General features: G+C 62.9%; 55 protein-coding genes (1 of these 55 running past the window's edge). 33 read left to right on the top strand and 22 right to left on the bottom strand.

The genetic code is table 11. The features are described from left to right. The 3 genes in view from AC1D0I_RS04710 to AC1D0I_RS04720 are tightly spaced (each overlapping or abutting the next) and all read right to left on the bottom strand, a layout consistent with a single transcriptional unit that may run on beyond the window. Positions 1-396, bottom strand: the start of a protein-coding gene (locus AC1D0I_RS04710) for an efflux RND transporter permease subunit (RefSeq protein ID WP_477393392.1). 2,703 nt of this gene lie to the left of the window's left edge; 396 of the gene's 3,099 nt are visible here — the first part of the coding sequence; it begins with the start codon at positions 394-396; its stop codon lies beyond the left edge, outside the window. After that, complete coding sequence (locus AC1D0I_RS04715) at positions 396-1,472, bottom strand: efflux RND transporter periplasmic adaptor subunit (RefSeq protein WP_477393394.1); 1,077 nt, start codon at positions 1,470-1,472, stop codon at positions 396-398. Before AC1D0I_RS04715 ends, AC1D0I_RS04710 begins: the two co-directional genes overlap by 1 nt. Then, entirely contained in the window at positions 1,469-2,515 is a 1,047-nt protein-coding gene (locus tag AC1D0I_RS04720; RefSeq protein ID WP_457151578.1) for an efflux RND transporter periplasmic adaptor subunit, read from the bottom strand. Before AC1D0I_RS04720 ends, AC1D0I_RS04715 begins: the two co-directional genes overlap by 4 nt. A 327-nt stretch (positions 2,516-2,842) precedes the next feature. On the opposite strand from AC1D0I_RS04720, the gene AC1D0I_RS04725 reads away from it, so the two are divergent. Further along, positions 2,843-4,120: a 4-aminobutyrate--2-oxoglutarate transaminase gene (locus tag AC1D0I_RS04725; protein WP_477393396.1), complete on the top strand. Its 1,278-nt coding sequence runs from the start codon at positions 2,843-2,845 to the stop codon at positions 4,118-4,120. Positions 4,121-4,150: 30 nt separating this feature from the next. On the opposite strand, the gene AC1D0I_RS04730 is transcribed toward AC1D0I_RS04725, so the two are convergent. Beyond that, positions 4,151-5,404: an NAD(P)/FAD-dependent oxidoreductase gene (locus AC1D0I_RS04730; protein WP_477305054.1), complete on the bottom strand. Its 1,254-nt coding sequence runs from the start codon at positions 5,402-5,404 to the stop codon at positions 4,151-4,153. Positions 5,405-5,843: 439 nt separating this feature from the next. Here AC1D0I_RS04730 and AC1D0I_RS04735 point away from each other — a divergent pair, with 439 nt between their 5' ends. The 18 genes from AC1D0I_RS04735 to trmB all read left to right on the top strand — a co-directional run bounded on the left by AC1D0I_RS04735 (position 5,844) and on the right by trmB (position 23,173). Continuing rightward, a complete protein-coding gene (locus AC1D0I_RS04735) occupies positions 5,844-7,136 on the top strand; it encodes an imelysin family protein (protein WP_477305275.1) in 1,293 nt (430 codons plus the stop codon). Positions 7,137-7,249: 113 nt separating this feature from the next. Continuing rightward, positions 7,250-7,561 (top strand): (2Fe-2S)-binding protein, encoded by a 312-nt coding sequence (locus AC1D0I_RS04740; RefSeq protein WP_477305056.1) that lies wholly within the window; start codon positions 7,250-7,252, stop codon positions 7,559-7,561. Then, the gene (bfr, locus tag AC1D0I_RS04745; RefSeq protein WP_095082450.1) at positions 7,527-8,012 is read left to right on the top strand and encodes a bacterioferritin; all 486 of its coding nucleotides are present in this window, start codon (positions 7,527-7,529) and stop codon (positions 8,010-8,012) included. Before AC1D0I_RS04740 ends, bfr begins: the two co-directional genes overlap by 35 nt. A 12-nt stretch (positions 8,013-8,024) precedes the next feature. Further along, the gene (locus AC1D0I_RS04750; protein ID WP_477393398.1) at positions 8,025-9,626 is read left to right on the top strand and encodes a di-heme oxidoreductase family protein; all 1,602 of its coding nucleotides are present in this window, start codon (positions 8,025-8,027) and stop codon (positions 9,624-9,626) included. Next, positions 9,626-10,705, top strand: a complete 1,080-nt coding sequence (locus tag AC1D0I_RS04755) for an imelysin family protein (protein ID WP_477393400.1) — start codon at positions 9,626-9,628, stop codon at positions 10,703-10,705. The genes AC1D0I_RS04750 and AC1D0I_RS04755 overlap by 1 nt, the downstream gene beginning before the upstream one ends. 2 nt (positions 10,706-10,707) lie before the next feature. After that, entirely contained in the window at positions 10,708-11,814 is a 1,107-nt protein-coding gene (locus AC1D0I_RS04760) for a DUF1513 domain-containing protein (protein ID WP_477393402.1), read from the top strand. Between the two features lie 109 nt (positions 11,815-11,923). Beyond that, positions 11,924-12,601, top strand: a complete 678-nt coding sequence (tsaB, locus tag AC1D0I_RS04765; RefSeq protein ID WP_477393403.1) for a tRNA (adenosine(37)-N6)-threonylcarbamoyltransferase complex dimerization subunit type 1 TsaB — start codon at positions 11,924-11,926, stop codon at positions 12,599-12,601. Beyond that, the gene (gene rimI / locus AC1D0I_RS04770) at positions 12,601-13,095 is read left to right on the top strand and encodes a ribosomal protein S18-alanine N-acetyltransferase (RefSeq protein WP_095082444.1); all 495 of its coding nucleotides are present in this window, start codon (positions 12,601-12,603) and stop codon (positions 13,093-13,095) included. Before tsaB ends, rimI begins: the two co-directional genes overlap by 1 nt. 74 nt (positions 13,096-13,169) lie before the next feature. Beyond that, positions 13,170-13,970, top strand: a complete 801-nt coding sequence (gene olsA, locus AC1D0I_RS04775; protein WP_477393405.1) for a lyso-ornithine lipid O-acyltransferase — start codon at positions 13,170-13,172, stop codon at positions 13,968-13,970. An 86-nt stretch (positions 13,971-14,056) separates the two neighbouring features. Continuing rightward, positions 14,057-15,466, top strand: coding sequence for a tRNA (N6-isopentenyl adenosine(37)-C2)-methylthiotransferase MiaB (gene miaB / locus AC1D0I_RS04780; RefSeq protein WP_477393406.1), 1,410 nt, complete (start codon positions 14,057-14,059; stop codon positions 15,464-15,466). Positions 15,467-15,549: 83 nt separating this feature from the next. Continuing rightward, entirely contained in the window at positions 15,550-16,542 is a 993-nt protein-coding gene (locus AC1D0I_RS04785; protein WP_023758127.1) for a PhoH family protein, read from the top strand. Positions 16,543-16,559: 17 nt separating this feature from the next. Continuing rightward, on the top strand, positions 16,560-17,066 hold the full coding sequence (gene ybeY / locus AC1D0I_RS04790) for an rRNA maturation RNase YbeY (RefSeq protein WP_477393408.1): 507 nt from the start codon (positions 16,560-16,562) through the stop codon (positions 17,064-17,066). Between the two features lie 28 nt (positions 17,067-17,094). Further along, positions 17,095-18,168, top strand: coding sequence for a hemolysin family protein (locus AC1D0I_RS04795; protein ID WP_095082435.1), 1,074 nt, complete (start codon positions 17,095-17,097; stop codon positions 18,166-18,168). Between the two features lie 128 nt (positions 18,169-18,296). Beyond that, on the top strand, positions 18,297-18,767 hold the full coding sequence (locus tag AC1D0I_RS04800) for a VOC family protein (RefSeq protein WP_477393410.1): 471 nt from the start codon (positions 18,297-18,299) through the stop codon (positions 18,765-18,767). A 91-nt stretch (positions 18,768-18,858) separates the two neighbouring features. Beyond that, positions 18,859-20,451: an apolipoprotein N-acyltransferase gene (gene lnt, locus AC1D0I_RS04805; RefSeq protein ID WP_477393411.1), complete on the top strand. Its 1,593-nt coding sequence runs from the start codon at positions 18,859-18,861 to the stop codon at positions 20,449-20,451. 141 nt (positions 20,452-20,592) lie between these two features. Further along, positions 20,593-21,012, top strand: coding sequence for a helix-turn-helix domain-containing protein (locus AC1D0I_RS04810; protein WP_457151722.1), 420 nt, complete (start codon positions 20,593-20,595; stop codon positions 21,010-21,012). A 170-nt stretch (positions 21,013-21,182) separates the two neighbouring features. Next, positions 21,183-22,448: a methionine adenosyltransferase gene (gene metK, locus AC1D0I_RS04815; RefSeq protein ID WP_457151723.1), complete on the top strand. Its 1,266-nt coding sequence runs from the start codon at positions 21,183-21,185 to the stop codon at positions 22,446-22,448. A gap of 23 nt (positions 22,449-22,471) precedes the next feature. Then, complete coding sequence (gene trmB, locus AC1D0I_RS04820) at positions 22,472-23,173, top strand: tRNA (guanine(46)-N(7))-methyltransferase TrmB (RefSeq protein WP_477393413.1); 702 nt, start codon at positions 22,472-22,474, stop codon at positions 23,171-23,173. Between the two features lie 70 nt (positions 23,174-23,243). Here the strand turns inward: trmB and AC1D0I_RS04825 are convergent, their stop codons facing one another. Next, positions 23,244-23,408: a hypothetical protein gene (locus tag AC1D0I_RS04825; RefSeq protein WP_095084276.1), complete on the bottom strand. Its 165-nt coding sequence runs from the start codon at positions 23,406-23,408 to the stop codon at positions 23,244-23,246. Positions 23,409-23,697: 289 nt separating this feature from the next. On the opposite strand from AC1D0I_RS04825, the gene rimP reads away from it, so the two are divergent. The 10 genes from rimP (at position 23,698) to AC1D0I_RS04875 (ending at position 36,010) form a co-directional block, all read left to right on the top strand. After that, positions 23,698-24,345, top strand: a complete 648-nt coding sequence (gene rimP / locus AC1D0I_RS04830) for a ribosome maturation factor RimP (protein WP_477393415.1) — start codon at positions 23,698-23,700, stop codon at positions 24,343-24,345. A gap of 49 nt (positions 24,346-24,394) precedes the next feature. Further along, positions 24,395-25,990, top strand: a complete 1,596-nt coding sequence (nusA, locus tag AC1D0I_RS04835) for a transcription termination factor NusA (RefSeq protein WP_095082421.1) — start codon at positions 24,395-24,397, stop codon at positions 25,988-25,990. 38 nt (positions 25,991-26,028) lie between these two features. Continuing rightward, on the top strand, positions 26,029-26,679 hold the full coding sequence (locus AC1D0I_RS04840) for an RNA-binding protein (protein WP_477282098.1): 651 nt from the start codon (positions 26,029-26,031) through the stop codon (positions 26,677-26,679). Next, positions 26,676-29,243 carry a translation initiation factor IF-2 gene (infB, locus tag AC1D0I_RS04845; protein ID WP_477393417.1) on the top strand — a complete coding sequence of 856 codons (2,568 nt, stop codon included), beginning with the start codon at positions 26,676-26,678 and terminating at the stop codon, positions 29,241-29,243. The genes AC1D0I_RS04840 and infB overlap by 4 nt, the downstream gene beginning before the upstream one ends. A 140-nt stretch (positions 29,244-29,383) precedes the next feature. Then, positions 29,384-29,809 carry a 30S ribosome-binding factor RbfA gene (gene rbfA, locus AC1D0I_RS04850; protein ID WP_095082415.1) on the top strand — a complete coding sequence of 142 codons (426 nt, stop codon included), beginning with the start codon at positions 29,384-29,386 and terminating at the stop codon, positions 29,807-29,809. Then, entirely contained in the window at positions 29,809-30,804 is a 996-nt protein-coding gene (truB, locus tag AC1D0I_RS04855; protein WP_477393419.1) for a tRNA pseudouridine(55) synthase TruB, read from the top strand. Before rbfA ends, truB begins: the two co-directional genes overlap by 1 nt. Before the next feature lie 99 nt (positions 30,805-30,903). Next, positions 30,904-31,998: a magnesium/cobalt transporter CorA gene (corA, locus tag AC1D0I_RS04860; RefSeq protein ID WP_095082411.1), complete on the top strand. Its 1,095-nt coding sequence runs from the start codon at positions 30,904-30,906 to the stop codon at positions 31,996-31,998. A 140-nt stretch (positions 31,999-32,138) separates the two neighbouring features. After that, positions 32,139-32,450: a 30S ribosomal protein S15 gene (gene rpsO / locus AC1D0I_RS04865; RefSeq protein ID WP_269470859.1), complete on the top strand. Its 312-nt coding sequence runs from the start codon at positions 32,139-32,141 to the stop codon at positions 32,448-32,450. Between the two features lie 277 nt (positions 32,451-32,727). Then, positions 32,728-34,875, top strand: coding sequence for a polyribonucleotide nucleotidyltransferase (gene pnp, locus AC1D0I_RS04870; RefSeq protein WP_477393421.1), 2,148 nt, complete (start codon positions 32,728-32,730; stop codon positions 34,873-34,875). 115 nt (positions 34,876-34,990) lie between these two features. Next, on the top strand, positions 34,991-36,010 hold the full coding sequence (locus tag AC1D0I_RS04875; protein ID WP_477393423.1) for a class I SAM-dependent methyltransferase: 1,020 nt from the start codon (positions 34,991-34,993) through the stop codon (positions 36,008-36,010). A 72-nt stretch (positions 36,011-36,082) separates the two neighbouring features. On the opposite strand, the gene AC1D0I_RS04880 is transcribed toward AC1D0I_RS04875, so the two are convergent. The 4 genes from AC1D0I_RS04880 to fabA form a co-directional block, all read right to left on the bottom strand. Further along, a complete protein-coding gene (locus AC1D0I_RS04880) occupies positions 36,083-37,627 on the bottom strand; it encodes a putative bifunctional diguanylate cyclase/phosphodiesterase (protein ID WP_477393424.1) in 1,545 nt (514 codons plus the stop codon). 206 nt (positions 37,628-37,833) lie between these two features. Further along, positions 37,834-38,646: an enoyl-ACP reductase FabI gene (gene fabI, locus AC1D0I_RS04885; RefSeq protein ID WP_095082403.1), complete on the bottom strand. Its 813-nt coding sequence runs from the start codon at positions 38,644-38,646 to the stop codon at positions 37,834-37,836. 32 nt (positions 38,647-38,678) lie between these two features. Continuing rightward, positions 38,679-39,899, bottom strand: a complete 1,221-nt coding sequence (gene fabB / locus AC1D0I_RS04890) for a beta-ketoacyl-ACP synthase I (RefSeq protein ID WP_457153191.1) — start codon at positions 39,897-39,899, stop codon at positions 38,679-38,681. 36 nt (positions 39,900-39,935) lie between these two features. Continuing rightward, positions 39,936-40,454: a 3-hydroxyacyl-[acyl-carrier-protein] dehydratase FabA gene (gene fabA, locus AC1D0I_RS04895; protein WP_477393425.1), complete on the bottom strand. Its 519-nt coding sequence runs from the start codon at positions 40,452-40,454 to the stop codon at positions 39,936-39,938. A 243-nt stretch (positions 40,455-40,697) separates the two neighbouring features. Here fabA and irrA point away from each other — a divergent pair, with 243 nt between their 5' ends. Both irrA and AC1D0I_RS04905 read left to right on the top strand, forming a co-directional pair. Continuing rightward, complete coding sequence (gene irrA / locus AC1D0I_RS04900; protein ID WP_167458528.1) at positions 40,698-41,129, top strand: iron response transcriptional regulator IrrA; 432 nt, start codon at positions 40,698-40,700, stop codon at positions 41,127-41,129. Between the two features lie 60 nt (positions 41,130-41,189). Beyond that, a complete protein-coding gene (locus AC1D0I_RS04905) occupies positions 41,190-41,549 on the top strand; it encodes a DUF4260 domain-containing protein (protein ID WP_477305090.1) in 360 nt (119 codons plus the stop codon). Positions 41,550-41,609: 60 nt separating this feature from the next. Here the strand turns inward: AC1D0I_RS04905 and AC1D0I_RS04910 are convergent, their stop codons facing one another. Next, positions 41,610-42,170, bottom strand: coding sequence for an SH3 domain-containing protein (locus tag AC1D0I_RS04910; protein ID WP_095084275.1), 561 nt, complete (start codon positions 42,168-42,170; stop codon positions 41,610-41,612). A 151-nt stretch (positions 42,171-42,321) separates the two neighbouring features. Between AC1D0I_RS04910 and AC1D0I_RS04915 the strand changes: the two genes are divergently transcribed. Continuing rightward, a complete protein-coding gene (locus tag AC1D0I_RS04915; protein ID WP_095082393.1) occupies positions 42,322-43,323 on the top strand; it encodes a 2-hydroxyacid dehydrogenase in 1,002 nt (333 codons plus the stop codon). 27 nt (positions 43,324-43,350) lie between these two features. On the opposite strand, the gene AC1D0I_RS04920 is transcribed toward AC1D0I_RS04915, so the two are convergent. The 9 genes from AC1D0I_RS04920 to AC1D0I_RS04960 all read right to left on the bottom strand — a co-directional run bounded on the left by AC1D0I_RS04920 (position 43,351) and on the right by AC1D0I_RS04960 (position 53,290). Then, complete coding sequence (locus tag AC1D0I_RS04920; RefSeq protein ID WP_477393510.1) at positions 43,351-43,812, bottom strand: GNAT family N-acetyltransferase; 462 nt, start codon at positions 43,810-43,812, stop codon at positions 43,351-43,353. A 31-nt stretch (positions 43,813-43,843) separates the two neighbouring features. Next, the gene (locus tag AC1D0I_RS04925) at positions 43,844-44,599 is read right to left on the bottom strand and encodes a molybdopterin-synthase adenylyltransferase MoeB (RefSeq protein WP_477305092.1); all 756 of its coding nucleotides are present in this window, start codon (positions 44,597-44,599) and stop codon (positions 43,844-43,846) included. A 100-nt stretch (positions 44,600-44,699) separates the two neighbouring features. After that, positions 44,700-45,839 carry a DNA replication/repair protein RecF gene (recF, locus tag AC1D0I_RS04930; RefSeq protein WP_477393427.1) on the bottom strand — a complete coding sequence of 380 codons (1,140 nt, stop codon included), beginning with the start codon at positions 45,837-45,839 and terminating at the stop codon, positions 44,700-44,702. 185 nt (positions 45,840-46,024) lie between these two features. Then, positions 46,025-47,143 carry a DNA polymerase III subunit beta gene (dnaN, locus tag AC1D0I_RS04935; protein ID WP_095082385.1) on the bottom strand — a complete coding sequence of 373 codons (1,119 nt, stop codon included), beginning with the start codon at positions 47,141-47,143 and terminating at the stop codon, positions 46,025-46,027. Between the two features lie 305 nt (positions 47,144-47,448). Further along, complete coding sequence (gene dnaA, locus AC1D0I_RS04940) at positions 47,449-48,996, bottom strand: chromosomal replication initiator protein DnaA (protein ID WP_095082383.1); 1,548 nt, start codon at positions 48,994-48,996, stop codon at positions 47,449-47,451. Between the two features lie 838 nt (positions 48,997-49,834). After that, positions 49,835-50,101, bottom strand: coding sequence for a 30S ribosomal protein S20 (rpsT, locus tag AC1D0I_RS04945; protein ID WP_095084274.1), 267 nt, complete (start codon positions 50,099-50,101; stop codon positions 49,835-49,837). 160 nt (positions 50,102-50,261) lie between these two features. After that, entirely contained in the window at positions 50,262-51,035 is a 774-nt protein-coding gene (locus AC1D0I_RS04950; protein WP_477393429.1) for an enoyl-CoA hydratase, read from the bottom strand. Between the two features lie 130 nt (positions 51,036-51,165). Beyond that, entirely contained in the window at positions 51,166-52,056 is an 891-nt protein-coding gene (gene mutM, locus AC1D0I_RS04955) for a bifunctional DNA-formamidopyrimidine glycosylase/DNA-(apurinic or apyrimidinic site) lyase (RefSeq protein ID WP_477393431.1), read from the bottom strand. Continuing rightward, entirely contained in the window at positions 52,049-53,290 is a 1,242-nt protein-coding gene (locus AC1D0I_RS04960; RefSeq protein WP_477393433.1) for a phosphopentomutase, read from the bottom strand. The genes mutM and AC1D0I_RS04960 overlap by 8 nt, the downstream gene beginning before the upstream one ends. 281 nt (positions 53,291-53,571) lie before the next feature. Between AC1D0I_RS04960 and AC1D0I_RS04965 the strand changes: the two genes are divergently transcribed. Then, positions 53,572-54,537, top strand: a complete 966-nt coding sequence (locus AC1D0I_RS04965; protein WP_477393435.1) for a phosphate/phosphite/phosphonate ABC transporter substrate-binding protein — start codon at positions 53,572-53,574, stop codon at positions 54,535-54,537. A 31-nt stretch (positions 54,538-54,568) separates the two neighbouring features. Here the strand turns inward: AC1D0I_RS04965 and AC1D0I_RS04970 are convergent, their stop codons facing one another. The 3 genes from AC1D0I_RS04970 to AC1D0I_RS04980 form a co-directional block, all read right to left on the bottom strand. After that, the gene (locus tag AC1D0I_RS04970; RefSeq protein ID WP_477393437.1) at positions 54,569-55,180 is read right to left on the bottom strand and encodes a TadE/TadG family type IV pilus assembly protein; all 612 of its coding nucleotides are present in this window, start codon (positions 55,178-55,180) and stop codon (positions 54,569-54,571) included. A 45-nt stretch (positions 55,181-55,225) separates the two neighbouring features. Then, complete coding sequence (locus AC1D0I_RS04975) at positions 55,226-55,807, bottom strand: TadE/TadG family type IV pilus assembly protein (protein WP_477225343.1); 582 nt, start codon at positions 55,805-55,807, stop codon at positions 55,226-55,228. Positions 55,808-55,945: 138 nt separating this feature from the next. Further along, entirely contained in the window at positions 55,946-56,368 is a 423-nt protein-coding gene (locus tag AC1D0I_RS04980; RefSeq protein ID WP_095082375.1) for a pilus assembly protein N-terminal domain-containing protein, read from the bottom strand. Between the last annotated feature and the right edge of the window lie 296 nt (positions 56,369-56,664).

Here is a 56,664-nt window from a genome sequence, read left to right on the forward strand (position 1 = left end):
CGGCCCCTGCACGCCTTGCGGAAACTGCGTCCGGATGTCGTTGACCATGTTGCGGACCTGAATCCAGTTCGGCACGACATCGCGCGCCTTGGTGGTGTCCTTCAGGTTGACGAAGATGACGGTCCGGCCGGCGGTGGTGACGGATCTGGTGAAATCGAGGCTGTCGAGCTCCTCGAGCTTCTTCTCTATGCGGTCGGTCACCTGCTGCCCGGTCTCCTTGACCGACGCGCCCGGCCAGTTGGCCTGGATGATCATCGTCTTGATGGTGAAGTTGGGATCTTCCTCACGACCGAGATTGAGGTAGGAGAAGATGCCGGCCACCACGAACACCAGCATGAAGTACCAGACCATGGAGCGGTGGCTGAGCGCCCAGTCGGAGAGATTGAAGCCCTTCATCAGACGCCGCCCTCTGGCACTCTGACCTTCTGGCCTTCGCTCAGGCTGTGGACGCCGGCTGTGACGACGCGCATACCGGCTTCCAGCCCTTCGGCGACGGTGAAGGTAGTGGCGCCCTTTGCGGCGACCTTGATTTCTTTGGCGTTAACGCTCGATGTCTGCGCATCGACGATCCAGACCTTGTCGACGCCGTCGCCTTCAAACAGTGCTGACATGGGCAATTCTATCGTCGGCGTAACCTTGGTTACGCGGGTCGCCGTCACTGTCGAGCCGAGTCGGAAGGCTCGCGGCGGATCGGTGAGCGTCAGCCGCACGCGCCGCGTGCGGGTCGAGCCTTCGGCCTGCGGCGCGATCTCGCGCAGCTTGGCCTCGGTCTGGATCGTCGGCTGCGATTGCAGGATGACCTGGAATGGCGTGCCGGCCGTGAGGTCACCGATCAACTGGTCGGGAATGTCGACCACCGCCTCGCGCAGGTCCGAGCGCGCCACCGTGACGACCGTCTGGCCAGGCGAGACCGTCTGGCCGACCTCGGCGCCGGTGGCGGTGACAACGCCGTCGAAATCCGAGAACAGCCGCGCGTAGCCAAGCTGCTCCTGCGATTTGGCAAGTGAGGCCTTGGCCCGTTCGACGCCGGCCTCCGCCGCTTTCCTCGCCTGCTCCGCCGCATCGAAGGCCGCCTGCGTGGTGTTGGCGGCGGCAAGCAGCTGGCGCTGGCGTTCCTCGCTGCCTGCGGCGTTGGCGAACTGCGCCTCGGTATTGGAGAGTTCCGCCTTGGCGGCCTGGACGGCCAGCTCCAGTGCGGTCGGGTCGAGCGCGGCGATCGTCGTGCCCTTGCTGACGATGTCGCCGACATTGACGTCGCGCGACACAACCCGGCCAAGCAGGCGGAAGGCGAGGTCGGCACTGACCTGCGGCTCGACCGAGCCGGCAAAGCCGAAGGTCTGGGTGGTGCGCGGCTCGATGACTATCGACAGCACCGGCCGGATGATCTCGGGCGGCTTTTCCTCGGACTTCGAGCAGGACACGAGCGTGCCAAGTGCAAACAGGCCAAGCATGAGGTGCGGCAGCCTTCTCATTGGCCCGCTCCCGATATCTCGACCGTTTGCCCGGGACTGAGCAACTGCCCGCCTGCCGTAACGACACTTTGGCCTGCGTTCAGCCCGCTGGCGATGACGACCGTGCCCGATTCGAATGCCAGCACCTCGACCGGCGCCGTCACAACCGCCTTGGTCGAGGGGTCGACGATCCAGACAGCCGGTTTGCCGGCAGTGGAGGTCAGCGCCTGCCAGGGCAACAGGATAGCCTTCGTCGGACTGGCGCTGACCGAGCCGATGACAGCCGCGCCCAGTGGCATACCGGCGGGCGTGTCGGGAATGGCGACCTTGACCCGGATCGAGCCCGAAGCCGGATCCACCGCTGGCGAGACTTCGCGCACCTTGCCCACGGCCTTCACCTGCGGGTCGGACAACAGCGTGATCGTCACCGTCGGCGATGGCGGTGTTTTGGCAACCAATGTTTCCTGGACATTGAACACCGCGTCGCGATCGCCGTCCTCGGCGACGGTGAAGACGGTCTGCGCCGCCTGCACCACCTGTCCGGTTTCGACCTGGCGGGCGGTGATGACGCCGGCGGCACCCGCCTTGAGCTCGGTGTAGGACAGGTTCTGCTGGGCGTTGGTGAGTGCGCTCCGTGCGGCATCGACACTACCTTGCGCCACCTTCAGCGCCTGATCGGCGGCGTCATAGTCGCGCCTGGTCGTAAAACCCTGGGCAAGCAGCGTCTTCTGCCGCTCGAAGGCGGCGGCGGACTGGGTCAGCTGTGCCTGCGCGGCGTCAAGATCGGCCTGTGCCGAGCGCAAATCGGATTCCTGCTCCTGCGGATCGATGCGGGCGAGCACAGCACCTTGATCGACATGCTGGCCGACATCGACCAGCCGCTCGGCGACGCGGCCACCCACCCGGAACGACAGATTGTTCAGCGTGCGCGCCGCGATCACGCCGGTCAGCGAGGTCCTTGGCGAAAAGTCTGCGATCGCAACTGTCTCGGTGCGCACCATCACCGGCAGCCTGTGTTCGGCTGCCTCCTGCTTCTGGCAGCCGGCCAGCAGCAGGCTCGCCATCGCGCAGGCAAGGATTGAGGTGTTTCGGTACGGCAAAGGGCTTGGGAGCAATGGTTGCAAGGCGGACGATTTCGCGTTCCTGCTCATGGCTTCCCCTGCCTGCGTAGGACGCTCCCACCGCGGAGCCTCGCGGGCCGTCCAAAGATAATCGATCCCGATGAAAAGGGAACCTCTCTCGTACGCGCATCGGTCGACTGGTCAAGGCGGCGCCCGGCGGCAGGCCCAATCGCCTGTTGACGGTGCCGACTTGAGGAAAACGTGAAATAAGGTCAGAAGACGTGTCAGCGACATCAAACAAGAACGGGCGCCGGCCCGATGAGGGATCCCATGAAGAATTCAGCAATTTCCGAACGCAAGAACCAGTCCATCTCGCGCGGCGTCGGCATGACCACGCAAATCTACGCGGACCGGGCTGAAAACTCGGAGATCTGGGATGTCGAGGGCCGCCGCTACATCGACTTCTCGTCGGGCATCGCCGTCGTCAACACCGGTCATCGCCATCCGAAGGTGATCGAGGCGGTCAAGGCGCAGCTCGACCGCTTCACCCACACCTGCCACCAGGTGGTGCCCTATGAGAGCTATGTGCGCTTGGCCGAACGGCTGAACGGCATGCTGCCCGGCAAGTTCGAGAAGAAGACGATCTTCGTCACCACCGGCGCCGAGGCGGTCGAGAACGCCATCAAGATCGCCCGCAACGCCACCGGCCGCCAGGCGGTCATCGCCTTCGCCGGGGGCTTCCACGGCCGCACCTTCATGGGCATGGCGCTGACCGGCAAGGTCGTGCCCTACAAGGTCGGCTTCGGCGCCATGCCGGGCGATGTCTACCACGCGCCGTTCCCGGTGCCGCTGCATGGCGTGTCGATCGCCGATTCGCTGGCCGCACTCGACCGGTTGTTCAAGGCCGATGTCGATCCGGCCCGCGTCGCCGCCATCATCATCGAGCCGGTGCAGGGCGAGGGTGGCTTCTACGACGCGCCGCGTGAGTTCCTGACCGCGCTGCGCAAGCTCTGCGACCAGCACGGCATGCTTTTGATTGCCGACGAAGTGCAGACCGGCTTTGCCCGGACCGGCAAGATGTTTGCCATGGATCACCATGAGGTGGTGGCCGACATCACCACCATGGCGAAAAGCCTGGCCGGCGGCTTCCCGCTGGCCGCGGTCACCGGCCGTGCCGAGATCATGGATGCGCCCGGCCCCGGCGGGCTCGGCGGCACCTATGGCGGCAGCCCGATCGGTGTCGCCGCCGCGCATGCCGTGCTCGACGTGATCGAAGACGAGAAGCTTTGCGACCGCGCCAACACGCTGGGTGCACGGTTGAAGCAGCGGCTGCAGTCGATCCGTGACGACGTGCCCGAGATCGTCGATATCAGAGGCCTCGGTTTCATGAACGCCGTCGAGTTCAACGACGTCAAGAAAGGCCTGCCGTCGGCCGAGATCGCCAATGCGATCAGGCTGAAGGCACTCGACAAGGGACTGATCCTGCTGACGTGCGGCGTCTATGGCAACGTCATCCGCTTCCTGGCGCCGATCACCATCCAGGACGGCGTCATGAACGAGGCGCTCGACATTCTGGAAAGCTCGATCCGCGAAGTCTGCGCTGCCTGATCGACGGCGAGTCGGCCTGGAGGGCCGGAATTATCCAGCCGCTCTGGCTGGTTCACCCTCGATGAAAGCGGCCAGCGCCGCTTTCAAGCCTTCGGGGCCCGCCGCAATTGTCTGCGGCGTCGGCGAGAAGCCGGAGCCGAGCATCTTGCGGCCAAGCATGTGGTCGCCGGGCCGGTTGACCGATTCGATGCCGAGCAGCCGGTCTCCGGCGTAGTGGTAGATCGAGAACTTGTTGTCGGGCAGGTCGCCCAGCACGACATGGCTGTCGCCGCCGGCGGTCAGGCCGACCATCTGCAGCTTCATGTCGCCGATGTCGGACCAGAACCACGGCACCGCCGAATAGGCGTCCGCATGGCCGGTAATGGTGCGGGCGGCGAGCCGCGCCTGGTCGGTGGCGTTCTGCACCGATTCCAGCCGCACGTCGCCGCCTGTGAACCAGTGCCGGTAAGAGGCGGCATCGCCAATGGCGAGGATTTCTGGCGCCGAGCTGCGCATCTGGTGATCGACGCGGATGCCGTTGGCGACAGCGAGGCCGGCTTCCTGCGCCAGCTCGACATTCGGCACGGCGCCGATGCCGACGATGACCATGCGTGCTGGCAGCCTTTCACCGGTTGAGGTGATCGCGGCCGAGACATGGCCGTTTTCGCCTTCGAGCCTTGCAATCGAGGTGCCGGTGAGGATCCGCACACCGATCGCTTCCAGCCTTTGGCGGACATGGCTCGCCACGACCGGCGCCACGGCGCGGCCGAGCAGCCGGTCGACCGCTTCGACCACCGTCACTGCACGGCCGGCCACCCGCAGCGTGGCGGCGATCTCCAGACCGATGAAGCCGCCGCCGAGGATAACGACATCGTCGCTCTGTGCGCTCAACTCGCGGATCAGCCGCGCATCAGCCAGCGAGCGCAGCGACAGCACGCCGGAAAGCTCTGAGCCGGCCAGCGGCAGGGTGCGCGGGCGCGAGCCGGTCGCCAGGATCAGGTGATCGAAGGCAAGCGCGCCACCACCGGCAACGTCCAGGCTACGACGGGGAGCGTCGATACGCTCGATCCTGACGCCGGGCCGGTAGTCAATGGCGCTGCCGGTGTAGAAGGCCTCGCCGCGCAGCGGCTGTGGCTTGGCCTCGGCGTCCTTGATGAAGGTCTTCGACAGCGGCGGCTTGTGGTACGGCAATTCATTCTCGTCACTGACGAGGATCACCGGTCCGTCATAACCCTCCTCGCGCAGACTTGCGGCCGCTTGAACCCCCGCATGACCCGCGCCGACAATGACCACACCGTTCTTCATCGCATTCCAATCCCGCTTCAATTCTAGGATGTCCCGCCAAGTGGCAATTGTCTGGCACCGCCGCAAGAGAGCTTTTGCGGGTCGCACCCGGAATGGCGGCTGTCAATCGCAGCGTTCATCGGCAAGACCCGGGCATAAAGTTGACTGTCGTAGTTTAGAATAATTCTAAACTATTGTTTCAATTGGCTTTTCCTGTCGATTTTCATTGACTTCCACCAACGTCGAAGCTTTATGGGGGCTCGCGCAATGGCGCATCCCTTTGATGTCTGGGCCTTGAACCCTTTCGATTGGAGGCATTTCGGTGTCTTTCTTCCGCAGACCACGTCTTGTCGTGGCCATTTTTTTGCCGGATGGCGTTGCCCTGCCCGACTTGTGCAGGCCGCCTGTTGCCGCGCCCATATTTCAGTGAATTCCTGAGGAGATGACAGTCATGAGAGCGATGATATCGGCACGGTATGGCAGCAGGCTCGCCGCGATCGGCGCCACCGCCCTGCTGACGGCGGCTGTGTTCGTGCTGCCGGCCAAGGCCGAAACCGACGCGAAGGCGGTCATCAAGACCTATGCCGATATCGGGCTCGCCAAATACGAGGATTCGCTGACCACCGCGCAGGCGCTCGACAAGGCGGTCGACGCCCTGCTTGCCCAACCATCGGTGGAAACCCTCAACGCCGCCCGTGACGCCTGGAAGGCAGCGCGCGTTCCCTACCAACAGACAGAAGTCTACCGGTTCGGCAACAAGATCGTCGATGATTGGGAAGGCGAGGTGAATTCCTGGCCGCTCGACGAAGGGCTGATCGACTATGTCGCCAAGAGCTATGGCACGGAATCGGACGCAAATTCGCTCTATACCGCCAATGTGATCGCCAACAAGGAGATCGAGATCAACGGCAAGAAGGTCGATGCCACGAACCTGACGCCGGAATTCCTCTCCGGCACGCTGCAGCAGGCCGGCGGCATCGAGGCCAATGTCGCCACCGGCTATCACGCCATCGAGTTCCTGCTCTGGGGCCAGGACCTGCACGGCACCGGCCCGGGGGCCGGCGAGCGCCCGTACACCGACTATGACCTCAAAAACTGCACCGGCGGCAATTGCGACCGCCGAGCGCAATATCTGAAGTCGGCGAGCGACCTTCTGGTCTCCGACCTGCAGAAGATGGTCAACGACTGGAAGGAAGACGGTGCCGCCCGCAAGAACCTCGTCGACGGCGAGCCGAACACCGCCATCTCGATCATCTTCACCGGCATGGGCTCGCTGTCCTACGGTGAACTGGCCGGCGAACGCATGAAGCTCGGCCTGCTGCTGCATGATCCCGAGGAGGAGCATGACTGCTTTTCCGACAACACCTACAACTCCCATCTCTACGACGCCATCGGCATTCGCGCCGCCTACCATGCCAGCTATACCAGGCTCGACGGAACCGTCGTTTCGGGACCTTCGGTGGCCGATATGGTGAAGGCGGCCGATCCGGCGATCGACAAGGAGCTGTCGGGCAAGCTCGATGTCACCGTTGCCAAGATGGAGGCGATCAAGGCGCGGGCACTGGCCGGCGAGGCCTACGACCAGCAGATCGCCGAGGGAAACACCGAAGGCAACGCCACCGTGCAGGCGGCGATCGACGCGCTGATCGACCAGACCAAGTCGATCGAACGCGCCGTCGGCACCCTGAAGCTCAATGCCATCGCCTTCGAGGGTTCCGACAGTCTCGACGCGCCGGACAAGGTGTTCAAGTAACCGCCGACAGGCCATGGCCTGATCCGAAGCCTGACACCCGGCTTCGAAATAGGCCATGGTAAGAAATCAAGCCACACGGCGCGGGAGGCGCCGTCAGCCATCTGAGCCGCCAAATGCTGATATGCCATTGCAACATCATCACCGAGAGGGAAATCGAGCAGACGATCATCGGGCTGCTGGATCAGGATCCCTGGCAATTGATCGTGCCGGCGAAGGTCTATCACACCATGCAGAAGCGCGGCCGCTGTTGCGGCTGCTTCCCAAATGTGGTCGAAACGATCATTCGGGTCACCGAAAATTACCACGCCCGCTCGGAGGCGAGCGGCGTCGACATCGTTTCACACATGGACCGCGTCAGAGGCCTGCGCGTCCAATATGGGAGCAGGATCCATGAAAGGCGAACCGCAGATCATCGAGCGGCTTAACGAGGCTCTTTTTCTGGAGCTCGGAGCCGTCAACCAGTATTGGGTACATTTCCGTCTGCTGGAGGACTGGGGATACGCCAAACTGGCAAAGAAGGAGCGGGCGGAATCGATCGAGGAGATGCACCATGCCGACCGGCTCGTGGCCCGCATCATCTTCCTCGAAGGCCATCCGAACCTGCAGTCCGTGGCGCCGTTGCGCATCGGGCAGAACGTCAAGGAAGTGCTCGAATCCGACCTTGCCGGCGAATATGACGCGCGTACCGCCTACAAGCGCTCGCGTGAGATCTGCGAGGAAGCGGGCGATTACGTGTCGATGAAGCTGTTTGAGGAATTGCTGTCCGACGAGGAAGGTCACATCGACTTCCTCGAGACGCAGCTCGACCTGCTTGCTTCGATCGGCGAGGAAAAATACGGCCAGCTCAACGCCGCATCGGCGGACGAGGCGGACTAAGGACATGCGGGAATGCGGCGCCTGCTAGAATTCGTGCGCCGCTTGCGGCGGGCCAATGGCTCGCCGCCTCGTCACAAAACGCCAGCCGGATCGGCGCGTGGGCGCTGTGTCGTCCTCGTGGTGGCGCTCACCTCTTCAGCGATTGCCGGCGACCTTCAGCCCGCCGGCCTCGCCACCACGCGCAACGACCTCAATCCGAAGGATCAGGCGCGCGTCACAGCCATCACCAGGCCGACGTCGGATTTTTCCAAGCCCGAGCAGTTCGAACGGATGCAAGGTGGCGCCGGCACGTCCAGGAAGGACGTCAGCCGCGATTCCTTCTCCCAATCCTCAGCCAACATCACCTTCGAGGAAGAGGGCACATTCAAGCTCGGCAACGCCCTGTTCCGCAAGAACTGGGTGTCGTCGCCATCCTCGACGCAGGCTTCGGACGGGCTCGGTCCGCTGTTCAATGAACGCGCCTGCCAGAATTGCCATCTGAAGGATGGCCGCGGCCGTCCACCGCAAGGCGACGTCGGCACCACCTCGATGTTCCTGCGGCTGGCCCGCGAGGCGAGCAGCGCGGAAGAGAAGGCAGCGCTTGCCGATCACCGGCTGCCTAACCTTCCCGACCCTGTCTACGGCTCGCAATTACAGGAGCTGGCCGTGCCAGGCCTGCGCGGCGAAGGCAGGATGCATGTCGACTATCAGGAACGGCCGGTGACGCTGGCGGACGGCACGGTGATTTCGCTGCGCAAACCCAGCTATTCGGTCATCGATTCCGGCTATGGGCCGCTTGATCCGCGCACCACGCTATCGCCGCGCCTGACGCCGCCGATGATCGGCCTTGGCCTGATCGAGGAGATCGCACCGGCGGATATCCTTGCCAATGCCGACCCGGACGACCGGAACGGTGACGGCATTTCCGGCAGGCCCAACATCGTGCGCGACGGCCAGAGCGGGGAGCTGACGCTTGGCCGTTTTGGCTGGAAGGCGCAGACCGCCTCGATCCGCCAGCAGGCGGCGGATGCCTTTGCCGGCGACATCGGCATCTCGACGCTTGAAGAGCCGAAACATTGGGGCGACTGCACCACCGCGCAGGAAAAATGCCTGACCATGCCGAATGGCGTGCAGCAGCGCCTCGGCCCGGTCGAGGCACCGGCGCCGGTGATGGATCTCGTCACCTTCTATTCGCAGAACCTGGCAGTGCCGGCACGCCGCGACTTCGACACACCGCAGGTGCTCGCCGGCAAGAAAATCTTCTACGAGACAGGCTGCATTGCCTGCCACACGCCGAAATTCGTCACCCGTCGCGGCACGCCCAACCAGGCGCAGGCCTTTCAGTTGATCTGGCCTTATTCCGACTTCCTGCTGCACGACATGGGGCCGGATCTGGCCGACGGCCAGGCCGTGGGCGAGGCGACGGGCAATGAGTGGCGCACTCCGCCACTATGGGGCATCGGTCTCACCGAAACGGTCAACGGCAATGCTTTCTTCCTGCATGACGGCCGCGCGCGCACCCTGACCGAGGCGATCCTGTGGCATGGCGGCGAGGCGCAGAAGACGCGCAACAGCTTTGCCGCCGCCAGTGCGGCCGACCGCGATGCACTGCTCAAATTCCTGGAGTCACTGTAATGCTCAAGCGCTCTGCACTGGTTCTTGTTCTGCCGCTGGCCCTGCTGGGTATCGTCCCGGCGTCGGCGACTGTGAAAGCCTCCGAAGTCATCCAGCGGGCGGTCGACGGCTTTGTCCGCCCGGCCTATGCCAGCCTGCACGACCACGCCGGCCGGTTGACCAAGGCGATGCACACGCTCTGCACCGCGCCCTCGCAAGAAGACCTCGATGCGGCGCGGGCCCAGTTTTCGGCGACGGTCGATGCCTGGTCGTCAGCCGAGATCATCGGGTTCGGGCCGATCAAGGAGAACAACCGGCTGGAGCGCATGCTGTTTTGGCCGGACCGCAAGAGCATCGGCCTGAAGCAGGTGCAGGCGGCGCTGTCCGACAAGGACCCGACAGCAACCGATCCGGCACAGCTGGCCGGCAAGAGCGTCGCCATGCAGGGGCTGGGCGCGCTGGAATTCGTCCTTTACGGCGATGGCGCCGAGGCGTTGACGGGCAAGGCCGATCCCTATCGCTGTGCCTATGGCGCCGCGGTTGCCGGCAACATCGAAACCATGGCCGGCGAGGTCAGCGCCGCCTGGAACAAGCCTGACGGTTTTGCCGCCCTTTGGGCCAATCCGGGGCCGCAGAATGCGCTTTATCGCGACGGCAACGAAGCGGTGACCGAACTGGTCGGTGTTTTCATCAATGAACTGGAAATGCTGCGCGACGTGCGCCTGAAGGGCTTTTTCGGCGGCAAGCCGGATGCGGACAAGCCGAGGCAAGCAATCTACTGGCGGTCGCAGAACACCACCAATTCGCTGGCCGCCAATCTGTCGGGAATAGACGATCTGTTCCAGGCCTCGAAGCTCGGTGACGCGCTGCCGCCGGACGCGCGCTGGATGGCGGAATCGATCCATATCCAGCTGGTCAACGGTGTCGCCACCGCCAAGGCGGTCGGCGGTCCGATCGACAAGGCACTTGCCGATCCGGCACTGCGCGAAAAGCTCGACCATCTCGCGCTGATTACCTCCAGCCTGTCGACCCTGATCGGCACCAGGCTGACCGCTGAATTCGGCCTCACCGCTGGGTTCTCGTCGCTCGACGGAGACTGAGCATGCCTACGCCGCTGATCGACCGCCGCGATTTCCTCCGGGCCGCAGGCATTGGTTTTGCCGCCGCGATGGCGCCGTCGGCTTGGGCAACGACACTGGCGGCGGAGGCCGTCTTCGCCACCGCCTTTGTCAAGCGCGACGGCAGTTATGGCGCGGCCGTGCTCTCCGAGGCCGGCAAGCTCCTGCATGCGATCGACCTGCCCGATCGCGGCCACGACGTCACTTTCGATCCGGTCTCGAAGCGCTCCGTAGTCTTCGCTCGCCAGCCCGGCACGTTCGCCGTGGTCTTCGATCATTCGGGCCGCGAGAAGCCGCTGACCATCACCAGCATCACCGGCCGGCATTTCTTCGGCCATGGCGTGTTCTCCCCCGACGGCGCTTTRCTCTATGCAACCGAGAACGATTTCGACAATGCCGCCGGTGTGGTCGGCATCTACGATGCGCGGGCGAAATTCAGCCGCATCGGCGAATTCCCGACCTATGGCATGGGTCCGCACGAGCTTCTGCTCCTGGGCGACGGCAAGACGATTGCGGTTGCCAATGGCGGCATCGAGACCCATCCCGACTATGGCCGCACCGAGCTCAACATCGCCACCATGAAGCCGTCCTATGTGCTGATCGACCGCGTCACCGGAGACCTCATCGAGAAGCACGAACTGCCGGCGGCACTGCACCAGCTGTCGATCCGCCATATGGACACCGACCGGTCCGGCACCGTCTGGTTCGGCTGTCAGTACAGGGGGCCGGGCACCGATCGACCCCTGCTGGTCGGGCGCGCCGCGCGTGGCAAGGAGTTGCAGCTGCTCGACATGCCGCAGGACGTGCTGTCCGGTTTCCGCAACTACATCGGCTCGGTCGCCGCCAATCCGGTTGCCGGTACCGTCGCCGTCTCTTCGCCGGAAGGCAATTCGCTCGTGGTGATCGACGCGGCGAGCGGCCGGGTCGTCTCGAACAGCGCGCTGGTCGAGGTCTGCGGCGTGGCGCCCGACGGAACCAGCTTCATGGCGACCACAGGCGCCGGCGAAATCATCGGGGGCAGCGGTGCGACACGCTCCGAACCGGACTATGTCTGGGACAACCATATGCTGCGCATCGAACAGGCTGCGTAGATACTTTTCTGCCGGGCCGAAACGAAGCCGCTTAACAAATTATGCACTATCCCCTTGCGGTGGCGGGCCGTGGCGGGCACAGGGAATTGTTTCTCGAACCGGTCGTTTCATGAAATTGCTTGCCATCGACTGTGCCGCCAACCTCTGCGCCGCTTGCGTCTATGACACCGAGGCGAAGCAGGAGCTTGGCCGTTCGGTGCTCGATCTCGGCAAGGGCCATGCCGAGCACCTGATGGCCGCCATCGCTGAAGCGTTGAAGGCAGGCGCAACCGACTATGCCGGTCTCGGCGCCATCGCCGTCTCTGTCGGTCCCGGCTCCTTCACCGGCCTGCGCGTCGGCGTCTCGACCGCGCGCGGCCTCGCGCTGGCGCTGAAGGTTCCGGCGATTGGGGTGACGACGCTCGAGGCGCTGGCCGCCGAGGCAGCCGGGACATTTCCTGCCCGCGCCGTGCTGGCGGCGCTCGACGCCGGCCGTGAGGAACTCCATGCCGCCCTTTTCGATGAAATGTCAGTTTTGACTTACGGTCCGGCTGTGACCACACTGGCGAGTGCCGTGGCCATGGCGACGGAAAGCGCTTCGGTGCTCTGCGGCACCGCGGCTGCGCAAATCGCTGCCTCAGCAGGGCGCGCCTTCGATATCGGCCCCGAGACGGCCACCGCCGACATTCTCACCTACGCTCGCATGGCGGCCGGGAAGGGCGGGGGCGAAAGGCCGAAACCGCTTTATTTGCGTGGTGCGGACGCCAAGCCGCAGGCTGGGTTCATACTATCAAGGCAACAAAACTAATGCGCATACCTTTTCTCCAACCACGCCGCCGGGACTATGCGCTCGAGCCGCTGAGGATCACCGACAGCCCGGCGGTCTCGCTGCTGCATCGCGAGGATTTTGTCCGACCCTGGACCGACGGCGAATTCGCTGCCTTGCTCGAACAGGATACCGTGTTCGGCTATGCCGCGCGCGAGACCGGGCAGGGCGCCAAGCCGCCGGTCGGCTTCGTGCTGGCCAGGCTGGCTGCCGGCGAGGGCGAGATCCTGACCGTCGCGGTGGCGCGCTCGCACCGCCGGCAGGGGCTGGGCTGGCAGTTGATGGACGCAGTGCTGCGCGAACTGCACGCTCAGCGCGCCGAAGCGCTGTTCCTCGAGGTCGACGAGACCAATGTCGCGGCGATCGCCCTCTACCGGCGGCTGGGCTTCCGCGAGGTCGGCAAACGCCCCAATTACTACAGGTCGTCCGAGCACGGGCCGACCGGGGCGCTTGTCATGCGCCGCGATCTTCGCTAGCCAGAGGCGCCAAATCCAAGGGTTAGCGCTTCCAAAAAGGACGCGCGGCGCTGTAACGGCAGGGCCGGGACTGTATGATCGCAAAAATCAGGATTTTCCTGGCGCTGGGCCTCGTCGCCGCCGGTTCGCTGGTCCTGGTGCCGTTGCAGATACTGTCGATGAAGACCGGCTGGTGGCCGGAGACCTTCATCCTCAAGATCTGGCACAGGCTGATCATCCGGGCGTTGGGCATGCGCATCCATGTCAAGGGTGCGCTGTCCGACAAACGTCCACTGCTGGTCGCGTCCAACCACGTCTCCTGGACCGACATCATGGTGCTCGGTTCCATGGTCGATGTGAAGTTCATCGCCAGAGCCGATATGGAAGGCTGGCCGCTGATCGGCATGCTGTCGAAGCTGCAGCGCACCGTTTTCATCGAGCGCGAGCGCAAGCGTTCGTCCGGCGACCAGGCCAGCGAGATCGCCAGCCGCATGGCCAAGGGCGACGCCATGGTGCTGTTCGCCGAGGGATCGACCGGCGACGGCAACATCGTCCTGCCCTTCAAGAGCACGCTGTTCGGCGCCGCCTCGATGGCGATTTCGGAAGGCGCGGCCGAACAGGTCTTCATCCAGCCGGTGGCGATCGCCTACACGCGCCTGCACGGCGTGCCGCTCGGCCGTCGGCACCGGCCGCTTGCCGCCTGGATCGGTGATGAAGACCTGATGCCGCATCTCAAGGTGTTGCTGAAGGAGGGGGCACTCGACGTCGAGGTGCATTTCGGCGAACCGATCGCCTTTTCCAAGGGCTCGAACCGCAAGGAAACGTCGAAGCTGATGGAAAGCCAGGTGCGCGCGATGATGCAGGCGGCACTCGCCGATCCGCGCCCGAGCCGGTAGACAGTTGACCGGTGCGCCAGTGTGCGTGACGGCTGTGGCGGAGAATCGTCTGTTTTTTGTCATCGAAAGGCGTTAGAAGCCGCCGGATGGACTTGAACACGATAGAGCGTGACGACATCGACGCCGCGGCCGAAGCGATGGCCGTGCCGGCGGCAGCCACCAGGAAGGTCTTCATCAAGACCTATGGCTGCCAGATGAACGTCTATGATTCACAGCGCATGGCCGATGCGCTGGCCGCCGACGGCTATACCGCCACCGATGCCATCAGCGAGGCCGATCTGGTGCTGCTCAACACCTGTCATATCAGGGAGAAGGCGGCCGAAAAGGTCTATTCCGAGCTCGGCCGTATCCGCGATATGAAGGCAGAACGCGCCGTGGCAGGCCGCGAGATGCTGGTCGGCGTCGCCGGCTGCGTGGCGCAGGCCGAAGGGGCCGAGATCATCCGCCGTTCGCCGGCCGTCGATCTGGTCATCGGCCCGCAGACCTATCACCGGCTGCCCGACGTGTTGGCGCGGGTGCGCGGCGGCGAAAAGATCGTCGAGACCGACTACGCCATCGAGGACAAGTTCGAGCATCTGCCGCAGCCCAAACGCGCCGAGGTCATCAAGCGCGGCGTCACCGCGTTCCTCACCGTCCAGGAAGGCTGCGACAAGTTCTGCACCTTCTGCGTCGTGCCGTACACCAGGGGCTCCGAAGTGTCGCGGCCGGTGGCGCAGATCGTTGCCGAGGCGCAGCGTCTGGCCGAAGCCGGCGTGCGCGAGGTGACGCTGCTTGGCCAGAACGTCAATGCCTGGCATGGCCAGGGCGAAAACGGCGAGGAATGGGGCCTTGGCCGCCTGCTGTTCAGGCTGGCGGAAATCCCAGGGCTGGCGCGGCTGCGCTACACCACCAGCCACCCACGCGACATGGATGACGAACTCATCGCCGCCCATCGTGATCTGCCTGCGTTGATGCCCTATCTGCACCTGCCGGTGCAATCCGGGTCCAACCGCATCCTCAAGGCGATGAACCGCAGGCACACCGCGAAGGATTATCTGACGCTGCTCGACCGCATTCGTGCCGCGCGACCGGATATCGCGCTTTCCGGCGACTTCATCGTCGGCTTCCCCGGCGAGACCGAGGCGGATTTCGAGGCGACCATGGAACTGGTGCGCCAGGTGAACTATGCCTCGGCTTTCTCGTTCAAATACTCGCCGCGTCCCGGCACGCCGGGCGCCGAGATGGCCGACCATGTGCCGGAAACGGTCAAGGATGAGCGCCTGCAGCGGCTGCAGGCCTTACTTCTGAAGCAGCAGCAGGATTTCGGCGCAAGCCTCGTCGGCARCACCATCGACACGCTGATCGAGAAGCCCGGCCGCCAGGCCGGCCAGAAGGTCGGCCGCTCACCTTGGCTGCAGCCCGTTATTGTTGATGAAAAGGCCGGCGAAATCGGTGACATTATCCAGGTGCGAATCACGAAGACGGGCTACAACAGCCTGTTCGCCGAATTGGCCTGAGGGTCTCGGCAGATGAGGAGAGACGGTTGAGCGCTGCAGAAGTGAAGAGCCTGCCCCCGGCACCGGCGTCTGGGGCTTCTGACATGGCGCACATCGTTCTGACTTTCGACAACAACAAGCTTGCCAGCGCCCTTTACGGTCAGTTCGACGAGAACCTGGCCAGGCTCGAGCAGAAGCTCGGCGTCGACATCCGCTCGCGCGGCAACCAGCTGACGATCAAGGGCTCGGCGTCGGCCGCCGAGCAGGCCCGCCGGGCTTTGGACAATCTCTACGGCATTCTCCAGAAGGGCGTCGATATCGGCCAGTCCGACGTCGACGGCGCCGTGCGCATGGCGATTGCCGCCGACGATCAGCTGACCTTGCCGACGCTGGAACGCAAGGGCAAGGTCTCTGCCGCCCAAATCGCCACCCGCAAGAAGACGATCTATGCCCGCTCGCTCAACCAGGACGCCTACATGCGCGCGCTGGAGCGGTCGGAACTGGTGTTCGGCATCGGCCCGGCCGGGACCGGCAAGACCTATTTGGCGGTGGCGCATGCCGCGATGCTGCTTGAGCGCGGCATGGTCGAACGCATCATCCTGTCGCGGCCGGCCGTGGAGGCCGGCGAACGGCTGGGCTTCCTGCCGGGCGACATGAAGGAGAAGGTCGATCCCTATCTGCGCCCTCTCTATGATGCGCTTTACGACATGATGCCCGCCGACAAGGTCGAGCGCGCCATTGCCGCGGAGGTGATCGAGATCGCGCCGCTCGCCTTCATGCGCGGCCGCACGCTGGCGCATGCCGCCGTCATCCTCGACGAAGCGCAGAACACCACGCCGATGCAGATGAAGATGTTCCTGACCCGTCTCGGCGAGAACTCGCGCATGATCGTCACCGGCGATCCGACCCAGATCGACCTGCCCTCGAACACCAAATCGGGCCTGGTCGAAGCCTTGCGCGTGCTGGATGGCGTAGCCGGCGCGGTAACGGTACGCTTCAACGACGGCGACGTCGTCCGCCATCCGCTGGTGGCGGAAATCGTCAGGGCGTATGACCGGGATGCCAAACTGGCGCGCGGCCTCGGCGCCGAGAATTGATGTGACGATGCGGCCTCATGCCTGAGGACAACATATCCGGCGACGGGGCACGTCCGGTCCCCGTCGACATTGATATATCAGTAGAAGCGGGCAATTGGCCCGATGAGGCAAGCCTGACACGGCTGGTCGATCGCGCGGTCGCGGCTGCTTTTGCCGAGACCGGCGTGGCGGGGCGTTCCGAACTCAGCCTCGTTTTTTCCGACGACGCCCATATCCGGACCCTCAACGCCGGCTGGCGCGGCAAGGACAAACCGACCAACGTCTTGTCTTTCCCGGCTTTTCCGCTTGTGCAAGGCGCTCCATTGCCGCCGATGCTGGGTGACATCGTGCTCGCCGCCGAGACGGTCGCGCGTGAAGCGGCACTGGAAGACAAGCCTGTCGAGAACCATATCACTCATCTCGTGGTCCATGGCCTGCTGCACCTTTTGGGCTATGACCACGAGACCGACGCCGAGGCCGAGGCGATGGAGGCCATCGAGCGCGCAGCGCTCGCGAGGCTTGCCATTCCCGATCCCTACGCGTAACTACGTCTGACCAATTGACCGGACGACGATGAACGACAAACCAGAGACTGCCGCCCGCCCCGACGCCGGCAGTGCGAATAAGGCTTCCGATACGTCGGAAGAGGGATCAAGTCCGAGTACCGTTACCGGCAGCGTTGCCAGCGAAACATCGCCAGCCGGTCCCTCCCTGTTCGACCGCGTGCTGGGCCTGTTCCGGCAGCGCAACGGAACCAGCCTGCGTGAGGAAATCGCCGGGGCGCTTGCCGAAACAGCGAGCGACGCCGGCGCCTTCTCGCCCGGCGAACGCGCCATGCTCAACAACATCCTGCGCTTGCGCGAAGTGCGCGTCGAGGACGTCATGGTGCCGCGCGCCGATATCGAGGCGGTCGAGATCACGACGACGCTCGGCGATCTGCTGGGCACCTTCGAGCAGTCCGGCCATTCGCGCATGCCGGTCTATTCCGAGACGCTCGATGATCCGCGCGGCATGGTGCACATTCGCGACGTGCTGGCCCACATCACCAAGATCGCGCGCGTCAAGAAGGGCCGCTCGACACGGAAAACCCCTGCCGCCACGGTTCTCGACCTCACGCAGGTCGACCTCGCGCGCACCATTGGCGACCTCAACCTGATCCGCCAGGTGCTGTTCGTGCCGCCGTCGATGCTTGCCTCCGACCTGATGGGCCGCATGCAGACGACGCGCACGCAGATGGCGCTGGTCATCGATGAATATGGCGGCACCGATGGCCTTGCCTCGCTGGAAGACATCGTCGAGATGGTGGTCGGCGACATCGAGGACGAGCATGACGACGATGAGCCGATGATCACCCAGAGCGGCGACGGCGTGTTCATCGTCGACGGCAAGGCCGAGATCGACGACGTTGCCAAGATGATCGGCGAGGATTTCGCCGCCGGCGAACATGGTGAGTATGTCGATACCATCGGCGGCATGATCTTCAACACGCTTGGCCGCGTGCCTGCGCGCGGCGAGGTGGTGCAGGCCATCCCCGGCTTCGAATTCCACGTCCTTGATGCCGATCCGCGCCGCGTCAAGCGCGTGCGCATCGTGCAGAGCCAGAAGGGCGAGCGCCGCCGGCGCGCCGCACGCACCGAGCAGGCTTAAGCATGATGCCGAAAAGTTGCAGACTTTTTCGGATAAACATCATGCGACAAGACCAAAGATGATGCCGAAAAGTTGCAGACTTTTCGAATAAACATCATGCGACAAAATAAGGACCTARGCGCCCGCCGATGACGATCGAGGACCCCTTCAAGCATTCCACCTTGGGGTCTGGGGTGTTCTACAGGGACCCTCGCGCCGCGCTGGACTGGCTGGAAACGGCCTTCGGCTTCGAGCGCAGCATGGTGGTCAGCGACGCCGATGGAAGGCTCGTCCACTCCGAGATGCGGTTCGGCGACGGTTACATCATCGTCGATTCCGAATGGACCGGTTACGTCGCCAGCCCCGCTTCCATCTCCGGCAAGAATACCCAATCAGTCTATGTGCGACTGAAGGACGGCCTGGATGGCCATTGTGAGCACGCCAGGGCAAAAGGCGCCGAGATCATCCAGGAGCCGACGGATCAGTTCTACGGCGAACGGCAGTATCGGGCACGGGATCCCGAAGGCCATGTCTGGACCTTCACGCAGGCCATTCGCGCTGTTTCGCGTGAAGAGGCCGAACGGCTGGGCGGCGTGCGCATCGACGGCTGGCACCGGTAGAGCTTGCATCGCAGCCAGCCATCCTGCGTTTGGAGCGCGGACCGCGGCCTGTTAAATCTTGCTTCCTGATTCGCGCGACTCGGAAGTTTGCATGGAGCGCCTGGCCGGCCGGATAATTCTGCTTTGGGGTTGGCGGCGCGCGCTGGTGGCGTTTCTCGCCGGGGCGTTTGCCGTGCTTGGCCAGGCCCCTTACGATTTCTTCGCTGCGTGTTTCATCTCGTTTCCCTTGCTGGTCTGGCTGATCGATGGCGCCACCGGCGAAGCCTCCGGTAGCCTGTTTCGTCGCCTGCGGCCTGCCTTCGCCGTCGGCTGGTGGTTCGGCTTCGGCTATTTCCTTGCCGGCCTCTGGTGGATCGGCTCGGCACTGCTGGTCGAGGCTGACAGCTTTGCCTGGGCGCTTCCCTTCGCGGTGGTCGGCATTCCCTTCGCACTCGCCTTTTTCTACGGCTTTGCGGCAATGGTTGCCCGACTGCTGTGGAGCAGCGATATCGGCCGCATCGCCGCCCTTGCTTTTGGTTTTGGGCTGGCGGAGTGGCTGCGCGACTTCCTGTTCACCGGTTTTCCGTGGAATGCGATCGGCTATGCGGCCATGCCCGTGCCCTTGCTGATGCAGAGCGTCTCGGTGACCGGCATGATCGGCATGAACGCGCTCGCTGTGTTCGTCTTCGCATTGCCGGCGCTGCTGGTGGCGCGCCGGCATCTGCGCCTCGGCGCGGCACTGTTTGCCGTCCTCGCCGCCGCCCATATCGGTTTCGGCTATGTCAGGCTTGCCACTCCCGAAAAGCCGGCAACGCACAGCCTGGATGTCCGCATCGTCCAGCCGGCCGTGGATCTGTCGGAAAAGTGGGATGCCTCGGTGCGCGACCGCATCTTCGCAACTTTGATGGGCCTGTCGGCCAAGGCGCCGGACCCCGGTCATGAAAAGCCGCAATTGATCCTGTGGCCCGAGACCTCGGTGCCGTTCCTCTTCACCGAGCGTCCGGACGCATTGACGGCGCTGGGCGACATGCTCGGTCCCGGCCAGATGCTGATCGCCGGCGTCGTCCGCGAGGAAGGCGGCTCGGCGGCGAATGCCGACAGCCGCTACTACAACTCCGTGGTGGCGATCGACGACAAGGGTGAAATCGCCGACGCCGTCGACAAGGTTCATCTGGTGCCGTTCGGCGAATACCTGCCTTTTGCCGATCTGCTTGAGCGTTTCGGCATCGAGCAACTGGTTGCCGGGCCGATGACATTTGCGGCGGGCAACGAGCGGCACGCCATCACTTTGCCTGACGGCATCCGTGCGCTGCCATTTATCTGTTATGAGGTGATCTTTCCCGATCTGGTGGCAGTTGACGCTGCGTCAGCGCAGCTTATTGTGAACGTTACCAATGATGCGTGGTTCGGTGACACGCCGGGGCCGTATCAGCATTTCAGGCAGGCCCAGATCCGTGCGGTGGAGAATGGATTGCCATTGTTGCGTGCTGCCAACAACGGTATCTCGGCCGTCGTCGATACGCGCGGGCGCGTCGTCGATGCGCTGGCGATCGATGCGCGCGGCGCCATCGATGCACGCGTGCCGATTTCCGGACAGGCGTTCATATCCGCCGGCCAGAGACGCATTAACGGAATGCTGATCATGTTGCTGTTTGCCATCGCCGCCGCATTGTTGAACGTAAGGCAAAGGCTACGGGTGAATTGACAGCCCACACATTAGAAACTCATACTGTAAGCGCCTGAAATTTTCTCGAAGTCGGTGGATCGTTCTGTTGGGGCAGTTGCCGCCGGCGTCGTTTGGGCAAAGAAAAAATAGAGAAAGCCGAAAAAATTCGGCGAGGAAAAAATGACAGAAGACAACAAGAAGAAACCGAATCCGATCGACATCCATGTTGGCAGTCGCATCCGGCTTCGCCGCAATATGCTCGGAATGAGCCAGGAGAAACTGGGCGAGAATCTCGGTATCACATTTCAACAGATTCAGAAATATGAAAAGGGCACCAACCGCGTCGGCGCCAGCCGCCTGCAGGCGATAGCGTCGATTCTCGGTGTGCCAGTCGCCTTCTTTTTCGAGGATGCGCCCGGCCAGGAGGCCGCGCACGGCCGTGGCTTTGCCGAAGACACGTCGATGGCTTTCGCCGTCGAATTCTGCGGCAGTCCTGAAGGCCTTCAGCTTAACCGCGCCTTCGTCAAGATTGCCGATGCCAAGGTGCGCCGCAGGATCATTGACTTGGTCAAATCGCTCTCCACGGACGATCTCGACTGATCCGCAATCCCGTTTGGACCGGCGGCAGCCTGCCGCCGGTGGCACAAGATAACTGCATCGACATTCATGCCAGAACGGCAGCACCGCTTGACGAGCGGCGCTCCACCCCGCTAACACGTGGCGCGCCAAAATCGGCAGCCTGCCGATCGTTTTTTCAAGAGGGGACACCCGTGACGCGGCAGAATTACTTCTTTACCTCGGAATCCGTTGCCGAGGGCCATCCCGACAAAGTCTGCGACCGGATCTCCGACGAGATCGTCGATCTGGTCTATCGCGAAGCCAAGAAGACCGGCATGGACCCATGGAAAGTCCGTGTCGCCTGCGAGACGCTGGCCACCACCAACCGCGTCGTCATCGCCGGTGAGGTGCGCGTCCCCGAGACGCTGCTGAAGAAGGACAAGGAAGGCAACATCCTCAAGGATGCCGCCGGCCACCCGGTGGTCAATCCGGCGAAGTTCAAGTCGGTAGCCCGCAAGGCGATCCGTGAAATCGGCTATGAGCAGGCCGGCTTCCACTGGAAGAACGCGAAGATCGAGGTCCTGCTGCACGGCCAGTCGCCCGATATCGGCCAGGGCGTCGACAATGCGTCCGACCGCCAGGGCGAGGAAGGTGCCGGCGATCAGGGCATCATGTTCGGCTATGCCTGCCGCGAGACGCCGGATCTGATGCCGGCGCCGATCTACTACAGCCACAAGATACTCGAACTGCTGGCCGCCGCCCGCCACGAAGGCAGCGGTGAAGCTGGCAGGCTCGGTCCTGACGCCAAGAGCCAGGTCACTGTCCGCTATGTCGACGGCAAGGCCGCCGAGGCGACGCAAATCGTGTTGTCGACACAGCATCTCGATGCGAGCTGGGATTCGAAGAAGGTCCGCAAGGTCGTCGAACCCTATATCCGCGAGGCGCTGGGCGAGCTCAAGATCGCCGACAACTGCATGTGGTACATCAACCCGACCGGCAAGTTCGTCATTGGCGGGCCGGATGGCGACGCCGGGCTGACTGGCCGCAAGATCATCGTCGACACCTATGGCGGTGCCGCACCGCATGGCGGCGGCGCCTTTTCGGGCAAAGACACCACCAAGGTCGATCGTTCCGCAGCCTATGCGGCGCGCTACCTCGCCAAGAACGTCGTGGCGGCGAAACTCGCCGACCGCTGCACCATTCAGCTTTCCTACGCCATCGGCGTCGCCCAACCGCTGTCGGTCTATGTCGACCTGCACGGCACCGGCAAGGTCGACGAGGCCAAGCTTGAAGAGGCGCTGCGCACAGTGATGGATCTGTCGCCGTCAGGCATCCGCCGCCATCTCGATCTCAACAAGCCGATCTACGCCAAGACGTCGTCCTATGGCCATTTCGGCCGCAAGGCCGGCCGCGATGGGTCCTTCTCCTGGGAAAAGACCGATCTCGCCAAGGCGCTCAAGGACGCGGTCGCCGCCTGACAGCGGCGCCGCAAAGTCCTGCCATGGACCCGAAGGACAGACCAAGCCGCGCGACCGAAGCCTTCTTCGGTCGCCGGCGCGGCAAGACCATGCGTCCGCAGCAGGCGGCCGCACTGGAAAGCGGCTTTGGCACATATCGGCTCGATCTGACAGCTGAACCGCCGGCAGATCTCAGCACCCTGTTTGAAGCGGATGTTTCGGCGGTTCGTCTCGAAATCGGCTTCGGCGGCGGCGAACATCTCCTGCATCGCGCCACCGAGGCGCCATCGATTGGCTTTATCGGCGTCGAGCCCTTCGTCAACGGCATGGCCAAGATGATGATGGCGGTGAGGGAAAAGCCGCTTGCCAATCTCAGGGTCTATGATGACGACGCCACCCGGCTGCTCGACTGGCTGCCGCAAGCCTCGCTCGCCGGCATCGACCTTCTCTATCCGGATCCGTGGCCGAAGAAGAAGCACTGGAAGCGCCGTTTCGTCAGCCCGATCAATCTCGACCGTTTCGCGCGCGTGCTGAAGCCGGGTTCAAAATTCCGCTTCGCCTCCGATATCGACACCTATGTGAACTGGACCTTGCTGCACTGTCGGGTGCATGGCGCATTCGCGTGGCAGGCCTCGGAGGCGGCGGATTGGCATCGGCCCTACGATGGCTGGCCGGGTACGCGTTACGAGGCGAAAGCCATTCGTGAGGGCCGGCAGCCCGCCTATCTTACCTTCATCAGGACCTAAACGGGCCGACCGCACGCGGCCTCCGGCGTGAGCCGGCGGCAAGCGCGTGCGTCGTCAGCCCACCAAATCCTTAGAAACGGCCGATCCTGTTGAAGACAGCCGGATCCATGCCGAGCTTGCGCAGGTCGTCCGCGCGCGGCCTACGGCCGGCTTCCACGGAACGCGACGCAGCGACTGCACTGCCAAATGTCGTGAAGAGATCGCCTATGGCGGATAGAATCTTGCGGTTGGTCATGGTCGTATCCTTTCGCTGCTGTGACATGTCGTCATCTTTGTGCGATGCAACATAGATGGTGATGCAGCGTTGAGGCTCACAGGGGTACTGCCGCATGGAGGCCATGCGTGTGGCGCAACACTGGCGTTGCCACGGCTTTTGTCCGTGCGGGTACGGCGGGCTTGAAACAGCGGCCATGATCGGTTATATCAGCCTCAAATTCTTGGTCGGTATGACGAAGAGTGGGTCCACCCGGTCCCGCTCTTTTTTATTACCTGCCGGTAGCTTCGGGTAGAACGACAGGGATCGAATGACTGCAACGGCAAGCGAAGGCGACGACCGCATCATCCGCGAAAGCGGCATCGATGCGCGCATCGCGCTGATCGTCCAGCCGGTTCTGCGCGGCATCGGCTTCCGCCTCGTGCGGGTGCATCTGTCGGGCCAGAACGGCCTGACGCTGCAGATCATGGCCGAGCGCGAGGACGGCACCATGACCGTCGAGGACTGCGAAGAGGTCAGCCGCGCGGTGTCGCCGGCCCTCGACGTCGATGATCCGATCGAAAAGGCCTATCACCTCGAAGTCTCTTCGCCCGGCATCGACCGGCCGCTGGTCCGCAAATCGGATTTCGCGACCTGGACCGGCCATCTGGTCAAGATGGAGACGTCGATCATCGTCGCCGACCGCAAGCGGTTCAAGGGCAAGATCGTCGAGGCCGGTGACAACGATGTGCTGATCGAGCGCGAAAAGGCCGCCTATGGCGAGGAGCCGACGGTGCGGGTCCCCTATGACGCGATTTCCGAAACGCGCCTGATCCTGACCGACGATCTCATTCGCGATGCCCTGTCGAAAGACAACAGGGCGCGCAAGGAAGCCAAGAAACGCCACGGCGAACCGGACGATGATGCGCCCGAGGGTGCGGATGCCGGCGCGGAAAACGAAACCGAACAGGAACTATGATTGAGCTGCCGGGCGCAAAGGTCCGGCAAACAGGCTCGGGAGAAAAACGATGGTTGTAAGCGCCAACAGGCTTGAACTGCTGCAGATTGCCGATGCGGTCGCGCGTGAAAAGTCGATCGACAAGTCGATCGTCATCGCCGCCATGGCCGATGCGATCCAGAAGGCGGCGCGTTCGCGTTACGGCCAGGAGACCAACATCCGCGCCGACATCAACCCGAACACCGGCGAGATGAAGCTGCAGCGGCTGATGGAAGTGGTCGAGAAGGTCGACGACTACGCCACCCAGATCGCCATTTCTTCGGCGCGCGAGCGCAATCCCGACGCCCAGCTCGGCGACTTCATCGCCGAACAGCTGCCGCCGATGGATTTCGGCCGCATCGCCGCCCAGTCGGCCAAGCAGGTCATCGTGCAGAAGGTGCGTGAGGCCGAGCGCGACCGCCAGTATGACGAATACAAGGACCGCATCGGCGAAATCGTCAACGGCACCGTCAAGCGTGTCGAATATGGCAACGTCATCGTCGATCTCGGCCGTGGCGAGGCGATCATCCGTCGCGACGAACTGATCCCGCGCGAAAACTACAAATATGGCGACCGCGTCCGCGCCTATGTCTACGACGTGCGCCGCGAGCAGCGCGGCCCGCAGATCTTCCTGTCGCGCACCCATCCGCAGTTCATGGCCAAGCTCTTCACGATGGAAGTGCCGGAAATCTATGACGGCATCATCGAGATCAAGTCGGTCGCCCGCGACCCCGGTTCTCGCGCCAAGATCGCCGTCATCTCGCGTGATTCCTCGATCGATCCGGTCGGCGCCTGCGTCGGCATGCGCGGCAGCCGCGTCCAGGCCGTCGTCGGCGAATTGCAGGGCGAGAAGATCGACATCATTCCGTGGTCGCCTTCGGCCGCGTCCTTCATCGTCAACGCGCTGCAGCCTGCGGAAGTCGCCAAGGTCGTGCTCGACGAGGATGCCGAACGCATCGAAGTCGTGGTTCCAGACGACCAGCTGTCATTGGCCATCGGCCGCCGCGGCCAGAACGTGCGGCTCGCTTCGCAGTTGACCGGCTGGGACATCGACATCCTGACCGAGGCCGAAGAATCCGAGCGTCGCCAGAAGGAATTCGTCGAGCGTTCGTCGCTGTTCATGGAAGCCCTCGACGTCGACGAGATGGTCGGCCAGGTGCTGGCCTCGGAAGGCTTCACCAGCGTCGAGGAAGTCGCCTATGTCGATTCCGGCGAAATCGCCTCGATCGACGGCTTCGACGAAGACACCGCTTCGGAAATCCAGACCCGCGCCCGCGAGTATCTGGAGAAGATCGAAGCTGAGCACGACGACAAGCGCAAGGCGCTCGGCGTCTCCGACGAATTGCGCGAAATCCCCGGCGTCACCACCGCCATGATGGTGACGCTCGGCGAGGACGGCGTGAAGACGATCGAGGATTTCGCCGGCTATGCCGCCGACGACCTGACCGGCTGGAAGGAACGCAAGGACGGCGAGACGAAAGTGTATCCAGGCGTGCTGGCCAGTCATGGTGTGACACGCGCCGATGCCGAGCAGATGGTTCTGGCCGCCCGCCTCAAGGCTGGCTGGATCACCGAAGACGAGCTTGCAGCCGAAGAAGAAACGGCTGACGAAGCCGTTGGTGCGTGAGGTGAAACCGCATCGCACCGAACCCGCCCTTGGACGAGATGAACGATCGCACCTGCATCGTCACCCGCAGGCAGGCCGAACCGGATGAATTGATCCGGTTCGTCGTCGGCCCGGATTCGGCCGTCGTTCCCGACATCAAGAGAAATCTGCCCGGCCGTGGTTGCTGGGTGACCGCCGACCGCCTACATATCGACAAGGCGGCGGCGAAGAACCTTTTTGCCCGCGCCTTCAAGGCACAGGTGGTCGTGCCGCCCGATCTTGGCGGCATGGTCGACGGGCTGCTTTCCAGATCCGCTCTGGGCATGCTTGGGCTTGCTCGCAAGGCAGGCGCGATTTCTCTTGGAGCCACCAAGGTCGAGAGCGCGGTGCGCGGCGGATTGGCGCTTTTCGTGCTCCATGCGACCGAGGCGTCCGACGACGGCGTGCGCAAGATCAGCCAGGCGCGACGGGCGACGGTCCATCTCGGTGGGCCCGCTATCCTTGCCTACAAACTTTTCTCCGAGGCCGAGTTGAGCTTGGCATTGGGGGGTACAAATGTGATACATGCTGCCGTTCTCGCGGGAGACGCGGGCAGGGCGGTCCAGAAGCGCATGGTTGCGCTCGACCGGTATCGGGGCGGTTCCCCGGACGATCTGGCAATGCTTGCGGCTGTTGCTGACGAAGATGATGCCGCAGAGGATATGGAATGAGCGATACGAAATCGGGTGACGACAATACGCTGAGTGTGACGCCGAAGAAGACCTTGACGCTAAAGCGCCCCGGTATGGAACAGGGCACTGTGCGCCAGAACTTCTCGCACGGCCGCACCAAGCAGGTCGTCGTCGAAACCAAGAAGCGCAAGTTCTCGATGCCCGGCGACAAGCCGGAGCCGGTTGTCGCACCCGTCTTCACACCGAAGCCGGCGGTTGTGGCCGTACCCGTCGTGCAGGAAGCGCCGAAGGCGCCGCCACCGCCGCCGCCTCCGGTCGAGCGCAGCGGCATGGTGCTGAACGAACTGTCGCGCAGTGAAATGGAAGCGCGCCGCAGGGCGCTCGAAGGCTCGAAGGTACGCGAGGTCGAGGACCGACAGCGCGCTGCCGAGGACGCCAAGCGCCGCGCCGAGGACGAAGAGCGCCGCAAGCGCGAACGCGAAGAATCCGCGCGCCGCCAGGCTGAGGAAGAGGCGCGGTTGCAGACCGAGGCAGAGTCCCGCCGTCGCGCCGAGGAAGAGGCACGTCGCCGCGCGCCGCTGGCCGCGGAACTAGCAACGGTCGACGACGAGGAAGAGGTCAAGCCGAAGCGGATTGGCGCTGGCGCGCCGGTGCGCCGTCCGGTCACGCCTGAAGTGGCGCGTCCGGCCAAGCCGACCAAGGCCGAGGAAGATCGCCGTCGTGGCAAGCTGACGCTGAATTCCGCATTGTCCGATGAGGACGCGCGGGCCCGTTCGCTGTCGTCGATGCGCCGCCGCCAGGAAAAATTCAAGCGCGCGATGCACAATGAGCCGCGCGAGAAAGTCATGCGCGAAGTGATCTTGCCAGAGACCATCACCATCCAGGAACTTGCGCAACGCATGTCCGAGCGTGCGGTCGATCTGGTCAAGTTCTTCATGAAGCAGGGCCAGATCCTGAAGCCGGGCGACGTCATCGACGCCGATACCGCGGAGCTGGTTGCCACCGAATTCGGCCACACCGTCCGCCGCGTCGCCGAGTCCGACATCGAGGAAGGCCTGTTCAACATCGCCGACAATGCCGAGGACCTGGTGACGCGTCCGCCCGTCGTGACGATCATGGGCCATGTCGATCACGGCAAGACCTCGCTGCTCGACGCCATCCGCAATGCCAATGTCGTCTCCGGCGAAGCCGGTGGCATCACCCAGCATATCGGCGCCTACCAGGTCGAGAAGAATGGTCACAAGATCACCTTCATCGACACGCCCGGCCACGCTGCCTTCACGGCGATGCGTGCTCGTGGCGCCCAGGCGACCGACATCGCCATCCTGGTGGTTGCGGCCGACGACAGCGTCATGCCGCAGACGATCGAATCGATCAGCCACGCCAAGGCGGCCGGCGTTCCGATCATCGTGGCGATCAACAAGATCGACAAGCATGATGCCGATCCGCAGAAGGTGCGCTCCGAACTGCTGCGCCACGAGGTCTTCGTCGAATCCATGGGCGGTGAAGTGCTGGACGTCGAAGTGTCGGCGACCAAGGGCACCAATCTCGACAAGCTGCTCGAGGCGATCCTGCTGCAGGCCGAAATCCTCGACCTCAAGGCCAATCCGGACCGTACCGCCGAGGGTGTCGTTATCGAGGCCCAACTCGACAAGGGCCGTGGCCCCGTCGCCACCGTGCTGGTGCAGACCGGCACGCTGATGCCGGGTGACATCCTTGTCGCCGGCAACGAATGGGGCCGGGTGCGCGCGCTGGTCAACGATCGTGGCGGGCAGATCAAGGAAGCGCCGCCGGCGATGCCGGTCGAAGTGCTTGGCCTGCAGGGAACCCCGCAGGCCGGCGACCGCTTCGCCGTGGTCAACAATGAAGCCCGTGCCCGTGAGATCACCGAATATCGCCAGCGTCTGGCGCGCGAGAAGGCGGTTGCCAAGCATGCCGGTCAGCGCGGTTCGCTCGAACAGATGATGTCGCAGTTGCAGACGAGCGGGCTGAAGGAATTCCCGCTGGTCATCAAGGGCGACGTGCAGGGTTCGATCGAGGCGATCAACGCGGCGCTCGACAAGCTCGGCACCGACGAAGTGCGTGCGCGCATCGTCCATGCCGGCGCCGGTGCCATCACCGAGAGCGACGTGTCGCTGGCGGAGACTTCGGGTGCGGCGATCATCGGCTTCAACGTTCGTGCCAACGTGCAGGCACGTGCCGCCGCCGCTGCCGCGGGCATCGAGATCCGCTATTACTCGATCATCTACAACCTTGTGGATGACGTGAAGGCGGCTCTGTCGGGCCTGCTGTCGCCGGAGCGTCGCGAGACCTTCATCGGCAATGCGCAGATCCTCGAAATCTTCGACATCACCAAGGTTGGCAAGATCGCCGGCTGCCGTGTCACCGAAGGCAAGGTCGAGCGTGGTGCGGGCGTGCGTCTGATCCGCGACAACGTCGTCATCCACGAAGGCACGCTGAAGACCCTGAAGCGCTTCAAGGACGAGGTTGCGGAAGTTCCCGGCGGCCAGGAGTGCGGCATGGCCTTCCAGAACTACGAAGACATGCGCGTCGGCGACATCATCGAGTGCTTCCGCGTCGAGATGGTGACCCGTACGCTCTGAGTTCGAGTGACTTGTCGATACCGGGCGGTGGTCGAAAGACCGCCGCCCCCAAGTCTATTGAGCAGGTCCTATTGAGAATGACCATATGAGACATGCGGCACGGTTCCATCCCGCGCCTCACGCTTTCAGGATCGAGAAAAATGCCCCGTCCAACCACATCCAGCCCATCCCAGCGCATGCTGCGCGTCGCCGAACAAGTGCGCCATGCCTTGTCCGAAACCTTGCAGCGCGGCGAGATCATCGATCCGCTGATCGAGAACACCGTGGTTTCGGTCTCGGAAGTGCGCATGTCGCCCGACCTGAAGGTCGCCACCGCTTTCGTCTCGCCGCTCGGCGCCAAGGATACCGATGCGGTGGTCGAGGCGCTGAACAAGCATGCGAAGTTCGTGCGTGGCCGTGTCTCCGGCGCGCTGCGGCAGATGAAGTTCATGCCGGAGTTCCGCTTCAAGCTGGACACCTCCTTCGACAATTTCGCCAGGATCAACGATCTCTTGAAGTCGCCCGAAGTGGCGCGCGATCTCGGTTCCGAAGGCCAGGACAAAGACGACAACAAGGACACCGAATAGTGGCGCGTCGCGGCAAGAAGAAGGGCCGGCCGATCTCGGGCTGGCTGGTCCTGGACAAGCCGGTCGGGATGGGTTCGACCGAAGCCGTCTCCAAGATCAAATGGCTGTTCCAGGCGGAAAAGGCCGGCCACGCCGGCACGCTCGATCCGCTGGCGTCCGGCATGCTGCCGATCGCGCTTGGCGAAGCCACCAAGACCGTGCCTTACGTGCAGGACGGCGCCAAGATTTATCGCTTCACCGTTGCCTGGGGGCAGGAGCGTTCGACCGATGACCTCGAGGGTCCGGTGACGAAGAACTCGGACCTGCGTCCGGCGGAAGCCGAGGTGCTTGCGCTGCTGCCGAAATACACCGGCGTTATCATGCAGACGCCGCCGCAATTCTCGGCCATCAAGATATCGGGCGAGCGCGCCTATGATCTGGCCCGTGACGGCGCGACGGTCGACATACCCGCACGAGAGGTCGAGATCGGCCGGCTCGATATTGTCGAGCACGATGCCGACCATACTGTTTTCGAAGTCGAATGCGGCAAGGGCACCTATGTGCGCTCGCTGGCCCGCGACATGGGCCGCGATCTCGGCTGTTTCGGCCATATTTCCGAACTGCGCCGGGTCGAGGTCGAGCCGTTCACACCGGAGGACTTCGTCACCATCGCCGAACTGGAGGCCGCCCGTTTCGGCGTGCCGGGTGAAGACGACCCGGACGCGACAGATGCCGCTGACACGGTTGAAGCCGCTGGCGCGGTGGCAGCGCCAATCGACTTCGACGCCATCGACGCGCTTCTGGTGGATACATCCGCTGCCCTTGACTGCCTGCCGCAGGTCGCCATCAGCGACGACGCGGCGACGAAGATCCGCCTCGGCAATCCGGTCATCATCCGCGGCCGCGACGCACCAGTGGAAGCCGAGGAAGCCTGCGCCACGGCGCGCGGCAAGCTGGTCGCCATCGGTGCCATCGAGCAAGGCATGTTCAAGCCCAAGCGGGTCTTTGCCGGCTGACGGCCAATGCAATTCCAGGAAAAGCGAGGGCGGTTTTCCGTCCGGAATTGCGACAAAACGAGGTTCTAACTTCAGGTCGACTTTGCGCTCGAGGGGCATATGGAAAAGGCCGAGGCGGTGAAAAAGCGGGCGCCGGTGAAGACGCGGCGGCCGCCGGTCGGGGCGTCGCCCGGCACGCTGATCGCCGATCCGGCGGCGCGGCGCTCGGAACTGCGGCTGACCCTCATCTCGCCGCAGAAATTCAAGACCATCGAAAATGCCAGCATCGACGACCTGAACACTCATTGCGACAAATGGCCGGTCATCTGGCTGGACTGCACCGGCCTCGCCAACATTCCGCTGATCGAGGAGATCGGCCGCATTTTCAGCCTGCATCCGCTGGCGTTGGAGGACGTCGTCAACACCGGCCAGCGGCCGAAGGTCGACTTCTTCGAGGATCATGCCTTCGTCGTCGTCAGGATGATTGATGATGTCACGTCGCACCGCTACGAGCAGATCGCCGTCTTCTTCGGCAACAACTTCGTCGTCACCTTCCAGGAGCGTGAAGGCGATCCGTTCAATCCCGTACGCAAGCGCATCGAGAGCTCGGCACCCAACCGGTTGCGCGCGCGCGGCGCCGACTACCTCGCCTACGCGCTGATCGACGCTGTCGTCGACAGCTATTTCCCGCCGATCGAGGCCGCCGGCGACATGGTCGACGGCATCGAGGACGAAATGCTGCACACGACGCACAAGCATCAAATGCGGCAGCTGCATGAATTGCGGCGCGATGCCAATGTGCTGAAGGGGGTGCTGTGGCCAATGCGCGATGCGCTGGCAACGCTGATCCGCAACGACGTGCCTTATGTGAAGGCTGAGACCAAGATCTTTCTCAACGACACCCTCGACCATTCGCTCAGGCTGATCGAACTGGTCGAAACCCAGCGCGATATGCTGACCGGCCTGATCGAGATGCATCTGTCGCTGAGTCAGGCGCGCACCAACGACGTCATCAGCTACCTCACCATCGTCTCGGTCATCTTCATGCCGCTCACCTTCCTGGTCGGCATCTGGGGCATGAATTTCGATCCGGAGTCTTCGCCCTGGAACATGCCGGAGCTGAAAGCCTATTATGGCTATCCGGCATCGTTGCTGTTCATGGCGCTTGTCGCGTTTGGGCTGATCGCCTTCTTCAAATGGAAGAAATGGCTATAACAAGGATAAAACCTGTCATTTTGGGCTGAAAAGCCGGCTTGTGAATTGGGCTGGTGTTTTCCCGGGAATTGCACTATACGCGCCGCAGCATAGCGCTATGACGCTTTGCTTGCACCGGCCCCTGCTGGACGACATCCCGGCTGAGGGCGACCCGTTTCCTCAAACAGATAAGGAAAAACACGATGTCGATTACTGCCGAGCGCAAACAGGAATTGATGGGTGAATTCGCAACCGCCAAGGGCGATACCGGGTCTCCGGAAGTCCAGGTGGCCATCCTTTCCGAGCGCATCAAGAACCTGACCGACCATTTCAAGGACCACAAGAAGGATAACCATTCCCGCCGTGGTCTGCTCGCTCTCGTCTCCCAGCGCCGCAGCCTGCTTGATTATCTCAAGCGCAAGGACGACGCGCGCTACCAGACGCTGATCGAGAAGCTCGGTCTGCGCCGTTGACGAATTGACCGGCGGGCTTTCTTCGGAGGGCCCGCCGGTCGCGCATTCTGCCAGTCGTATCGACTGGCCAGACCCGGTTTCGAGCGTGCAGAGGGCCACTCGAAACCGCCCATGGACGGTCATGGGGCAGGATTGCAGGACGCTCGCGCGCTCGCCGCGCTGAAATCACCCGAGCTTCCCGTTGTCTTGCCCGTGGCTGCCCGAGAAAGGAAGCCAGGGAAAGGGCATCCGCGCACCGTGAAACGGCGCGGCCCTTTCCGCTTATTAAGGACAAGATATGTTCAATCACCACAAAGTGGAAATCGAATGGGGCGGTCGTCCGCTCATCCTCGAAACCGGCAAGATCGCGCGCCAGGCCGACGGCGCGGTGCTCGCGACCTACGGCGAGACCAAGGTTCTCGCCACCGTCGTTTCGATGAAGGAGCCGAAGCCAGGTCTCGACTTCTTCCCGCTGACCGTCAACTACCAGGAAAAGACCTACGCCGCCGGCAAGATCCCAGGCGGCTATTTCAAGCGCGAAGGCCGCCCGAGCGAAAAGGAAACGCTGGTTTCCCGCCTCATCGACCGCCCGATCCGCCCGCTTTTCGCCGCTGGCTACAAGAACGACACCCAGATCGTCGTGACCGTCGTCCAGCATGATCTCGAGAACGATCCCGACATCCTGTCGATCGTCGCCACCTCGGCGGCCCTGACCCTTTCGGGCGTTCCCTTCATGGGCCCGATCGGCGGCGCTCGCGTCGGCTACATCAACGGCGAATACGTGCTCAACCCGCATGTCGACGAGATGCAGGAATCCAAGCTCGACCTCGTCGTCGCCGGCACCACCGACGCCGTTCTGATGGTCGAGTCCGAAGCCAAGGAACTTGGCGAAGAGCTGATGCTCGGCGCCGTCATGTTCGGCCACAAGGGCTTCCAGCCGGTCATCGACGCCATCATCAAGCTGGCCGAAGTCGCCGCCAAGGAGCCGCGCGACTTCACCGCGCCGGACTATTCCGCGCTCGAAGCCGAAATGCTGAAGATCGTCGAAGGCGAGCTTCGCGATGCCTACAAGAACACCGACAAGCAGAAGCGCTACGCCGCCGTCGACGCCGTCAAGGCGAAGGTCAAGGCCGCGTTTGCTCCGGCTGAAGGCGAAGACGCCAAGTACACGTCCGAGCAGATCGGCGCCGTGTTCAAGGAACTCCAGGCCAAGGTCGTGCGCTGGAACATCCTCGACACCGGCTCGCGCATCGATGGCCGCGACCTCAAGACGGTCCGCAAGATCGTCTCCGAAGTCGGCGTCCTGCCGCGCACCCACGGTTCGGCGCTGTTCACCCGCGGCGAGACCCAGGCGCTGGTCGTTGCCACGCTCGGCACCGGCGAGGACGAGCAGTATGTCGATTCGCTGACCGGCATGTACAAGGAGAAGTTCCTCCTACACTACAACTTCCCTCCCTACTCCGTCGGTGAAACCGGCCGCATGGGTTCGCCGGGCCGCCGCGAGATCGGCCATGGCAAGCTCGCCTGGCGCGCCATCCGCCCGATGCTGCCGAGCGCTGACCAGTTCCCCTACACGCTGCGCGTCGTTTCGGAGATCACCGAGTCCAACGGCTCGTCGTCGATGGCGACCGTCTGCGGCACCTCGCTGGCGCTGATGGATGCCGGCGTGCCGCTGGCCAAGCCAGTTGCCGGTATCGCGATGGGCCTGATCAAGGAAGGCGAGCGTTTCGCCGTTCTCTCCGACATCCTTGGCGACGAGGATCACCTCGGCGACATGGACTTCAAGGTCGCCGGCACCGCCAACGGCATCACCTCGCTGCAGATGGACATCAAGATCGACGGCATCACCGAGGAGATCATGCAGATCGCGCTTGGCCAGGCCAAGGACGGCCGCCTGCATATCCTCGGCGAAATGGGCCACGCGCTCTCCGGCGCGCGTTCGGAACTCGGTGAGTTCGCGCCGCGCATCGAAGTCATGCACATCCCGACCGACAAGATCCGCGACGTTATCGGCTCGGGCGGCAAGGTCATCCGCGAGATCGTCGAAAAGACCGGCGCCAAGATCAACATCGAGGACGACGGCACGGTCAAGATTGCTTCGTCGAACGCCAAGGAGATCGAGGCGGCGAAGAAGTGGATCCACACCATCGTCGCCGAGCCGGAAGTCGGCGAGATCTACGAAGGTACAGTCGTCAAGACCGCCGACTTCGGCGCTTTCGTCAACTTCTTCGGTCCGCGTGACGGTCTCGTCCACATCTCGCAGCTTGCCAACGACCGGGTCGCCAAGACCTCGGACGTCGTCAAGGAAGGCGACAAGGTCTGGGTCAAGCTGATGGGCTTCGACGAGCGCGGCAAGGTCCGCCTGTCGATGAAGGTCGTCGACCAGGCCACCGGCAAGGAACTCGCCCGCGACAAGAAGACCGAAGGCGAAGAAAACGCCGCCTGATCGGCCTGAAATCGTAAATCGAAGCGGGCGCGGCTTATGTCGCGCCCGTTTTCATTTTCGGCCTGGGTTTCATTTTGGCAAATTGCCAAGACAGGCCTCGTTTCGAGATCGAGCTATGTCCGCCGAGCCGCTGAAGACGCTTTTTCATCCCTTCGAGGCCGAGGCTGTTCCTTTGCCGGGAAAGGGCGATCGCGCCTTGTTTCTCGGCGCTGAACCGGGCTTTCGCTCGCCCGAAGGCTTCGAGGCCTCACTTCACCTCGTACAGGGCTTCCGGCCGCATTTTCGCGCGTTGCAGGCGTCTGGGCTCATCGTCACCGCGCAGGCCGAAGGTTGTGGCTTCGACATGGCACTTGTGCTTGCCGGCCGGCATCGCGGCCTGAACGAATTGCGCCTCGCCGAGGCGCTTGAGCGCGTGGCGCCGGGCGGGTTGATCGTAATTGCCGGCGGCAAGGACGATGGTATCGCCAGCCTGCGCAAGCGCGTCGGCGAACTGGTGCCACTCGAGGGGCATCTGCCGAAATATCACGGCATTGCCTTCTGGTTCCGCCGTCCTGCCGATTTGGCCGCTACGCAAAACCTGCGCGCCGCCAATCCCGCTCTGCTTGTTGAAGGCCGGTTCCGCACCGCGCCCGGCATGTTTTCGTTCGACCGGATCGATACCGGCTCGAGATTGCTGGTCGAGAACCTGCCCAATGATCTGCGTGGGAGCGTTGCCGATTTCTGCGCCGGCTGGGGGTATGTGGCTGCCGAGATAGCCGCCCGGGCGCCGGGCATCTCGGCGCTCGACCTCTATGAGGCGGACTTCGCCTCGCTCGAAGCCGCAAAGCTCAATCTGGCAGCGGTTGGTCAGTCGATCACCAGGGAATTCTTCTGGACTGATCTGCTGAAGGAGCCGGTCGAGAAGCGCTACGACGCGATCGCCATGAACCCGCCCTTTCACCGCAGCCGCGCGGCCGAGCCTGAGATCGGCGCCGGCATGATCCGCGCGGCGGCCAAGGCCCTGAAGCCCGGCGGGCGGCTGTTCATGGTTGCCAACCGCCAGCTTCCCTATGAGCCGGTGCTGTCGGCTGCTTTTTCGAGCCATGCAGAGCTCGCCCACGACGGCATATTCAAGGTGCTTGTCGCGCGTCGTTAAAGCTTGATCCCGAAAAGTGGGAACCGGTTTTCGAAAAAGATCATGCTCGAGAGAGCAGATCCGGCGCCGCGTTCAATGCAGATTGGCGACGCGCCGCGTCTCGTCGGTGACGTGAGCGTCACCGACCCTGAACCTGAGTGGCGCCGGCCTGCCGAACAGGTAGCCTTGCACCACTTCGCAGCCGGCTGCCCTAAGCAGCGTCGCCTGGCTTTCGGTTTCGACGCCTTCGGCGATGATGCTGACGCCAAGTGCGCGCGAAAGCCCGACGATGGTCGAAACGACTGCGCCGGAGCTGGAGTCCGTGTCGAGGCGGCTGACGAACGAGCGATCGATCTTCAGCTTGCCGAACGAGAAGTCGATCAGGTAGCTCAGATTGGAATAGCCGGTGCCGAAATCGTCGACGGCAACCGAGATGCCCATGTCTGCCAACTCCTTCAGGATGGTGGCGGCGCGGTCGCGGTCCTGCATCATCGCCGTCTCGGTCACTTCCAGTTCCAGCCGCGACGGCTTGATGCCGGTGCTGGTCATGGTGTCGCGCACGATACCGACGAAGTCCTTGGTCATGAACTGCACGGGCGAGATGTTGACGGCGACAAAGCAGTCTTCGGGCAGATGGCGCGCGTCGCTGCAGGCCTTGCGCAGCACCCATTCTCCGATCGGACCGATCATGCCGGTTTCCTCGGCGATCGGAATGAACTCCATCGGCGGGATCATGCCGCGTTCGGGATGCCGCCAGCGGATCAGCGCCTCATAGCCGACGATGCGGCCGGTCGGGAGATCGAACTGCGGCTGGTAGTGAAGGTCGAAGTCGCCCCGCTCGAAGGCAACGTTCAGCTCGGATTCGACCCACTGGCGATGGTCGGCGACCCTGCCCATTTCCGCGTGGAAGACCGACCAGTTGCCGAGGCCGCTGGCGCGCGCATTCTGCAGTGCCAGATTGGAGCGGCGCAGGATGAGGACGGGATCGACACCGTCCTTTGGCATCGCCACGATACCCACCGACAGGCTGACCGATTGCATGTGCGTGCTGAGCTCATAGGGCTCCATCATCTCGTCGATGAGCCTCTCGATGGCACTTTCCAGTGACCCTGACACCTGATTGTCGGGGAGGAGGATTGCGAATTCACCGGCGCCGATACGTCCGATCACCGCGCGTTGCGGCAGGCAAGTCTTCAATCGCTTGGTGAACTCACGGATCAACTCGTCGCCCTGGCTGTAGCCGATGGCGTCGTTGATCTGCTTGAACCGATCGATGTCGATGTCGATGAGGAACACCGGCTCGCCGGTCCGGCTCGTCGCGCATGCCGCCTCGGCGATCTTGCCGACCATCGCCGGACGTGCCAGCAGGCCGGTCAGCTTGTCGAATTGGGTTTCCTCGAAGACGAAATCCGCCGATTCATCGACGCCGGCGAAGAAGGACATCGCGGCCACCGACGCCGCCAGCGCGCACAAGGCGGCCATCATCGCGACCATCATGTCCGCCGATATCCCGGCAAAACTATCGCTGAGACCATGCTTCAGGCCCCAGAGTCCGAGGACGAAACTACCGATACCCGAGCTTGCTATGGTGAGCAGCCGGAACACAGGTGTTCGCTTCGGGTTGCTGACGGCCGACATTGAAAGGTCCCCAGAGTACAGGGCTTTCTAGCGGATATGTCCTTAAAATGAGTTTCCGCGAATGCGTCCAATTTTATTGGACCGGAAGTATTTCATGTGCGGACTAAAGCGCGTCGCGTTGAAACGGATTTCGTCGGCGCATTTTAAGCTTTTGTTTTATGCGCGTCGCCGTCCCAAAACGCCTGCGCACTTTTGGGAGCCAGGTATTAGTCTCGCCCGCCATCGGTCTGCTTCAATTCATCGAGCGTCGGCATGGAAACGATGTGATAGCCGGAATCGACATAGTGGATTTCGCCGGTAACGCCCGAAGACAGATCGGACAACAGATAAAGCGCGGAACCGCCGACCTCGTCGATGGTCACTGTGCGGCGCAGCGGCGAGTTGCGCTGCTGGTAGGAGAACATGTGGCGCGCATCGGAAATCCCGGCGCCAGCGAGCGTGCGCACCGGTCCAGCCGATATGCCGTTCACCCGGATGCCGCGCGGACCGTAGTCGTTGGCGAGGTAACGCACACTGGCCTCAAGCCCGGCCTTGGCGACGCCCATGACATTGTAGTTCGGCATGACACGAACCGAGCCCGCATAGGTCAGCGTGATCATCGATCCGCCGTCCTTCATCAAGGCGGCCGCATGGCGGGCGATCTCGGTGAAGGAAAAGCAGGAGATCACCATGGTGCGGACGAAATTGTCTCTGCTGGTGTCAGCGTAGAGGCCCTTCAGTTCGTTCTTGTCGGAAAAGCCGATGGCGTGGACGACGAAATCAAGCCCGCCCCAGGCATTGCCCAGGGTCTCGAAGGTGGCGGCGACCGAAGCGCTGTCCTCGACGTCGCACGGCACGACCAGCGAGGCGCCGAGCTTGTCGGCGAGTGGCTTGACCCGGCGCCCGAAGGCGTCACCCTGATAGGTGAAGGCAAGGTCCGCTCCATGTTCGGACAATTTCCGAGCGATGCCCCAGGCGATCGAATGATCGTTGGCGACACCCATGACGAGCCCGCGCTTGCCCTTCATCAATCCGTCCATGGCCGCCAATCCTTATGAAAACAACGCTGGCCTTATGCGGAATAGCGCTGGAAAATGAGCGTTGCGTTGGTGCCACCGAAGCCGAACGAATTTGACAAAACAGTGTCGATCTTGGCGTTGTCGATGCGCTTTCGCACGATTGGCATACCCTCGAATTCGGGGTCGAGGGTCTCGATATGAGCGCTTTCGCCGATAAAACCGCCCTGCATCATCAGGATCGAGTAGATGGACTCCTGTACGCCGGCGGCGCCCAGCGAGTGGCCGGTCAGCGATTTCGTCGACGTGATGTACGGCATCTCTTGGCCGAAAACCTCGCGGATCGCGGCCATTTCCTTGGAATCTCCCACGGGCGTCGACGTGCCATGGGTGTTGATGTAGTCGACCGGCGTGGAAACCGTCGCCATTGCCTGGCGCATGCAGCGGACCGCGCCTTCGCCGGATGGCGCCACCATGTCGAAGCCGTCCGAAGTCGCGCCGTAACCGACGATCTCGGCATAGATCTTGGCGCCGCGCGCCTTGGCATGTTCCAGCTCTTCCAGCACCAGCACGCCGGCGCCACCGGCGATGACGAAGCCATCGCGATTGGCGTCATAGGCGCGCGAGGCGGCGGATGCCCGGTCGTTGAATTTCGACGACATGGCGCCCATGGCGTCAAACAGGTCGGACATCGTCCAGTCGAGGTCCTCGTGGCCGCCGGCAAAGACCATGTCCTGCTTGCCCCACTGGATCAGTTCGTAGCCATTGCCTATGCAATGCGCCGAGGTCGAGCAGGCCGACGAGATCGAGTAGTTGACGCCGTGGATCTTGAACCACGTGGCAAGCGTTGCCGATGCGGTCGACGACATCGCTTTCGGCACCGCGAACGGACCGATGCGCTTGGGGCTGCCGTTCTTCAGCGTGATCTCTGCCGCCTCGACGATGGTGCTGGTGGATGGTCCGCCCGATCCCATGACGATGCCGGTGCGCTCATTGGTGATGTCGCTCTCGCTGAGGCCGGCATCCGCGATCGCCTGATCCATGGCGACGTGGTTCCAGGCGGCACCTTTCGACAGGAAGCGCATCGCACGACGATCGATCATGGCGGATGGATCGAGCGTCGGCGCTCCCCAGACATGGCAGCGAAAACCATGCTCGGCAAAGGAATCGGAGAAGCTGATGCCGGATCTGGCGTCATGCAGCGAGGTCTGAACCTCGTTGGCATTGTTGCCGATCGACGACACGATGCCGAGGCCTGTGACTACGACACGTCTCATTCGCAACTCCTTCCAGGGGTCAGCCGGTGATGCCGGTCAGCCGACCGCCGACTGCTTGGACAGACCGACCTTCAAATCCGTTGCCGCGTATATGGGTTCGCCATCCGCCTTCAGCCAGCCATCGGCGATGCCGAGTACCAGCCGGCCGCGCATCACGCGCTTGAAGTCGATCCCATACTCGACCTTTTTCACCGACGGCGTCACCATGCCCTTGAATTTTACCTCGCCTGTCGACAGCGCCATTCCCTTGCCGGGTTCGCCGAGCCAGCCGAGATAGAAGCCCGTCAATTGCCACATGGCGTCGAGGCCGAGGCATCCGGGCATGATCGGATTGCCGATGAAATGGCAGGCAAAGAACCACAGGTCCGGTTTGATGTCGAATTCCGCGCGGATGAAGCCCTTGTCGAAGGCGCCGCCTGTCTGGCTGATCTCTGTGATGCGGTCGAACATCAGCATGGGCGGATAGGGAAGCTGGGCATTGCCCGGTCCGAACAGTTCGCCGCGGGCGCAGGCCAGCAATTCGTCGTAGTTGTAGCTGGATTTCGAACCCGCCATCAATTTCGTCCCCACATCGTTCCGGGCTATCGGGCGCCCTTGTCGTTGGTTTCCTAACACAATCTGTTTCAGGCCGGAAACCGGCGTTTGCGCTTAACCTGCTCGTCTGCTCGGGTCAATGCGCGCTATTGATCGCATTCGGACGACAGAATATATGTCAGCAGGGGTCCGGTTTCGGCAGACATTCATTTTTTTGCCATTCTGGGCGTGTCTTAGGGCGGAACTGTGGGGTTCGACGAGAAGATGGGCCTGGACGGTCGGAAGGAAAATGTCGCTGTGGACAAGCGGGTCCGTGAAGCCGGCCTGAGGCCGACGCGCCAGCGCATTGCGCTGGCCGACCTGCTTTTCGCCAAGGGCGACCGCCATCTGTCGGCCGAGGAACTGCACGAGGAGGCGGTCGCCGCCGGCGTGCCGGTGTCGCTGGCCACCGTCTACAATGCCCTTCACCAGTTCACCCAGGCGGGCCTGTTGCGCATCCTCGCCGTCGAGGGCGCGAAGACCTATTTCGACACCAACACTTCCGATCACCACCATTTCTACATCGAAGGTGAAAACCGCATATTCGACATCGACAGCGGTCCGGTGACGGTTGCCAACCTGCCGGAGCCGCCGGAGGGGATGGAGATCGCCAATGTCGACATCGTGGTGAGGCTGCGCCCCAAGCGCTGCGAATGAACGGCGACGCCCGAACAAACGGCAAGGCCGGAATGATCGGCCAAGAATGATCGGCCAGGAATGAAACCCCTCGACCTGACAATCCGGCTCGAATGGGCCATCGTTGCGGCGGCTGCTGTCGTCTTCTACGCTTCAACCGGCATAACCTGGTGGCTCTTCGGATTGCTTATCCTGGCGCCTGACCTGTCTATGTTCGGTTATCTGGCGGGGCCGCGCGTCGGTGCCCTGGCCTACAACGCCTTGCATATCCTGATTGTGCCCGTGCTGCTGCTGCTGGCCGGTCACCTGTCCGGCAAAGCGACCGCGACGGCGGTTGCATTGATCTGGATCGCCCACATCGGCATCGATCGTGCGCTGGGCTACGGCCTGAAGCTGTCAACCGGCTTTCAGGACACGCATCTTGGCCGTATCGGCCGCTAGACTAAGCAGCTGTTTGGAAACTCTTTGGTCCGGAACGATCGTGGTCAAACGGTCAAAAGATCAGTCCTTGACCCGTTCACCGGGATAGGCGCCCCAGACAAGCGACTGAGCGAGCCAGCCGGTGTGGCCCTCGAACGTCATTTCGCACCACTGGCCGTCGCATGACTTGATCGTGCCCATGACGCCAGGCTCGACCATCGCGACCACCCTTGCGTCCTGTTCAGGGCTGTTGAGAAGGTTCACCTGGGCGCCCTTGCCGCGCTGCCACGGGGCGACGATTGCGGTGCGCCGGCCGGAAAGCAGCGACTGGTTGATCCAGCCCTCCGAACCGTCGGCATCGCGTACACGGCGCCATGTATCGAATTCCTGGATGATCTCCATCGGCAGGCCGGCCTTCATATACATCCAGTCGACCGAGTAGTTGGCGCCGGGGCCGACGCGCGAGTTGACGCGGCCGGATTTCAGGCTGACGAATCGCGGCAGCGGCAGACCGCTCGGGCCGAGCGTGACGACGCTCTGGGCAGGTGCTGCCGCACTCTGCGCCGCGGCAAGCGGAGAATGAAGCAGAGCGCCGAGAAATGCTGCACTGAGGGTCAGGCGAAGCGACGCGAAACCAGACACTTTCATTCCTTTCGGCGCTTGCCTTGGCGCCCCTTTTTCTTTGTCTTCGGCGGCACCGCTTGTTACATGGGGTAATCGGCACCGCGACCGGCTTTCAGTTTCGCCGGTCTTGGTTAAAGAGGTCTCAACGAGATCGGGGTACGAGGAAACAATGGTAGGCAAAAAGAAGCCTCTCGTGGTCATCACGCGAAAGCTGCCCGATCCGGTCGAGACCCGCATGCGCGAACTGTTCGACGCCCGGCTGAATGTCGAGGACAGGCCGATGACGCAGCCGGAATTGGTCGCGGCGGTCAAGGAAGCCGACGTGCTGGTGCCGACGGTGACCGATCAGATCGACGCGGCGCTGCTCGCCCAGGCCGGCGACAATCTCAAGCTGATCGCCAATTTCGGCAATGGCGTCGACAAGATCGATGTCACGGCGGCGGCCAAGAAGGGCATCACCGTCACCAACACGCCCAATGTGCTGACCGAGGACACCGCCGACATGACCTTGGCGCTGATGCTGGCTGTGCCGCGGCGGCTGGCGGAAGGCGCCAACGTGCTCACCGGCGACAAGAAATGGGCCGGCTGGTCGCCGACCTGGATGCTTGGGCGCCGCATCTGGGGCAAACGGCTCGGCATTGTCGGCATGGGGCGCATCGGCACCGCGGTCGCGAGGCGCGCCAAGGCCTTCGGCCTGTCGATCCACTACCACAACCGCCATCGCGTGCTGCCGGCCGTGGAAGACGAGTTGGAGGCGACCTATTGGGAAAGCCTTGACCAGATGTTGGCCCGCATGGACATCATTTCGGTCAATTGCCCGTCGACGCCGGCGACCTTCCATCTGCTTTCGGCGCGGCGGCTGGCGCTGCTGCAGCCTACGGCCTATGTCGTCAACACCGCACGCGGCGACATCATCGACGAAGAGGCGCTGGTGAAGATGATCCAGGACGGCAAGCTCGCTGGAGCCGGCCTCGACGTGTACGAGCACGAGCCGGCACTGAACGGGAAGCTGCTGAAGCTCGCCGCCAAGGGCAAGGTCGTGCTTCTGCCGCATATGGGCTCGGCAACACTCGAAGGCCGCATCGACATGGGCGAAAGGGTCATCATCAACATCCGCGCATTCGTCGACGGCCACCGGCCACCGGATCGCGTGCTGCCGCTCAGAACCTGACGTCAGCCTTCGAACGAAAGCCCAGGCTTACGCAAGGACCTTGCGCATGGTGATCGAGGTCGGCCTGATGTAGCCCTCATGCGCCGTCCGTTCGGTCTCGTGAAAGCCGAGGCGGGCAAAGGCGGCATGGTTTCCGGTCAGCTCGATCCGCGTCTGAAGTTCGACCGCAGCCTTGCCGCGGCTGCGGGTAAGATCCTCGACCGCCAGCATCAGCCGCCGGCCAATGCCTTGTCCCTGACAATCCGGCGCGACGGCGAGCTTGCCGACGTAAAATTCCGCCGTCCTTTCAAGGGCAAAAACGCAACCGACGATCCTGTCCCCCTCGAACGCCACGAATCCGGTCTCACGCCGCGCCTTGTCGCGCAAGGTTTCGGCGGTCAGCAGGTGCGCCGAGGAGGGTGGGTCGATGATACCGTCCATGGTGGCGAACGCGTGCATGATCAGTGCGAGCATATCGTCCCAATGGTCGAATTCGGCCGGGATCCTCATGACGGTGACAACTTCGGTCCGATCCACGATGTCAGCTTCTCTTGTAGCGGATCGTATCGAACCGCGCGGCCAGCCCATCATAGAGCAGCAGCCGGCCGACCAACGGCTCGCCGATGCCGGTGATCAGCTTGATCGCCTCCATCGCCTGCAGCGTGCCGACGACACCGGTCAGCGCACCAAGCACCCCGGCCTCGGCACAGGACGGCACCAGGCCAGGCGGCGGTGCTTCCGGAAACAGATCGCGATAGCCCGGATTTGGCACCCCGTCCTTGCCGTCTTCGAACGGCTTCAGCACGGTCACCGAACCATCGAAGCGTCCAACGGCGGCGTGCACCAGCGGTTTCCTCTCGCTCGCGCAGGCGTCGGCCACCGTATAGCGGGTTTCAAAATTGTCGGAACCGTCGACGACGATGTCATAACGGGCGACGAGGGCAGCGGCGTTGTCCGCGTTCAGCCGGAACGTATGTGTCTCGACGGCGGTGTTGGGATTGATGCGCGAGATTGCCGCCTTGGCGCTATCGGTTTTCAGCATGCCGACGGTGTCGGTGCCGTGAATGACCTGGCGCTGCAGGTTGGAAAGCGACACGGTGTCATCGTCGATCACGCCGAGCGTGCCGACGCCGGCGGCGGCAAGATATTCGAGCACCGGCGCACCCAGCCCGCCGGCGCCGATCACCAGCACCCGCGCCTGTTTCAGCCTCTGCTGGCCGGCGCCGCCGACCTCGGGCAGCACGATGTGGCGGGCATAGCGTTCGATCTCTTCGTCGGTCAGGGCGGCAGCGGTCATTGCCGGACCATATAGCGGCTGAAAAACCTTGTCAGGAGCCAATCCATGTCGCCAAAAAGTGTAAAGCGGTTTTGGGACCACGACATACGTAGACAAAGATCTAGATCGTTGGCCCAACCGTGCCGTGGTCGACAGTCAGGAATTGCGCACGTCCCTTGAGACTGGAAAACAGCGCCGCATCGGTTCCGGTCATGAACGCCTGGCAGTTCAGGTCTTCGAGGATGGAAAACAGCGCCGCGCGCCGCCCGCCATCCAGATGCGCGGCGATTTCGTCGAGCAGCAGGATCGGTGTCATGCCAGACATCTCGCCGGTCAGCCGGGCGTGTGACAGGACGATGCCGACCAGCAGCGCCTTCTGCTCGCCTGTCGAGCAGAGCTCGGCCGGCATCGCCTTGGGACGGTGCCGAACCACCAGATCCGAACGGTGCGGTCCCTCGAGCGTGCGCCCGGCGGCTCGGTCGCGGTCACGACCTTCGGCAAGCGTCCGGCGGAACCGCTCCTCGACGTCGACCGCCGGCGCGATGGCAATCTCGGCCTCAAGCTCACCCGAAAGGCCGATATCGGCCTGCGGAAACGGTCCGGTGTCGGGCAGCCTGTCGATCATCGCGGCCAGCAGGCGCACCATCTCGGCGCGTGCAGCAGCGATCGCCACACCGGTTTCGGCCATTTGTGTCTCGATCGCGTCGAACCAGCGGTCGTCCCGGGAGCCTTCAGTAAGCAACCGATTGCGGCCGCGCATCGCCTTTTCGTAGTCGATTGCGCGCTGGCCGTGCCCGGGATCGATCGCCAGCACCAGCCGATCGAGAAAGCGCCGGCGATCCGCGGCTGGTCCGGTGAACAAGGCATCCATCGCCGGCGTCAGCCACACCACGCGCAGCCACTCCAGCATCTCCTCAGCCGATCGCGCCGAAGAGCCGTTGATACGCACCCGCCTGCCGCCTTCGCCGGCACTGTCGCCACCTGAAATGCCCGTACCGATCTCGACCTGGCCGTCGGGCCCATCGAGCCGGGCGTGCAGGGCAAAGCCGCCGTCGCCGCCTTCGCGCGCGACATCCGCGTAAGGCGCGCGGCGCAAGCCGCGTCCCGGTGTCAGCAAGGAGATCGCTTCGAGAAGATTGGTCTTGCCCGCACCGTTATCGCCGGAAAAGACCACGGCACCCGGCGCCAGGTCGATCGCCAATCCCGCATAGTTGCGGAAATTAGTAAGTGCAAGCTTACTTATGTGAGTCTGTGCCGGCAACCGCTATCCGCCTATAGAGCGGTTCGTCGTTTCAAGGAAACGCAGACCTGCTCTAACTCTTTGTTTCGACGCAATTCCGGGCGGAAAACCGTTTCACACTTTTCCTGGAATTGCTCTGGAAGTCGCCGCAACCATAATTCTCGCTGCCGGTCCAGTAGCAGGCCGGATTGGTGACGCCGCGCCGGCTAGACCCGCATCGGCATCAGCACGTAAAGCGCGGTCTCGTCGGCCATGTCGTGGATCAGAGTCGGCGAACCCGCGTCGGCCAGCATGAACTTGGCCTCCGTGCCGGTCAGCTGCGCGGCAACGTCGAGCAGGTACTTGGCGTTGAAGCCGATCTCGATCGGATCGGACGAATAGTCGGCGGCCAGCTCCTCGGTGGCGCTGCCTGAATCCGGATTGTTGACCGCAAGCGTCACCTGACCGTCGCTGATCGAAAGCTTCACCGCGCGGCCGCGTTCGGAGGAGATGGTAGAGACGCGATCGACAGCGGCAGCGAAACTCTGGCGGTCTATGATCAGCCTCTTGTCGTTACCGGTCGGAATGACCCGCTGATAGTCCGGGAAGGTGCCGTCGATCAGCTTCGAGGTCAAAACCACGCTGCCGATGGTGAAGCGGATCTTGGTGTCCGACAGTTCGGTGGTGACCGCGACATCCGGATCGTCGACCAGCTTCTGTAGCTCGCTCACGGTCTTGCGCGGAATGATGATGCCCGGCATGCCCTCGGAACCCGCCGGCGCGTCGATCTCGGCGCGTGCCAGGCGGTGGCCGTCGGTCGCCACCGAGCGCAGCTTCAGCTTGCCGCCGACCTCGTGCGTGTGCAGGTAGATGCCGTTCAGATAATAGCGCGTCTCTTCGGTGGAGATGGCGAACTGGGTCTTCTCGATCAAGCCCTTCAGGGCAACCGAGTCGAGACGGAAGATATGCGAGAAGGATCCGGCCGAAAGCTCGGGGAAGTCGGATTGCGGCAGGCACTGGAGGCGGAAGCTCGAACGGCCGGACGTCACCGTCATGGCGTTGCCGTCCTCGTCCGTCTTCAGCATCACCTCGGCGCCGTCGGCGAGCTTGCGCACGATGTCGTAGAGCAGATGTGCCGGAACCGTCGTCGCCCCGCCGCGCTCCACCTTGGCGGGCGTCGCTTCCGTCACCTCCAGGTCTAGGTCGGTCGCCTTCATTTCGAGGCTGGCGCCCTCGGCGCTGAGCAGCACGTTGGACAGGATCGGTATCGTGTTGCGCCGCTCGACGACACGGTGGACGTGGTTGAGCGACTTCAGGAGATTTGACCGTTCCAGGATAACACGCATGACGAAACAGGCTCGCTTGAATGAATGACGGGTCACCAGTGAGCGGCGCCCCGCGAAAGGTCTGAACAGGCTCAGAATCTGCGTAAACTGACAGGAAAAAACCAGCAAACGCAAGCCCGCGACACCGGTTCAGGCCGGCTACGCGGGCTTTCTGGGGATAAAGGCCACGAAGTCCGCGAGCCGGTGTCGCAAAACCAAAATCCGGATCGCCCCCAGGCGACACCACGAATCCATTTCGGATCCAGGACCGCACCGGCAAGTCATTGAATTCCGGTGCTGTTCTGGTTTCGTCTTCGCCAGACCGGTCAGGCCTGGTCGTTGATCAACCGCCTCAGGAGCTCGAGTTCCTGCGCCAGAGTATTGTCGTTGCCCGAAAGGTCCTCGATCTTGCGAACGGCGTGCAGCACCGTGGTGTGATCGCGACCGCCGAAACGCCGTCCGATCTCGGGCAGGGAGCGCGGCGTCATCACCTTCGACAGGTACATGGCCACCTGCCGCGGCTTGACGATGGTACGCGTGCGCCGGTTGGACAGCAACTCGGTCTTCGACACGTTGTAGTGGCGCGCGACGATGCGCTGGATGTCCTCGATACGAACCCGCTTCGGCTCGCCGGTGCGATAGATGTGGCCGAGGATCTCGTCGATCCGGTCGATGGTGATCTGCGGTTCGAAGGACTGGCGGAACAGCAGCTGATTGAACGCCCCTTCCAGCTCGCGTCCGCTGCCGGTCACGGTGCGGGCGACGTGATTGAGGATCTCCTCCGAAATATTGAGCGATGCGTCATCGACCCTTGCGGTGGCAAGGCGCAAGTTGAGCATGCCAAGGCGCATGGCGAAATCGGGCGCCGACATTTCAAGCGCGACGCCGCCATTGAGGCGCGACCGGACCCGCGGTTCGAGCGATTCCAATTCCGACGGCGGCCGGTCGGCGGCAACGACGACTTGCTTGGCGCTGTCGAGCAACATGTTGATCAGGTGGCAGAATTCATGCTGGATCGACTTGCCCTGCAGGAACTGCATGTCGTCGATGATGAGCAGGTCGATGTCGCGCAACTGTTCCTTGAGCGTCAGCGCATTGTTGTCACGGATCGCGGTGGCAAAGCGCCACATGAAATACTCGGCCGTGAGATAGACGACGCGCGACTTGGGGTTCTGCTTCAGCGATTCCGCGGCGATCGCCTGCAACAGGTGTGTCTTGCCGAGCCCGACAGTTGCGTGAAGGAAAAGCGGGTTGAAGCGCACCGCGCTGGACTGCGATTCCGCAACTGCCTTGGCGGCGGCGAAGGCCACCCGGTTCGACGGTCCCTCGATGAAGGAGCCGAATGTGTAGCGCGGATCAAGCGGCGAGCCGAGCACATTGTGCCGGAACTCGCTCTCGACCGGTGTGCCCGGACGCGGAGCCGGTGCGCGCTCAGTCCGGCCGGGGCTGACAGTGCCGGCGGCGAGCGCCGTCTGCGTCTGCCGCGTCATCTTGGCTCGCGCAGGCGCCACTTCCGGCTCGGCATGGCTGTGCCCCTGGCGGGTCGCCGTCCGCACAACGATCTCGATCTTGAGGAGATCGGGATCCTCCTGCTTCCACAACTCGGAAATGAGGTCGAGATAGTGACCGTTGATCCATGAGCGCAGGAAAGCGGTGGGCACCGAGATGCGGATGATGCCCTTGGAAGCCTCCGCGACCTTCATGCGGCCGAACCAGCTCGAATAGACTTCAGTTCCCAGGCGCGCCTTCAACTGGGTCTTGACCCGGTCGAACTTCTGTTCCGCGTCGCTGGACACCGCCATGTCGTTTGCTCCGGTCAAAGTTCCAGGAAATGGGAGGTCGCCCGTAAGCTCCCGTTCGATGCCGCTCTGCATGGTCTCTTCCTTGTCTTTCCGTACCCTGTTCCACCGGGGATGCGCCCCTGCACCCGTGTCCCGGCAACTGCGTCTTCGCTACGATGCCTGCTGCCGCCGCCGGCAGATGACATCGCCAATATTCGGGGGAAACCGGTGCCGGCCCATGGAAGCCAGTCCGCGTTGGGTATGTCTGGGCAATACGACACCATCCGGCGAAAAGTGCGCCGGCGCGCCGTCTACCTGCCATGTCTAGTTACGCCAGTCCCCTACCGTATCGAAAAAGACAAACCAAAGCCGTCCACGGACTTGATCCGCGTTGCAAATCCCGCCAATTTAAGCTGGCCGTTACAAGCTGGGTTAAGGCCCGGAGCCCGTCCCTTTCGATAGACCGACATTACCGAAATCGCTGTGGATAGGGCAAGGCCGGGACTAACTGATTTTTAAGGAATCTGGTTAGTGGAGGCGGGTTCGAGTGGCGTGCCGCTACGGCACTTTTTAACAAAGCCATTGTGATTCAAACTCTTTTCCGGCGAATATGAAAAAGCCGGCCCGTCACGAAATTTTATGAAATAATTCGCTTGACAGCGACTTGTCCCCCATCCCCCCGGCTCGATGTGAACAAGCTGTGGACGACTGTCCGCAACTATTTGAAAAGTATAGATTATTTCTGAGTGGCGACTTTTTTCAAGTGAACCCTTTTCAGGGATACCGGCGATCAACCTGCATGGCAGTGCCGGCAAAGCATTTCGAGCCGCCAAAGGGCCGTTTCCGGCCATTCTTTTTAAGTGCTTGCCGGCAAACGAAAAAACCCGGCACAATCGGCCGGGTTCTCAGAACGTCAGTCCAGGACGTGATGTCAGGCAGACAAAACCTTGACCCGCTGGGCCAGTCGCGACACCTTCCGGGACGCCGTGTTCTTGTGGATCACGCCCTTGGTTGCGGCGCGCATCAATTCCGGCTCCGCAATCTTGAACGCAGCCTGTGCGGCAGCCTTGTCACCGGAGGCAAGTGCCTCTTCGACCTGGCGGATATAGGTGCGGACGCGCGAGCGACGGTTCTTGTTGACCGCCGCGCGGCGTGCGATCTTGCGCGTTGCCTTTTTGGCCGAGGATGTATTGGCCATGATGCCTCTCTTCTGATCTGGTCGGCGCATGCGGGATGCCGCAGGGCGCAAAAAACAAACGGGCAGCCACGGGGCCGCCTCGGTTGGTGCGGCTTATAGTTCAGCTTTTCCGGCGCGTCAACGCTGCCTGGCCTTCTTTTTGGCGGCTATCAAACTGGCGTCAGCGGTTGCTGAAATTCGGCTTCCGCTTCTCGGTGAAGGCCGCCATGCCTTCCTTCTGGTCCTCGAGCGCGAACAGCGAGTGAAACAGTCGGCGCTCGAAGCGCAATCCCTCGGCGAGCGTTGTCTCAAAGGCGCGGTTGACAGCCTCCTTGGCCATCATCACCGATGGCAGCGAGAAGTCGGCGATCCTGGCAGCCGCCTTCAGCGCCTCCTCGACGAGCTCGCCGGCAGGCACGACCCGCGACACCAGGCCCGAACGCTCGGCTTCGGCTGCATCCATCATTCGCCCGGTCAGGCACATGTCCATCGCCTTCGACTTGCCGACGAAGCGGGTCAGCCGTTGCGACCCACCCATGCCGGGAATGACGCCGAGTGTGATTTCGGGTTGGCCGAACTTGGCCGTGTCGGCGGCAATGATGAAGTCGCACATCATCGCCAGCTCGCAGCCGCCGCCCAGCGCATAGCCGGCCACCGCAGCGATGATCGGCTTCCGTGCCCGCGTAAACTCCTCCCAGCCGACGAAGAAGTCTTGGCAGTACGCATCCACATAGGAGATCGCCTGCATCTCCTTGATATCGGCGCCGGCGGCGAAGGCCTTTTCGGAACCGGTGATGACCATGGCGCCGATGCCGGCATCAGCGCCGAAGCCGTTCACGGCTGCCACCAGTTCGGCCAGGATCTGGGAATTCAGCGCGTTGAGCGCCTGCGGCCTGTTCAGCGTGATCAGCCCGACCTTGCCGCGCGCTTCGGTGATGATCGTCTCATAGGCCATGACTTGCTTCTCCTCGCTCGCCCATCGTCCAGTTCATCGTTTCACGGAAACGTAGAACCGCTCTAACTCTTTGTTTTGAGGCAATTCCCTGAGGAAAGGCGCTAGGCGCTTTTCCTGGAATTGCTCTAACTCACCGCTGACACGTCCGGCAATAGAAGGTCGATCGGCCGCTCTGCACGATCCGCTCGATGTGGCCGCTACAGCCGGGTTTGGAGCAAGGCTCGCCCTCACGGTCGTAGACGGCGAAGGAATGCTGGAAGTAGCCCAGCGATCCATCAGCCTGCATATAGTCCCTGAGCGAGGACCCGCCGGCCGCGATCGCATCGGCGATAACCGAGCGAATGGCGTCGGCGAGGCGCTCGCTTTGGGCCTGGGCCTTCTTCCCGGGCTTGGCGATCGTGCCCGCCTCGCGCAGCGGCGACAGGCTGGCGCGCCACAGCGCCTCCGAGACATAGATGTTGCCGAGCCCGGCGATCAGTCTCTGGTCGAGAAGCGCTGCCTTCAGCGGTGATCGCCGCCCCTTCATCAATGAGGCAAGCAGCGCGCCGTCCAATGTGTTGCCGGTTGGCTCAACGCCAAGCCCTGCCAGCATCGGATGGACGTCCGGCGGCCCTTCGGCAAACAACATGAAGCCGAAGCGGCGCGGATCATTGAAGATCACGCGCGAACTGGAGCCGCCCGCGGATACGACATGGAAGACGACGTGATCGTGGTTGGAGCTCTTCGAGCGGTCGTGGTGGAAGATATCAGGCATGTCGCTGCCATCCGCCGTCTCGATGCGGAATGAGCCCGACATACCGAGATGGCAGATCAGCACCGGACCGCCTTGAACGTCCATCGTCAGATATTTGGCCCGGCGGCCGAGCGCGGTGATCGTCTTGCCGGTCAGCCGCTGCGAGAATTTTTCGGGAAATGGAAAGCGCAGATCCGGTCGGCGCGCCTCGACACGGGTGATGGTGGCGCCTTCCAGAACCGGCTGCAGCCCACGCCGGACCGTTTCGACCTCGGGCAGTTCAGGCATGGCCGCCAATCGTCGTATAGAAAGACGTGCCGTAACGGCCGCGTGCCAGCCCAAGATGCTCGGCCACGGTTTCACCGATGTCGGCGAATGTCGTTCTCAGTCCGATGTCACCGCCCTTGAAAGCCGGTCCGGTGCCGATCACCGGAATGCGTTCGCGCGTATGGTCGGTACCGCGCCAGGTCGGATCGTTGCCATGGTCGGCCGTCAGGATGAGAAGATCGCCCTGCCGCAGCCTCGCAAATGCCTCCGGCAGCCGCCGGTCGAAGGCCTCGAGCGCGGCAGCATAACCCGCAACGTCGCGGCGATGCCCGAATTCGGTGTCGAAGTCGACGAAATTGGCGAAGACGAGGTCGCCATCGCCGGCATCATCCATCGCGCCCAGCGCTTCGTCGAACATGGCCATGTTACCCGCCGCCTTGCGCACTTGCGAAATTCCGCGATGGGCGAAGATGTCGCCGATCTTGCCGATCGCGATGACGCGGCTGCCACGCGCCGTCAGCCGGTCGAGCAGGGTCGGCTCCGGCGGCGGCACCGCGTAATCATGACGGTTGTAGGTTCGCTCGAAGGTCGCGGTGGTTTCGCCGACGAACGGCCGCGCAATCACCCGCCCGATCCTCAGCGGGTCAACCAGCCTGCGCACCACCTTGCAGAATTCATAAAGCCGCTCGAGGCCGAAATGGGTTTCATGTGCGGCAATTTGCAGGACCGAGTCGACCGACGTGTAGCAAATCGGCTTGCCGGTACGGATGTGCTCTTCGCCGAACCGCTCGATGATTTCGGTGCCCGGCGCATGACAGTTGCCGAGAATGCCCGGCACCTTGCCCTCGCGGATGATCGCCTCGGTCAGATCCGCTGGAAAGGCGGGAACCGTATCCGGGAAATAGCCCCAGTCGAATCGCACCGGCAGGCCGGCGATTTCCCAATGGCCCGACGGCGTGTCCTTGCCGCTCGAAACCTCTTGCGCCGCGCCGTGGAAGGCCGTGGTCAGCAGATCCGTGCCGCTGCTGGCGAAGCCCAGTCCCGTGGCGGTTTCGGCGGCCTTGCCAAGCCCGAGCGAGGCCATGTAGGGGACAAACAGCGGTCCACTGCGAAGCCCTTCGCGATCCGCGCGGCCTTCGGCACAGGCTTCCGTGATGTGCGCGAATGTGTTGGCACCTGCGTCGCCATAGCGGTCGGCGTCGGCCGCCCCGCCGATGCCGAAGGAGTCCAGAACGAAGAGGAAAGCGCGCGTCATCGAATTGTTGCCAGTTTGAACGCCCAGACATAGGGTTCCGCGACTTCGTTGGCAATTCGGAAACCAAACGGCAACGACCAGGCGTGATAGTCCGATGCATGTCGCCCAAAAGTGCGCAGCGGTTTTGGGGCAACGACACGCATAAACTGAAAATGCATGTCGCCCAAAAGTGCGCGGCGGTTTTGGGACGACGACATGCATGGTGCGTGGCGGTTTTGGCATGTCGCTACGATGCGGCGGGCATGGGGTATGGATCGAGGAAAGCAGACGGCGGTTCAGTCATGAGGGTTGCCCTGAAGGCATACGCCGCTCTCATGCTGGTGCAGGGTGCGCTCTGGTCCAATCCGGCGCATGCCGACTGGCGCGATGATATCGGCACGTTCCGCATCGGCATTGTTGCCGAGCCAGGCGCCGGCAACACCGTTCCGGGGCTGGCACGGTTGACCGACGCCTATACCAAGGCCTTGGGGATGAAGGTCGAGATTGTCGTTGCCCGCGACTATGCCGCGCTGATCGAGGCGCAGGCCAATGCCCGCATCGAATACGCGATCTATTCGGCGACCGCCTACGCGACGGCGTCGCAACGCTGCGGATGCGTCGAGCCGCTTGTGGCTCCGGTCGATTTTGACGGCGCGATCGGCATCCGCTCGGTTCTGCTGACGCGGGACGGCAAACTGCCTGATCTGGCGGCAATGGAAAGCCATCGCATCGCCATGCCCCCTTCGGACAGCGTCGGCGGTTCTCTGTTGCCATTGGCGGCGTTGACAGCGGAAGGCCGCAAGATTGCGCAAGATGCACCATTTCTGGTACATGCCGAGTCGGCTGCTGCGGCGGAAACGATGCTGCTCGATGGCAAGGCCGATGGCCTGTTCGGCTGGGTAACGGCCGCTGCCGACGGCCAGCCGGAAGCATCGGGCGCTCAAGCGTCGGGCACCCAAGGATCTGGCACCCAAGCATCGGGCACCCAGGCGAGGCTCGAAGCGACGGGGCTTTCGGCAGCGGCGCTTCAGGTCGTATGGGCGTCAGGCCTGCTGAGATATGGTCCCCATGCCGTCCGCAGCGACCTCGATCCGGAAGCCAAGCGCCGGCTCACCGTCTTCCTCACCAACCTCAAGTCGATGACGCCAGACATCTACGATCTCCTGGAATCAAAGCATTCCRGTGGCTTCGCTATCGTGGTGCCAAAGGATTACGACATGGCCGCCGCTGTCGTGCGCTTCGTCGCGGGCAGTGGTCCGGGGCAGTAACGCGAGGCTTTGGAGCGGTTTTGCGAGCGGTTCAGCAATCGCCGCAAGGGATCGTCACACTTCTACGCGGACGCAGATAGTAGGACTCGCCCATCGTCAGGGCGTTGAAAGCCGTGGTCAATCCAAGCTTCTGTTGGCTGCCCGCCGACCAGGTGATGACCGGCTTGTAGCCAAGAGTGCTGTCGACGCGAATGAGGAAGGTGCCGGCGACCTTGAGTTTTGCTGGAACCGTGGTGGTGGTGGGGCCAGTGCTGGCGACGCCATTGACCAGCTTGCGCGACCACACCACTTGCACCAGCGGCGTTGCGTCGGTCGTGACCTGTATGGCCGTGATGGTGATGCTCGGGACCGAGCGGTTGTAGGGCTGAAGGGTGACGGCGCCGATCGCCATGATGGCGTCGATATCCGCCTTGACGACTGTCGTCTGCTGGGTGACGAGATCGGCCACCATGCTGCCGAGACGACTGACCTTCTTGCTGGTCTCGATGGCTTGTGACGCCTCCATGGTGATGAAATACATGGACAGCAGAAGAGGCATGATCAAGGCGAACTCGACTGCCGCGATACCGCGGCGATCGGACCCAAATCGAATTGCTTTGCGCCAAATTCCTGAAGTCTTGAGATGTGCCCCCGCACGCGTCATGCCCATTGCCCTCTTTCTTTTACTGCTCGTGCATCCGCCTCGAACTCAATTGTCGAACGGCTCGTTCTGCCAGGTTACCGACGCGAAATGCAGGGTCTTGTTGCCGCCCATCGACTGGGCCAGTAGATCGGTCATGATCGGCCATTTGTAAAAGACCCGCAGCATGTTCTTCGATTCCGCAGCACCCGCCGTAACAGCAAAGGACTGGTTGGCGCCGCCGTTGGTCAGGACGACTTGGCCAGCCTGTATCTTGAAGCCGGCCGCGGCGGCGGCGGCGAACGTCGTATATTGGCGAAGATCCACGTCCAGCTGATTGGGACAATCCTGCGAGACGATGATCTCCAGTTTGTTGCAGATCATGTTCTTCAAATTGTCTCCGGCGACGTCGGCCGCCCTTAACTGGCCGGTGCGCAAGCGGCGAGCGACATCGTCGGTGATGTTGGACAACACTTCCTGGCCGGCAAATGCGATGCAGCTTTCCAGAATGGCAAAGACAAGCAGCGCAAACGGGATTGCAAGGATTCCGAATTCAATTGCCGTACTGCCGCGCCGGTCGCGAAGGAAGCGAGCGAAAAACCTTGGGCGTCTCGCTTTGTGCTCGTCTGCGGAGCCGAATTCCTTGCTCATGTCTGATCCTGCCGATCTCTATGCGGTCTCGGAAGGCGTATTAGCGCAAACCAATTGAGGCCCGGTTTGAATGATCGTTAAAGTCGTCGATGGCGTCTTAACCAGCCGATAACCTGAACGGCATTCCACCGCGCCATCCTATCGGGTGCCGTTCATCTCAGCCTCGGAGGATTTCTCCGCATCACTCTTATAGGAGCTTTCGCAATAGGGCGTGCAGGACATGGTCTGTATTTCTGCACGGCGATAGATACGCACCGACGAGGCGGCCTGCCGCACGACGGTAACCTGTTCGTCGACGATCGGGCTGCCGTCCGTATCGAGCACGACCAGATTGGTGACGCCGAAACCCTTGCCGGTCAACACGATCGTCGAGGCGTCCTGTACGGAAGCGTCGGCGATTGCCGGATTGCCGACCACGATCGTATCGGCCGGACGCGACAGTTTGACGATCTTGGCCTGGTTCATCGTGACCTCGATGCCGGCCCCGGCCATGGCGGGCGCGACGAAGCTCGCGGCGACAAGAAGCGCAGCAATCACGATTGACGATCTCGGCTGGGCCATTGAGGCGCTCCACGCAAGCAGACTGATCAACGGAACATGAACGAGATTGGTGAACCAACGGTTAAGCGGACACCCTGGTCGAACGGTGCGGCGTGCAACCTTGATTGCCTGCGGAGCGCGATCTCCCCACCATCGACCCCTGCAAACGGATGGGGCCGGCCGGCATTTAGTGCTGGGTTAACCACGCAATATATTCGAACCGGGAAAGGAATCGGTAAGGCTGTTTATTAAGCCGATCGAAAGAGCTTCTCCCTAGATTGCCAGTATCCGATCAACCAACGCAGAAGTTGACGGAA

The organism is Mesorhizobium sp. P2_D1, from assembly GCF_056404455.1.

Coding starts and splice junctions, on each gene's coding strand:
- bfr (WP_095082450.1), top strand. CDS start 7,527: ATGAAAGGCGAACCGCAGATCATCGAGCGGCTTAACGAGGCTCTTTTT.
- AC1D0I_RS04825 (WP_095084276.1), bottom strand. CDS start 23,408: ATGACCAACCGCAAGATTCTATCCGCCATAGGCGATCTCTTCACGACA.
- mutM (WP_477393431.1), bottom strand. CDS start 52,056: ATGCCTGAACTGCCCGAGGTCGAAACGGTCCGGCGTGGGCTGCAGCCG.
- AC1D0I_RS04980 (WP_095082375.1), bottom strand. CDS start 56,368: ATGGCCCAGCCGAGATCGTCAATCGTGATTGCTGCGCTTCTTGTCGCC.
- olsA (WP_477393405.1), top strand. CDS start 13,170: ATGATCGCAAAAATCAGGATTTTCCTGGCGCTGGGCCTCGTCGCCGCC.
- lnt (WP_477393411.1), top strand. CDS start 18,859: ATGGAGCGCCTGGCCGGCCGGATAATTCTGCTTTGGGGTTGGCGGCGC.
- AC1D0I_RS04840 (WP_477282098.1), top strand. CDS start 26,029: ATGAACGATCGCACCTGCATCGTCACCCGCAGGCAGGCCGAACCGGAT.
- AC1D0I_RS04740 (WP_477305056.1), top strand. CDS start 7,250: ATGCTGATATGCCATTGCAACATCATCACCGAGAGGGAAATCGAGCAG.
- AC1D0I_RS04725 (WP_477393396.1), top strand. CDS start 2,843: ATGAAGAATTCAGCAATTTCCGAACGCAAGAACCAGTCCATCTCGCGC.
- AC1D0I_RS04925 (WP_477305092.1), bottom strand. CDS start 44,599: ATGACCGCTGCCGCCCTGACCGACGAAGAGATCGAACGCTATGCCCGC.
- AC1D0I_RS04875 (WP_477393423.1), top strand. CDS start 34,991: ATGTCCGCCGAGCCGCTGAAGACGCTTTTTCATCCCTTCGAGGCCGAG.
- AC1D0I_RS04800 (WP_477393410.1), top strand. CDS start 18,297: ATGACGATCGAGGACCCCTTCAAGCATTCCACCTTGGGGTCTGGGGTG.
- fabA (WP_477393425.1), bottom strand. CDS start 40,454: ATGGCGGGTTCGAAATCCAGCTACAACTACGACGAATTGCTGGCCTGC.
- infB (WP_477393417.1), top strand. CDS start 26,676: ATGAGCGATACGAAATCGGGTGACGACAATACGCTGAGTGTGACGCCG.
- fabI (WP_095082403.1), bottom strand. CDS start 38,646: ATGGACGGATTGATGAAGGGCAAGCGCGGGCTCGTCATGGGTGTCGCC.
- AC1D0I_RS04735 (WP_477305275.1), top strand. CDS start 5,844: ATGATATCGGCACGGTATGGCAGCAGGCTCGCCGCGATCGGCGCCACC.
- AC1D0I_RS04950 (WP_477393429.1), bottom strand. CDS start 51,035: ATGGCCTATGAGACGATCATCACCGAAGCGCGCGGCAAGGTCGGGCTG.
- rimI (WP_095082444.1), top strand. CDS start 12,601: ATGCGCATACCTTTTCTCCAACCACGCCGCCGGGACTATGCGCTCGAG.
- irrA (WP_167458528.1), top strand. CDS start 40,698: ATGGGCCTGGACGGTCGGAAGGAAAATGTCGCTGTGGACAAGCGGGTC.
- trmB (WP_477393413.1), top strand. CDS start 22,472: ATGGACCCGAAGGACAGACCAAGCCGCGCGACCGAAGCCTTCTTCGGT.
- AC1D0I_RS04915 (WP_095082393.1), top strand. CDS start 42,322: ATGGTAGGCAAAAAGAAGCCTCTCGTGGTCATCACGCGAAAGCTGCCC.
- AC1D0I_RS04810 (WP_457151722.1), top strand. CDS start 20,593: ATGACAGAAGACAACAAGAAGAAACCGAATCCGATCGACATCCATGTT.
- AC1D0I_RS04880 (WP_477393424.1), bottom strand. CDS start 37,627: ATGTCGGCCGTCAGCAACCCGAAGCGAACACCTGTGTTCCGGCTGCTC.
- dnaA (WP_095082383.1), bottom strand. CDS start 48,996: ATGCAGAGCGGCATCGAACGGGAGCTTACGGGCGACCTCCCATTTCCT.
- rbfA (WP_095082415.1), top strand. CDS start 29,384: ATGCCCCGTCCAACCACATCCAGCCCATCCCAGCGCATGCTGCGCGTC.
- AC1D0I_RS04975 (WP_477225343.1), bottom strand. CDS start 55,807: ATGAGCAAGGAATTCGGCTCCGCAGACGAGCACAAAGCGAGACGCCCA.
- rpsT (WP_095084274.1), bottom strand. CDS start 50,101: ATGGCCAATACATCCTCGGCCAAAAAGGCAACGCGCAAGATCGCACGC.
- AC1D0I_RS04970 (WP_477393437.1), bottom strand. CDS start 55,180: ATGACGCGTGCGGGGGCACATCTCAAGACTTCAGGAATTTGGCGCAAA.
- AC1D0I_RS04715 (WP_477393394.1), bottom strand. CDS start 1,472: ATGAGAAGGCTGCCGCACCTCATGCTTGGCCTGTTTGCACTTGGCACG.
- AC1D0I_RS04755 (WP_477393400.1), top strand. CDS start 9,626: ATGCTCAAGCGCTCTGCACTGGTTCTTGTTCTGCCGCTGGCCCTGCTG.
- AC1D0I_RS04785 (WP_023758127.1), top strand. CDS start 15,550: ATGGCGCACATCGTTCTGACTTTCGACAACAACAAGCTTGCCAGCGCC.
- dnaN (WP_095082385.1), bottom strand. CDS start 47,143: ATGCGTGTTATCCTGGAACGGTCAAATCTCCTGAAGTCGCTCAACCAC.
- AC1D0I_RS04730 (WP_477305054.1), bottom strand. CDS start 5,404: ATGAAGAACGGTGTGGTCATTGTCGGCGCGGGTCATGCGGGGGTTCAA.
- AC1D0I_RS04905 (WP_477305090.1), top strand. CDS start 41,190: ATGAAACCCCTCGACCTGACAATCCGGCTCGAATGGGCCATCGTTGCG.
- AC1D0I_RS04720 (WP_457151578.1), bottom strand. CDS start 2,515: ATGGCGAGCCTGCTGCTGGCCGGCTGCCAGAAGCAGGAGGCAGCCGAA.
- nusA (WP_095082421.1), top strand. CDS start 24,395: ATGGTTGTAAGCGCCAACAGGCTTGAACTGCTGCAGATTGCCGATGCG.
- AC1D0I_RS04750 (WP_477393398.1), top strand. CDS start 8,025: ATGCGGCGCCTGCTAGAATTCGTGCGCCGCTTGCGGCGGGCCAATGGC.
- AC1D0I_RS04795 (WP_095082435.1), top strand. CDS start 17,095: ATGAACGACAAACCAGAGACTGCCGCCCGCCCCGACGCCGGCAGTGCG.
- pnp (WP_477393421.1), top strand. CDS start 32,728: ATGTTCAATCACCACAAAGTGGAAATCGAATGGGGCGGTCGTCCGCTC.
- tsaB (WP_477393403.1), top strand. CDS start 11,924: ATGAAATTGCTTGCCATCGACTGTGCCGCCAACCTCTGCGCCGCTTGC.
- rimP (WP_477393415.1), top strand. CDS start 23,698: ATGACTGCAACGGCAAGCGAAGGCGACGACCGCATCATCCGCGAAAGC.
- fabB (WP_457153191.1), bottom strand. CDS start 39,899: ATGAGACGTGTCGTAGTCACAGGCCTCGGCATCGTGTCGTCGATCGGC.
- AC1D0I_RS04960 (WP_477393433.1), bottom strand. CDS start 53,290: ATGACGCGCGCTTTCCTCTTCGTTCTGGACTCCTTCGGCATCGGCGGG.
- ybeY (WP_477393408.1), top strand. CDS start 16,560: ATGCCTGAGGACAACATATCCGGCGACGGGGCACGTCCGGTCCCCGTC.
- AC1D0I_RS04920 (WP_477393510.1), bottom strand. CDS start 43,812: ATGAGGATCCCGGCCGAATTCGACCATTGGGACGATATGCTCGCACTG.
- corA (WP_095082411.1), top strand. CDS start 30,904: ATGGAAAAGGCCGAGGCGGTGAAAAAGCGGGCGCCGGTGAAGACGCGG.